This window comes from Streptomyces coelicoflavus, assembly GCF_045041415.1.
Lineage (GTDB): Bacteria > Actinomycetota > Actinomycetes > Streptomycetales > Streptomycetaceae > Streptomyces > Streptomyces coelicoflavus.
The window spans coordinates 4173574-4230813 of record NZ_CP108218.1 but is presented as its reverse complement, the minus strand read 5'-3'; the positions used below and the strand labels follow the sequence as shown (position 1 = coordinate 4230813).

Annotated in this window: 49 protein-coding genes and 4 tRNA genes (1 of these 53 only partly in view); 33 read left to right on the top strand and 20 right to left on the bottom strand. The window is 72.1% G+C overall.

What is annotated here, in order from left to right; all coding sequences use genetic code 11:
- Positions 1 to 24: 24 nt before the first annotated feature.
- From gyrA to OHA99_RS18655, 4 genes are all read left to right on the top strand, one after another.
- Positions 25 to 2619 carry a DNA gyrase subunit A gene (gene gyrA, locus OHA99_RS18670; protein WP_007453397.1) on the top strand — a complete coding sequence of 865 codons (2595 nt, stop codon included), beginning with the start codon at positions 25 to 27 and terminating at the stop codon, positions 2617 to 2619.
- A gap of 18 nt (positions 2620 to 2637) precedes the next feature.
- Positions 2638 to 3363 (top strand): DUF3566 domain-containing protein, encoded by a 726-nt coding sequence (locus OHA99_RS18665; protein ID WP_007453395.1) that lies wholly within the window; start codon positions 2638 to 2640, stop codon positions 3361 to 3363.
- Positions 3364 to 3474: 111 nt separating this feature from the next.
- Positions 3475 to 3551 (top strand) — tRNA-Ile (locus OHA99_RS18660).
- 89 nt (positions 3552 to 3640) lie between these two features.
- Positions 3641 to 3715 (top strand) — tRNA-Trp (locus OHA99_RS18655).
- Positions 3716 to 3921: 206 nt separating this feature from the next.
- Here OHA99_RS18655 and OHA99_RS18650 read toward each other — a convergent pair.
- Complete coding sequence (locus tag OHA99_RS18650; RefSeq protein WP_405696820.1) at positions 3922 to 8283, bottom strand: hypothetical protein; 4362 nt, start codon at positions 8281 to 8283, stop codon at positions 3922 to 3924.
- Positions 8284 to 8696: 413 nt separating this feature from the next.
- On the opposite strand from OHA99_RS18650, the gene OHA99_RS18645 reads away from it, so the two are divergent.
- Both OHA99_RS18645 and OHA99_RS18640 read left to right on the top strand, forming a co-directional pair.
- The gene (locus OHA99_RS18645) at positions 8697 to 8909 is read left to right on the top strand and encodes a ferredoxin (protein WP_153178904.1); all 213 of its coding nucleotides are present in this window, start codon (positions 8697 to 8699) and stop codon (positions 8907 to 8909) included.
- 41 nt (positions 8910 to 8950) lie between these two features.
- Complete coding sequence (locus OHA99_RS18640) at positions 8951 to 9868, top strand: FkbM family methyltransferase (protein ID WP_405696817.1); 918 nt, start codon at positions 8951 to 8953, stop codon at positions 9866 to 9868.
- Between the two features lie 85 nt (positions 9869 to 9953).
- Here OHA99_RS18640 and OHA99_RS18635 read toward each other — a convergent pair whose 3' ends face one another.
- Entirely contained in the window at positions 9954 to 10727 is a 774-nt protein-coding gene (locus OHA99_RS18635) for a glycosyltransferase family 2 protein (protein ID WP_381499004.1), read from the bottom strand.
- Between the two features lie 229 nt (positions 10728 to 10956).
- Positions 10957 to 11340, bottom strand: a complete 384-nt coding sequence (locus OHA99_RS18630) for a DUF6344 domain-containing protein (RefSeq protein ID WP_381499001.1) — start codon at positions 11338 to 11340, stop codon at positions 10957 to 10959.
- 339 nt (positions 11341 to 11679) lie between these two features.
- Between OHA99_RS18630 and OHA99_RS18625 the strand changes: the two genes are divergently transcribed.
- Together OHA99_RS18625 and OHA99_RS18620 are read left to right on the top strand one after the other, a co-directional pair.
- A complete protein-coding gene (locus OHA99_RS18625; protein ID WP_003999697.1) occupies positions 11680 to 11808 on the top strand; it encodes a DLW-39 family protein in 129 nt (42 codons plus the stop codon).
- 136 nt (positions 11809 to 11944) lie between these two features.
- Entirely contained in the window at positions 11945 to 13327 is a 1383-nt protein-coding gene (locus OHA99_RS18620) for a hypothetical protein (protein WP_405696815.1), read from the top strand.
- Positions 13328 to 13350: 23 nt separating this feature from the next.
- Here OHA99_RS18620 and OHA99_RS18615 read toward each other — a convergent pair whose 3' ends face one another.
- Together OHA99_RS18615 and OHA99_RS18610 are read right to left on the bottom strand one after the other, a co-directional pair.
- Positions 13351 to 14934, bottom strand: coding sequence for a serine/threonine-protein kinase (locus tag OHA99_RS18615; protein ID WP_405696813.1), 1584 nt, complete (start codon positions 14932 to 14934; stop codon positions 13351 to 13353).
- Positions 14935 to 15018: 84 nt separating this feature from the next.
- Complete coding sequence (locus OHA99_RS18610) at positions 15019 to 15567, bottom strand: hypothetical protein (protein ID WP_007453419.1); 549 nt, start codon at positions 15565 to 15567, stop codon at positions 15019 to 15021.
- Between the two features lie 180 nt (positions 15568 to 15747).
- Between OHA99_RS18610 and OHA99_RS18605 the strand changes: the two genes are divergently transcribed.
- Both OHA99_RS18605 and OHA99_RS18600 read left to right on the top strand, forming a co-directional pair.
- Positions 15748 to 15820, top strand: a tRNA-Ala gene (locus OHA99_RS18605).
- A gap of 410 nt (positions 15821 to 16230) precedes the next feature.
- Positions 16231 to 17007 (top strand): isoprenyl transferase, encoded by a 777-nt coding sequence (locus OHA99_RS18600; protein WP_007453386.1) that lies wholly within the window; start codon positions 16231 to 16233, stop codon positions 17005 to 17007.
- Between the two features lie 109 nt (positions 17008 to 17116).
- On the opposite strand, the gene OHA99_RS18595 is transcribed toward OHA99_RS18600, so the two are convergent.
- Entirely contained in the window at positions 17117 to 17818 is a 702-nt protein-coding gene (locus OHA99_RS18595) for a DUF5324 family protein (protein ID WP_007453417.1), read from the bottom strand.
- A gap of 320 nt (positions 17819 to 18138) precedes the next feature.
- On the opposite strand from OHA99_RS18595, the gene OHA99_RS18590 reads away from it, so the two are divergent.
- Together OHA99_RS18590 and OHA99_RS18585 are read left to right on the top strand one after the other, a co-directional pair.
- Positions 18139 to 18672 (top strand): peptidylprolyl isomerase, encoded by a 534-nt coding sequence (locus tag OHA99_RS18590; RefSeq protein WP_007453384.1) that lies wholly within the window; start codon positions 18139 to 18141, stop codon positions 18670 to 18672.
- A gap of 102 nt (positions 18673 to 18774) precedes the next feature.
- A complete protein-coding gene (locus tag OHA99_RS18585; protein WP_153178899.1) occupies positions 18775 to 19668 on the top strand; it encodes a rhomboid family intramembrane serine protease in 894 nt (297 codons plus the stop codon).
- Between the two features lie 266 nt (positions 19669 to 19934).
- Here the strand turns inward: OHA99_RS18585 and crgA are convergent, their stop codons facing one another.
- The gene (crgA, locus tag OHA99_RS18580; RefSeq protein WP_007453415.1) at positions 19935 to 20189 is read right to left on the bottom strand and encodes a cell division protein CrgA; all 255 of its coding nucleotides are present in this window, start codon (positions 20187 to 20189) and stop codon (positions 19935 to 19937) included.
- 152 nt (positions 20190 to 20341) lie between these two features.
- Between crgA and OHA99_RS18575 the strand changes: the two genes are divergently transcribed.
- The 5 genes from OHA99_RS18575 to OHA99_RS18555 are packed head-to-tail and all read left to right on the top strand — an operon-like array spanning position 20342 to position 23871.
- Positions 20342 to 21121: a DUF881 domain-containing protein gene (locus tag OHA99_RS18575; RefSeq protein WP_164384003.1), complete on the top strand. Its 780-nt coding sequence runs from the start codon at positions 20342 to 20344 to the stop codon at positions 21119 to 21121.
- 45 nt (positions 21122 to 21166) lie between these two features.
- Positions 21167 to 21364, top strand: coding sequence for a hypothetical protein (locus OHA99_RS18570; RefSeq protein WP_164380552.1), 198 nt, complete (start codon positions 21167 to 21169; stop codon positions 21362 to 21364).
- Entirely contained in the window at positions 21361 to 21999 is a 639-nt protein-coding gene (locus OHA99_RS18565) for an aminodeoxychorismate/anthranilate synthase component II (RefSeq protein WP_087790246.1), read from the top strand. Before OHA99_RS18570 ends, OHA99_RS18565 begins: the two co-directional genes overlap by 4 nt.
- The gene (locus OHA99_RS18560) at positions 21996 to 23099 is read left to right on the top strand and encodes a class E sortase (protein WP_153178897.1); all 1104 of its coding nucleotides are present in this window, start codon (positions 21996 to 21998) and stop codon (positions 23097 to 23099) included. The genes OHA99_RS18565 and OHA99_RS18560 overlap by 4 nt, the downstream gene beginning before the upstream one ends.
- A gap of 13 nt (positions 23100 to 23112) precedes the next feature.
- Complete coding sequence (locus OHA99_RS18555; protein ID WP_153178896.1) at positions 23113 to 23871, top strand: class E sortase; 759 nt, start codon at positions 23113 to 23115, stop codon at positions 23869 to 23871.
- A 91-nt stretch (positions 23872 to 23962) separates the two neighbouring features.
- On the opposite strand, the gene OHA99_RS18550 is transcribed toward OHA99_RS18555, so the two are convergent.
- The 7 genes from OHA99_RS18550 to fhaA all read right to left on the bottom strand — a co-directional run bounded on the left by OHA99_RS18550 (position 23963) and on the right by fhaA (position 33386).
- Positions 23963 to 25003: a restriction endonuclease gene (locus OHA99_RS18550; RefSeq protein ID WP_153178895.1), complete on the bottom strand. Its 1041-nt coding sequence runs from the start codon at positions 25001 to 25003 to the stop codon at positions 23963 to 23965.
- A 157-nt stretch (positions 25004 to 25160) separates the two neighbouring features.
- Positions 25161 to 27182: a Stk1 family PASTA domain-containing Ser/Thr kinase gene (gene pknB, locus OHA99_RS18545; protein ID WP_153178894.1), complete on the bottom strand. Its 2022-nt coding sequence runs from the start codon at positions 27180 to 27182 to the stop codon at positions 25161 to 25163.
- A 189-nt stretch (positions 27183 to 27371) separates the two neighbouring features.
- Complete coding sequence (locus OHA99_RS18540; RefSeq protein ID WP_153178893.1) at positions 27372 to 28844, bottom strand: penicillin-binding protein 2; 1473 nt, start codon at positions 28842 to 28844, stop codon at positions 27372 to 27374.
- Positions 28841 to 30277, bottom strand: a complete 1437-nt coding sequence (locus OHA99_RS18535) for an FtsW/RodA/SpoVE family cell cycle protein (RefSeq protein WP_405696806.1) — start codon at positions 30275 to 30277, stop codon at positions 28841 to 28843. The genes OHA99_RS18540 and OHA99_RS18535 overlap by 4 nt, the downstream gene beginning before the upstream one ends.
- A 27-nt stretch (positions 30278 to 30304) precedes the next feature.
- A complete protein-coding gene (locus OHA99_RS18530; protein WP_087792908.1) occupies positions 30305 to 31843 on the bottom strand; it encodes a Stp1/IreP family PP2C-type Ser/Thr phosphatase in 1539 nt (512 codons plus the stop codon).
- 141 nt (positions 31844 to 31984) lie between these two features.
- Positions 31985 to 32503, bottom strand: a complete 519-nt coding sequence (gene fhaB / locus OHA99_RS18525; RefSeq protein ID WP_007453402.1) for an antibiotic biosynthesis regulator FhaB — start codon at positions 32501 to 32503, stop codon at positions 31985 to 31987.
- A 10-nt stretch (positions 32504 to 32513) separates the two neighbouring features.
- Positions 32514 to 33386, bottom strand: coding sequence for an antibiotic biosynthesis regulator FhaA (gene fhaA, locus OHA99_RS18520; RefSeq protein WP_366472376.1), 873 nt, complete (start codon positions 33384 to 33386; stop codon positions 32514 to 32516).
- A gap of 562 nt (positions 33387 to 33948) precedes the next feature.
- Between fhaA and OHA99_RS18515 the strand changes: the two genes are divergently transcribed.
- Positions 33949 to 34035 (top strand) — tRNA-Leu (locus OHA99_RS18515).
- A gap of 136 nt (positions 34036 to 34171) precedes the next feature.
- On the opposite strand, the gene OHA99_RS18510 is transcribed toward OHA99_RS18515, so the two are convergent.
- Positions 34172 to 35056 carry a carbohydrate-binding protein gene (locus tag OHA99_RS18510; RefSeq protein WP_405696803.1) on the bottom strand — a complete coding sequence of 295 codons (885 nt, stop codon included), beginning with the start codon at positions 35054 to 35056 and terminating at the stop codon, positions 34172 to 34174.
- A 468-nt stretch (positions 35057 to 35524) separates the two neighbouring features.
- Between OHA99_RS18510 and OHA99_RS18505 the strand changes: the two genes are divergently transcribed.
- The 6 genes from OHA99_RS18505 to OHA99_RS18480 all read left to right on the top strand — a co-directional run bounded on the left by OHA99_RS18505 (position 35525) and on the right by OHA99_RS18480 (position 41936).
- The gene (locus OHA99_RS18505; RefSeq protein ID WP_405696800.1) at positions 35525 to 37054 is read left to right on the top strand and encodes a DUF2252 domain-containing protein; all 1530 of its coding nucleotides are present in this window, start codon (positions 35525 to 35527) and stop codon (positions 37052 to 37054) included.
- 59 nt (positions 37055 to 37113) lie between these two features.
- Positions 37114 to 37926 carry a hypothetical protein gene (locus OHA99_RS18500; RefSeq protein WP_153178888.1) on the top strand — a complete coding sequence of 271 codons (813 nt, stop codon included), beginning with the start codon at positions 37114 to 37116 and terminating at the stop codon, positions 37924 to 37926.
- Between the two features lie 49 nt (positions 37927 to 37975).
- On the top strand, positions 37976 to 38305 hold the full coding sequence (locus OHA99_RS18495; RefSeq protein ID WP_153181858.1) for a rhodanese-like domain-containing protein: 330 nt from the start codon (positions 37976 to 37978) through the stop codon (positions 38303 to 38305).
- Positions 38306 to 38722: 417 nt separating this feature from the next.
- The gene (locus OHA99_RS18490) at positions 38723 to 39826 is read left to right on the top strand and encodes a DUF5819 family protein (RefSeq protein ID WP_405696798.1); all 1104 of its coding nucleotides are present in this window, start codon (positions 38723 to 38725) and stop codon (positions 39824 to 39826) included.
- Complete coding sequence (locus tag OHA99_RS18485; protein WP_153178887.1) at positions 39823 to 41169, top strand: HTTM domain-containing protein; 1347 nt, start codon at positions 39823 to 39825, stop codon at positions 41167 to 41169. The genes OHA99_RS18490 and OHA99_RS18485 overlap by 4 nt, the downstream gene beginning before the upstream one ends.
- On the top strand, positions 41166 to 41936 hold the full coding sequence (locus OHA99_RS18480; RefSeq protein ID WP_381584509.1) for a TrmH family RNA methyltransferase: 771 nt from the start codon (positions 41166 to 41168) through the stop codon (positions 41934 to 41936). Before OHA99_RS18485 ends, OHA99_RS18480 begins: the two co-directional genes overlap by 4 nt.
- Before the next feature lie 10 nt (positions 41937 to 41946).
- Here the strand turns inward: OHA99_RS18480 and paaN are convergent, their stop codons facing one another.
- Positions 41947 to 43638 (bottom strand): phenylacetic acid degradation protein PaaN, encoded by a 1692-nt coding sequence (paaN, locus tag OHA99_RS18475; protein ID WP_405696796.1) that lies wholly within the window; start codon positions 43636 to 43638, stop codon positions 41947 to 41949.
- A 191-nt stretch (positions 43639 to 43829) separates the two neighbouring features.
- Between paaN and OHA99_RS18470 the strand changes: the two genes are divergently transcribed.
- Both OHA99_RS18470 and OHA99_RS18465 read left to right on the top strand, forming a co-directional pair.
- Positions 43830 to 45347, top strand: coding sequence for a 3-hydroxyacyl-CoA dehydrogenase (locus tag OHA99_RS18470; RefSeq protein ID WP_405696794.1), 1518 nt, complete (start codon positions 43830 to 43832; stop codon positions 45345 to 45347).
- Entirely contained in the window at positions 45344 to 45946 is a 603-nt protein-coding gene (locus OHA99_RS18465; RefSeq protein ID WP_007451469.1) for a TetR/AcrR family transcriptional regulator, read from the top strand. The genes OHA99_RS18470 and OHA99_RS18465 overlap by 4 nt, the downstream gene beginning before the upstream one ends.
- Positions 45947 to 45982: 36 nt before the next feature.
- On the opposite strand, the gene OHA99_RS18460 is transcribed toward OHA99_RS18465, so the two are convergent.
- Positions 45983 to 46486, bottom strand: a complete 504-nt coding sequence (locus tag OHA99_RS18460) for an Lrp/AsnC family transcriptional regulator (RefSeq protein ID WP_153178882.1) — start codon at positions 46484 to 46486, stop codon at positions 45983 to 45985.
- Positions 46487 to 46676: 190 nt separating this feature from the next.
- Between OHA99_RS18460 and pdhA the strand changes: the two genes are divergently transcribed.
- From pdhA to OHA99_RS18430, 6 genes are all read left to right on the top strand, one after another.
- On the top strand, positions 46677 to 47834 hold the full coding sequence (gene pdhA / locus OHA99_RS18455; protein ID WP_164139847.1) for a pyruvate dehydrogenase (acetyl-transferring) E1 component subunit alpha: 1158 nt from the start codon (positions 46677 to 46679) through the stop codon (positions 47832 to 47834).
- Positions 47831 to 48835 (top strand): alpha-ketoacid dehydrogenase subunit beta, encoded by a 1005-nt coding sequence (locus OHA99_RS18450; protein ID WP_405696791.1) that lies wholly within the window; start codon positions 47831 to 47833, stop codon positions 48833 to 48835. Before pdhA ends, OHA99_RS18450 begins: the two co-directional genes overlap by 4 nt.
- Positions 48835 to 50295, top strand: coding sequence for a dihydrolipoamide acetyltransferase family protein (locus tag OHA99_RS18445; protein ID WP_153178879.1), 1461 nt, complete (start codon positions 48835 to 48837; stop codon positions 50293 to 50295). The genes OHA99_RS18450 and OHA99_RS18445 overlap by 1 nt, the downstream gene beginning before the upstream one ends.
- A 103-nt stretch (positions 50296 to 50398) precedes the next feature.
- On the top strand, positions 50399 to 51430 hold the full coding sequence (locus OHA99_RS18440; RefSeq protein ID WP_194279999.1) for an NTP transferase domain-containing protein: 1032 nt from the start codon (positions 50399 to 50401) through the stop codon (positions 51428 to 51430).
- Positions 51430 to 52791 (top strand): molybdopterin molybdotransferase MoeA, encoded by a 1362-nt coding sequence (locus OHA99_RS18435; protein ID WP_405696789.1) that lies wholly within the window; start codon positions 51430 to 51432, stop codon positions 52789 to 52791. Before OHA99_RS18440 ends, OHA99_RS18435 begins: the two co-directional genes overlap by 1 nt.
- Positions 52788 to 53885: a TrkA family potassium uptake protein gene (locus tag OHA99_RS18430; protein ID WP_153178877.1), complete on the top strand. Its 1098-nt coding sequence runs from the start codon at positions 52788 to 52790 to the stop codon at positions 53883 to 53885. Before OHA99_RS18435 ends, OHA99_RS18430 begins: the two co-directional genes overlap by 4 nt.
- Before the next feature lie 46 nt (positions 53886 to 53931).
- Here the strand turns inward: OHA99_RS18430 and OHA99_RS18425 are convergent, their stop codons facing one another.
- Positions 53932 to 54780 (bottom strand): ABC transporter permease, encoded by an 849-nt coding sequence (locus tag OHA99_RS18425; protein ID WP_153178876.1) that lies wholly within the window; start codon positions 54778 to 54780, stop codon positions 53932 to 53934.
- On the bottom strand, positions 54777 to 55817 hold the full coding sequence (locus OHA99_RS18420) for an ATP-binding cassette domain-containing protein (RefSeq protein ID WP_405696785.1): 1041 nt from the start codon (positions 55815 to 55817) through the stop codon (positions 54777 to 54779). Before OHA99_RS18420 ends, OHA99_RS18425 begins: the two co-directional genes overlap by 4 nt.
- Before the next feature lie 141 nt (positions 55818 to 55958).
- Here OHA99_RS18420 and OHA99_RS18415 point away from each other — a divergent pair, with 141 nt between their 5' ends.
- Positions 55959 to 56939, top strand: a complete 981-nt coding sequence (locus OHA99_RS18415; protein ID WP_366472373.1) for an NAD(P)H-quinone oxidoreductase — start codon at positions 55959 to 55961, stop codon at positions 56937 to 56939.
- A 13-nt stretch (positions 56940 to 56952) separates the two neighbouring features.
- Here OHA99_RS18415 and OHA99_RS18410 read toward each other — a convergent pair whose 3' ends face one another.
- A protein-coding gene (locus OHA99_RS18410) for a hypothetical protein (RefSeq protein WP_366472372.1) crosses the window boundary here: on the bottom strand, positions 56953 to 57240 show its 3' portion. Its footprint extends 474 nt past the window's final position; the window shows 288 of its 762 coding nt (coding positions 475–762); its start codon lies off the right edge, out of view; the stop codon is at positions 56953 to 56955.

The window sequence follows — 57240 nt, the reverse complement described above, 5'->3', positions numbered from 1 at the left end:
CACCAGGAAGGACCTTCACCAGCAATGACCGACGAGAACACTCCTGTGACGACGCCCGAGGGTGACGCCCTGGCGATGCGTGTCGAGCCCGTCGGGCTCGAGACGGAGATGCAGCGCTCGTACCTCGACTACGCGATGTCCGTCATCGTCTCGCGTGCGCTGCCCGACGTCCGCGACGGCCTCAAGCCGGTGCACCGGCGCGTGCTGTACGCCATGTACGACGGCGGCTACCGCCCCGAGCGCGGCTTCTACAAGTGCGCCCGCGTCGTCGGCGACGTCATGGGCAACTACCACCCCCACGGCGACTCCTCCATCTACGACGCCCTGGTCCGCCTCGCGCAGCCCTGGTCGATGCGGATGCCGCTCGTCGACTCCAACGGCAACTTCGGCTCCCCGGGCAACGACCCGGCCGCGGCCATGCGGTATACCGAGTGCAAGATGGCGCCGCTGTCGATGGAGATGGTCCGCGACATCGACGAGGAGACCGTCGACTTCACGGACAACTACGACGGCCGCTCCCAGGAGCCGACGGTCCTGCCGGCCCGCTTCCCGAACCTGCTGATCAACGGCTCGGCGGGCATCGCGGTCGGCATGGCGACCAACATCCCGCCGCACAACCTGCGCGAGGTCGCGGCCGGCGCCCAGTGGTACCTGGAGAACTACGAGGCCTCGCACGAGGAGCTGCTCGACGCGCTCATCGAGCGCATCAAGGGCCCCGACTTCCCGACCGGCGCCCTGGTGGTGGGCCGCAAGGGCATCGAGGAGGCCTACCGCACCGGCCGCGGCTCGATCACCATGCGCGCGGTCGTCGAGGTCGAGGAGATCCAGAACCGCCAGTGCCTGGTGGTCACCGAGCTGCCCTACCAGGTCAACCCGGACAACCTCGCGCAGAAGATCGCCGACCTGGTGAAGGACGGCAAGATCGGCGGCATCGCCGACGTCCGCGACGAGACGTCCTCCCGCACCGGCCAGCGCCTGGTCATCGTGCTGAAGCGGGACGCAGTCGCCAAGGTCGTCCTGAACAACCTGTACAAGCACACCGACCTCCAGACCAACTTCGGCGCCAACATGCTGGCCCTGGTCGACGGCGTGCCGCGCACCCTGTCCCTGGACGCGTTCATCCGCCACTGGGTGAACCACCAGATCGAGGTCATCGTCCGCCGTACGCGCTTCCGGCTGCGCAAGGCGGAGGAGCGGGCGCACATCCTGCGCGGTCTGCTCAAGGCCCTGGACGCCATCGACGAGGTCATCGCGCTGATCCGGCGCAGTGAGACCGTCGAGATCGCGCGCGGGGGCCTGATGGACCTCCTGGAGATCGACGAGATCCAGGCCAACGCGATCCTGGAGATGCAGCTGCGCCGCCTGGCGGCCCTGGAGCGGCAGAAGATCGTCCGGGAGCACGACGAGCTCCAGGCGAAGATCACCGAGTACAACGAGATCCTCGCCTCGCCGGTCCGCCAGCGCGAGATCGTCAGCGGGGAGCTGGCCGCGATCGTCGAGAAGTACGGCGACGACCGCAAGACCAAGCTGATCCCGTACGAGGGCGACATGTCCATCGAGGACCTGATCGCCGAGGAGGACATCGTCGTCACGGTCACCCGTGGCGGCTACATCAAGCGCACCAAGACCGACGACTACCGGGCGCAGAAGCGCGGCGGCAAGGGGGTGCGCGGCACGAAGCTCAAGGAAGACGACATCGTCAACCACTTCTTCGTGTCGACCACGCACCACTGGCTGCTGTTCTTCACGAACAAAGGCCGGGTCTACCGCGCCAAGGCGTACGAGCTGCCGGACGCCGGCCGGGACGCGCGCGGTCAGCACGTGGCGAACCTGCTGGCCTTCCAGCCGGACGAGACGATCGCCCAGATCCGCGCGATCCGCGACTACGAGGCGGTGCCGTACCTGGTCCTGGCCACCAAGGCCGGCCTGGTGAAGAAGACGCCGCTGAAGGACTACGACTCGCCGCGCTCCGGCGGTGTCATCGCGATCAACCTGCGGGAGCAGGCGGACGGCAGCGACGACGAACTGATCGGAGCCGAACTCGTCTCGGCCGAGGACGATCTGCTGCTGATCAGTAAGAAGGCGCAGTCGATCAGGTTCACCGCGTCGGACGACACGCTGCGTCCGATGGGGCGTGCCACCTCGGGCGTCAAGGGCATGAGTTTCCGCGAAGGGGACGAGCTGCTCTCGATGAATGTTGTTCGAGCCGGTACGTTCGTGTTCACTGCCACCGACGGCGGTTACGCGAAGCGCACTTCCGTCGACGAGTACCGCGTCCAGGGTCGCGGTGGCCTCGGCATCAAGGCCGCCAAGATCGTCGAGGACCGCGGGGAGCTCGTGGGCGCGCTGGTGGTCGAGGAGAATGACGAGATCCTCGCCATCACGCTCTCTGGCGGTGTGATTCGTACGCGAGTCAGCGGGGTCAGGGAGACCGGCCGTGACACCATGGGCGTTCAACTGATCAATCTGGGCAAGCGCGATGCCGTCGTCGGCATCGCACGCAACGCCGAGGCGGGACGCGAGGCGGAGGAGGTCGACGGCGATGTGGCCGTCGACGAGACCGCCGAGGGTGCCGCGACCACCGGCACGGACGAGGGTGAGGCGCCCTCGGCCGAGTAGCACGAGGAGAGAGTCATCGTGAGCGGAGCCACGGGCGCCGGATCGGCCGGTACCCCCACGGGTACGGAAACGGGCGGCGGCGGCCGTGGCTCCGCCGCGCGTGCGACGGATTCGCACACGACTCAACTGCGCAAGATCGACGACGGAGCGACCGACTCGCACTCGGGGAGCTCGTCCTCAACGCATGGATCCCAGGGGGGAACTGTGACGGACACCCGAGGCCAGCGGACTCAGCAGGCGGCCTCGCCGCTGCCGGGGGAACGGCAGCCACAGCAGCCCGGCGGGCCCTACCACCCGCCGCAGGCCTACCAGACCCAGGGCGGCAACGCGTCCGCCGTACGCCGCCCGCGCACCGGCGCACGCACCACGCCCCGCGTCCGCAAGGCGCGCCTGCGCGTGTCGAAGGCCGACCCGTGGTCGGTGATGAAGGTCAGCTTCCTGCTCTCCATCGCGCTCGGCATCTGCACCATCGTCGCGTCGGCCGTGCTGTGGATGGTCATGGACGCCATGGGTGTCTTCTCCACGGTCGGCGGCACGATCGCCGAGGCCACCGGCTCCAACGAGTCCAACGGCTTCGACCTGCAGTCCTTCCTGTCGCTGCCCAACGTGCTGATGTTCACGACGATCATCGCGGTCATCGACGTCGTCCTCGCGACGGCCCTGGCCACCCTCGGCGCGTTCATCTACAACCTGTCCGCCGGCTTCGTCGGCGGGGTGGAGCTGACGCTCGCCGAGGACGAGTGATCCGCGAGCCGTCCCCGGCCTCCGGCCGCGCGACAACCGATTTTGGGACTGCCCGCCTCGTGCGCTAATCTTCAGGAGTCAGCGCGCGGGACATACACCGCAGAGCGCGGCGGGGCTATAGCTCAGTTGGTTAGAGCGCATCCCTGATAAGGATGAGGCCACAGGTTCAAATCCTGTTAGCCCCACCAGCACGAAGGCCCCCAGTCGGTACCGACTGGGGGCCTTCGGCATGAGCTGTTCCCGGGGGGCGGTCTGCGGCTACGATCGCGGCCACGGGCGGGACGTAGCGCAGTGGTCGACGCGAGCGGTCTCCAGAACCGCGAGGACGCCGGTTCGAATCCGGTCGTCCCGCCCCCCTTGCGCGCCCATCCCGTGGAGCCCGGTCCGGGCGGCTGCGACGGGCAGCGAAAAACCCGACCGCTGGCGACGGGGGATGCGCCAGCGGCCGGGCTGTGGCCAAGGCTAACAAGGCGGGACGGCCGGTGGGTGCCGACTGGTCGGTCGGGTGACGCTCTTGTGACGGAGATCACTCGGCCGTCGAGGTTGGTCAGGGGGCGGTCAGTGGTCGCACGGCGGCTCGTAGTCCAGGCGCGGCAGGTACTCGTGCCACTTCTCCTCGGTCATCACACCCCGCGTGGCGGAGCAGATGCGGTCGATGGCGTCGTCCACCCCCAGGCTCCACAGCCGGACGGTGTCCGTGCCGCTGGAGACGCCGAGCATGTGGCGTACGGGGCTGAAGGACAGGAAGCTGCCGCTCTTGGCGTTGGGGCTCATCGCCTGGCCGATCGGGGTGGCCCCGGCGGGGTCGGCGACGTTCCAGAGCCGGACCGTGTTGTCGTTGGCGCCGCTGGCCAGGGTGGCGCCGTCCTGGCTGAACGTCAGCGACACCACCGAGTCGGTGTGTCCGGCGAGCGTGGCCTCGGCCCGGGACGCCCCGCCCGGGTCGGTGACGTCCCACAGCCGGACCGTACCGTCGTCGCTGCCGCTGGCGAGGGTGTGGCCGTCGGGACTGTAGGTGAGGACGTTGACGGGCCCGAGGTGCCCGGTGAGGGGCGCGCCGGCACGGGTGACGTGCGCGGGGTCGGTGACGTCCCACAGGCGTACGGCGTCGTCCGCGCCGCCGCTGGCGAGCGTGCGGCCGTCCGGGCTGAACGCCAGGGTGTTGACGTACCCCGAGTGACCGGCGAGCGGCTTGCCCAGCCGGCGGGGGCGGGCGGGGTCCTCGGTGTCCCACACCTGGATGGTGCGGTCGTCGTGGGCCGTGGCGAGGGTGTGGCCGTCGGGGCTGAAGGCGAGGGTGTCGGGGCCCGCGTAGCGGGTGCGCAGCGCCACGGGCGGACCGTGGGCCCTGGGCCGGGCCGGGTCCTCGACGTTCCAGAGTTGCAGCGCGCGGCCTCCGGCGAGCACCGCGAGCGTGTCGCCGTCCGGGGAGAACACCAGCGACCGGATGTCGCCCTCTCCCGGCCGGAAGGGGGCGCTCAGCGACACGGGCCGGGCGGGGTCCGTGACGTTCCACAGCCGGACCCTGCCGTCGCGGGCCGCCGTGGCCAGGACGTGCCCGTCCGGGCGGAAGGCTCCGATCCGGCCGATCATGTCCGACGTGGGCAGCGACCACAGGCGGACCTTGCTGTCGCCGCTGCCGGTGGCGAGGGTGCGGCCGTCGGGGCTGAAGCCGAGGGCGTACATCTCACCGCTGCCCCCGGCGAGGGGCACACCGACCTGTGAGGGGTAGGACGGATCGCTGACGTTCCACAGGCTCGCCGTACTGTCCGCGCTGCTCGCGGCGAGCATGGCGCCGTCGGGACTGAAGGCCACCGCCCAGATGGGGCCGCTGTGGCCGGTGAGCGGTGCGCCGGAGGGCTTGGCGGCGGCGGGGTCGGTGACGTCCCAGAGCCGGACGGTGTCGTCGGCGCTGCCGCTGGCGAGGGTGTGTCCGTCGGGGCTGAAGGCCACGGAGTGCACCAGGCCGCTGTGGCCGGCGAGCGGTTCCCCGACGGGTTCGGCGCGGGCGGGATCGGTGACGTCCCAGAGCCGTACCTCGTCGTCGTCGCCGCCGGCCGCGAGGGTGTGTCCGTCGGGGCTGAAGGCCACCGAACGCACCGCCGCGGCGGGGCCGGTCAGCTTGCCGAGCGCCTCGGGGGCGCGCGGGTCGGCCACGTCCCACAGGCGTACGGCGTGGTCGTCGTGGGCGGAGGCCAGGGTGCGGCCGTCCGGGCTGAAGGCGAGCAGGTAGACGGTGCCGCCGTGGCCGGCCAGCGGGGCGCCCAGCGGGCGCGGACGGCTGGGGTCGGTGACGTCCCACAGCCGGATCGTGCCGTCGTCGGAGGCGCTGGCGAGGGTACGGCCGTCGGGGCTGAAGACCGCGGTGCTCACCCAACTGGTGTGCCCGGTGAGGGGCTTGCCGAGCTGCTCGGGGCGGGCGGGGTCCGAGACGTCCCAGAGCCGGACGGTGCGGTCGTAGCTGGCCGTCGCCAGGATCCGCCCGTCGGGGCTGAAGGAGGTGAGGTAGACGGCGCCCGTGTGCCCGAGGAGCGGGGTGGCCAGAGGCGCGTTCACGATCGAGATCAGCCGGTTCCTGACGTCCTCGTCGTCCGGCCGCAGACGGTGCGCCGCCAGGTCCAGCTGGGCCGACAGCGACGGATCGGTGTCCTGGACCCGGTCCGCCTCGGCGACCACCTGCTCGAACACGGCGTCGTTGCGCTGCTGCCAGGCGAGCACCGCCGAGCCGGCGGCCACCAGGGCCAGGACGACCACCACCGACACCGCGGCCCGGCTGATCATGACGGTGCGCCTGCGCAGCCTGACCGCGGCGGCCAGGAACTCCACCGCGCTGCGGGTCAGCAGGGTGTCGCCGGCCGACTTCGCCCAGCCGCCGGCCTGCGCCAGCCGGGAACCCCGGTAGAGCAGCGCGGAGTCGCGGCCCGACTCCTCCCAGGCCAGGCCGTCCTCCTCCAGCCGCTGGCGCAGCAGGTTCCCGGCGCGGTCCTCGTCGATCCAGTCACGCAGCCGGGGCCAGGCGTGCAGCAGCGCCTCGTGGGTGATCTCCACGGTGTCCGCGTCGAGCGTCACCAGCCGGGCCCGCACCAGCGCCTCGAGGGACTCCTCGGTCTTGCCGGGGTCCCCCGACTCCTCGGCCAGCCGGCGGCGGGTACTGCGCCTGCGGGTGGCCTGGGTGTCCTCGCTCAGCCGGACCAGCCGCAGCAGCAGCAGCCGCGCGGCCGCACGCGCCGCCGGGTCCAGACCGGACCAGGCCCGCTCCGCGGTCGCGGCCACCGCGCCCTGGATGCCGCCGGCCGCGCGGTAACCGGCCAGGGTCAGCCGGCCCGCCTTGCGCCGCTGCCAGGTGGCGAGCAGGGCGTGGGAGAGGAGCGGCAGGACGCCCGCGTCGTGTGCGCCCTGCGGGCCGTCGGTGCTCACCTCGCGGACGATCAGCTCGGCGAGTCCCGGTTCGAGTTCCATCCCGACGGCCCGGGCGGGGGCGGTCACCGCCTCGCGCAGTTCCGCGGTGGTCAGCGGGCCGAGCACCATGTGGCGGTGCTGCAAGGCGTCGGCCAGTTCCGGGTAGCGCAGGCACCGGTCGTAGAAGTCGGCCCGTACGCCGAGGGTCACCAGCACCGGCGGCGGGTCCCCGTCGGCGCCGGGCACGCAGGCCGCCTGGAGCAGGCGGATGAAGACCCGCCGGTCCGCCTCGTCGGCGCAGAGCGTGAAGAGTTCCTCGAACTGGTCCACGATGACGACCGGGCGGGCGGTGGAGGGTGGGGCCGTGGTGGTGCGCGGGGCGGCGGCGGTGGGCCGGGGGGCGGGGGCTGTCTGGCCGTTCCGGCCGTCCTCCCGGCGGTCCTGGCTGCGTCGGTCGTCTTGGTGGTCTTGGTGGTCTTGACGGTCTTGGCCGTCCCGGCGGTCCCGGTGCGTGTCTGGGCCGTCCGACCCGTTCAACCCGTCCGGGTGGTCCAGCCGGTCCGGACCGTGCGACCTGTCCGGTCCGTTCGACCCATCGGGTCCGTTCGATCCATCGGGGCCGTCCGACCTGTCCGGACCCTTCGAGCCGTCCGGTCCCTCCCGGTCGTCGGCCGACGCCGCCCACGCCGCGAAGGCCGCCCGGGCGGCGTCGTCGGCCTGCGGGGCCGCCGTGACCCCGGCCTCGGAGGTGCCCGGCTCCACGGCCGCCGGCCCGGATGACGCCGCCTCCCGCACGGCGCCGACGACGGGGGCGAGCTGCGGTACCCGCCGGGTCAGTTCCTTGAGCGGGTCGGCCCCCGGTACGAGCTGGAGCACCCGCCGGGGCGGGTCGCTCCCGGAGCCCGGCGCGCCGGACCGCAGGGCGGGCACCAGGCCGGCGTTCAGCAGCGAGGACTTCCCCGCCCCCGAGGCGCCCACGAGCATGACCAGGCCGCCCGTGTCCCCCGTGGCGTCCAGCTGGGCCACCAGGGCCCGCGTGCTCCGGTCCCGCCCGAAGAACCAGCCGGCGTCCTGCCTGCGGTAGGCGGCCAGCCCCCGGTAGGGGCAGACCCCGCCGGGAGCACCCGGAGCCTCCGCCGCGGGCTGCTCCTCCGCCGCGGGCGGCGCGGGGCGTTCCCCGGTCGGGTCGGCCAGCGCCCGCTCCCACAGGCGCTGCCACTGGACCAGGTCGTACAGACCGGCGGAGACCGGTACCGGCCGTGCGCGGCGGGCCTGGGGTATGAGGACGTGCAGGACGGCCGCGAGGGCGGGGAACTGGGCGGGCACGTTCTTGGCCCGCCGCCAGTCGCTGATCCGCTGGGCGGAGACCCGTACGGGCCGTCCTCGTTCGTCGACCCGCTGGAGCCGGACGACGGCCTCGGACACACGTTTGAGGGGAGGGTTGCCGGCCTCCCTGTACAGCAGTGCGAGGCGTTCTGCGAAGGCCGTGCGTGCCCCTGAGTCGAAACTCAAGGTCTCCACTCCTTACTTCCCCCGCACCTGGACGTCCGGACCGGAAAACTCACTCTATACGGCTGACCTGCGGCTACAGGGGCCCCGCGACTCCGGAACCTGCCCGGCGGGGAACCCGGATGGCAGGATCGCGTCGCAGTGGCGAGGCGGCTCCGCGGCACCCGGACAGGTCAGCGGCTCAGCGCTCGGAGAGCCACCCCATGGGGCCGCATGTTCTCGGTCAGCTTTCGGTGGCTCGTCCCTTCCCGGCCCGTTCCGGTTCCGCCACGGCACGCGAAACGGCGCCGGCATGGTTTGGCACCGGTCCCCACGAGGGGAGGGACCGGAGCCAAACCATGCCGACGCGCAGGGCGGATTCAGCGCGCCGATCCGTGGGAAGGCACGTCGTGAAGGCCCCGACACCGACCGCCGCTGGAGTGTGCATGAGGATCTCCCTCGACCCCGAGCAGTGTTACGGCTCCGGCGACTGCGTCCACCGGGCCCCGTCCGTGTTCACCAAGGTGGACGGCCTCGGTGCCGTCATACCCGGCCGGGAGTACGACGTCGACGCCCCGAGGGTGCGGGAGGCCGCCGAGGGCTGCCCGTCCGCCGCGATCACCATCACCCGCGCGGACACGGAAGAGGCCCGGGGCTGAACGGAAGTGGTCCGGGACCGAGCCGCCGGAGCGGACCGGGCGTGGCCGTCACGGAGGCCCTGGCCGGCCTCGCCGCCCGGTACGTGCGGCACGCCCCCGGCACCGTGGGGAAGGCGGCCCTCGTCGAGCGCCGGCTGAACGCGCACCTGCGCGACCATCCCCGCCGGGCCGTAGTGGAAGTGCGTTCCGGTGACCGGTTCGCCGTGGACACGCAGGACCTCATCCAGCGGTACCTGTACCTGTTCGGCGCCTGGGAACCGCACCTGACGGGATGGCTGCGGCGCAGGCTGCGGCCCGGGGACTGCTTCGTCGACGTCGGGGCCAACATCGGCGTCTTCAGCGTCCTGGCGGCCCGGCTCGTCGGGGAGCGCGGCCGGGTCGTCGCGGTCGAGGCGTCCCCCGACCTCCACCGACGCCTGGAGCACAACGCCCGGCTCAACGGCCTCGGCAACATCCGCGCACTCAACGCCGCCGTCTCGGACCGCACCAGGACGCTGACCTTCACGCTCGCCAGCTCACGGAACACGGGCGCGAACAGCATCGTCCCCTACGACGGTCCGGTGGAGTCCAGCTTCGAGACGGAGGCCAGGACGCTGCCCGAACTCCTCGATCCGGCGGAGATCGCGACCGCCCGCGTCATCAAGATCGATGTCGAGGGCGCCGAGGGCAGCGTCGTGCGCGGTCTCGCACCGATGCTGGGCGCGCTGCGGCCCGACGCGGAATTCACCGTCGAGGTCGCACCCGAGCGCATGGCCCGCCTCGGGGACCGTGTCGACGAGCTGCTGGGCGTCATGCGCGACGCCGGGTTCCACACCTACCGGCTCGCCAACGACTACGCGCCCGGAAGCTATCCCCCGGCCTTGCGCGGTGCGCCCCGGGCGCCGGTCCGCCGGCGCGGACCGGTGACCGGGGAGTGCGACCTGATCTTCTCGCGGGTCGACGCGGAACGGCTGCCCTGAAGGGCCCCGGCCCGGCCCCCCGCTCCCTCGCCTGCCCGCTCCTCCTGGCTGCCCGTCTGCCGGCCGCCCCCGGTCCTTGTCCCGCCTACTGTCCGCCGCCCTCGGGCGGTTGCCAGCCGAAGGACGCCAGAGCCCGTGCCCTGGCTTCCACCACCGCCATCCGGACATCGCGTTCGGCGGGTTCCATGTGGGCCGCCCGGCCCGTCTCCTGGCCCTCCCACTTGCGGTACAGAAGGCCCACCTCCGCCGAGAACCACCCCCGGCTCACGGCGTTGAGCGCCAGCAGCAGGCCGGTGTCCTCGGACGCGGGCAGGGCCATCCAGCCACCGAGGGCGAGCAGCAGGTCGCGCCGGACCAGCAGGGTCGCCGGGTGCACCTGGGAGCGGAAGCCGTTGGCCTTCCAGAAGCCCAGCACCTCCCCGCGCTCGACCGGCCCGTGCGCCGGGTCGCCGGGGAAACCGGCCGTCGAACCGTCCGGCAGGAGGTCCAGGGCCCGCGAGGTCGCCCACCCGATCGACGGGTCGGCCTCCAGGACGGCCAGGTCACGCGCCAGGACGCCCGGGGTCAGCCGGTCGTCGGCGTCCAGGATCTTCACGTACGCGCCGTCCGCGTGGGCCAGGGCCATGGTGCGGGTCACCCCGGGCCCGCCCTGCCGGCCGGGGCGCCCCTGGTGGAAAAGGACCCGTGGATCGTCGGGCACGTACGGGCGGACGTCCTGCGTACGGCCGTCCTCCTGGATCACCCAGCGCCACTCCCAGCCGTCGGGCAGTTCCTGGGTGCGCAGCGAGGCGTAGGCCTCGGGGAGGAAGGGGGCGGAGGGGCCGTGGACGGCCGTGACGATGATGACGCGCCGGTTCACGGCGGCATCCACCACCTTTCCGGACGGGTCGTGAAGAGCGGTCGGTGCGAAGGCCCGTGTGGCGCGAGCGGCCGGCGGGCGCTTCGTACGCCTCGGGCACGGTCGCAGGCTACAACTCGCGCACACACGGCGGCGGCCCGGCTGCTCTGTCGAGCGGCCGGGCCGTTTCTCGCGTGTGGTGCGGTACGCAGATCGCCGTTACGTCATGGTCGGGGGTGGCGCGGTCCGCTCAGCGCTGGAGCGGGATGGAGTGCTGGGTCAGGATCCCGCCGGCGGTGTCGTCGCACGGAACGCCGAGGGCCGTGGCGGCGGCGGTGGTGGCTGCCGCGGAAGCGCCGGCGAGCGGGTGGTTGCGGCAACTGGGCGCCGCGCCGTGTGCCTCGGCGCGGATGCGCTGCTTCATCGTGGGGGGCAGGGACCCGGTTCGGGACCGGGGCTGGGGGGCCGCGGCCTCGGGTGCCGCCTCGGGAGAGGCGCTCTCGGTTTTGCTGTGCGTTCCGGTCTGCGGTACGGCCGCGGCGGCCGTCGTCGTGACGAGTCCGAGCGCCGTGCACAGCGCGAGGAAGGCGGTGACGATGCTGGTCCACAGCGTCAGGACCTTGTTCCGGGCCATGGCCCCTCACTTTCGGGTTGGGCGATTTGCGTACTTTCCTCATGATGTGTATGTGGACCGCGAAGTGGTGGACCCGCGACCGTGGCGCGTCGATGTTCAGATGAACACCACCCGAATAGCCGCAAGGGGGCGGAAAAGGTGCTCAGACGGGAGGGAGGCGGACAAAAGGTCACCGCGTGTGAGGGTGTGATCACCCTCCGATCAGAACGGCTTCGTCCGCTTCTAAAGGGTTCCGGCGACGGGCAGTTGACCACCGACGCAGGTCACCGATCGGTATCGGCCGGTGTGTATAGTCGGGCGCCAGAGGTCCCCTACGTCAAGGAAAGACGAGGTCGCGCGGTGAAGAAGCTTCTCCTGGTCGCACTGGCCGCCATCGGCGGGCTCCTCGTGTACCGCCAGATCCAGGCGGATCGCGCCGAGCAGGATCTGTGGACGGAGGCGACTGACTCCGTGCCCACGGGTTCGTGAGTACGACCGACATCCGGTCCTGAGCAGACCCCGGCCGTCGAACGGTCGGGGTTTTGTGTTGCCCTGAAGGGGCACGGTCCGCTCGGGTGGGCGCCGACAGGGCGACTGAGCCGGTGGACGCGAGGGGTGGCGGGTCATGGGACGGTGGTGTACGGCTCGGGGGCGGGCCGGAACGGGGCGGGCACGGCCGACGGGCCCCGCGCTGCCGACGCGATCCGCGCTGCCGACGGTGTTCGCGCGGACGGCCGCGGTGACCGCCGTACTGGTCACCGTCGTGGCCACGACCGCCGCCCTGCCCGGTGCCACGGCCCTCGCGGCCGGACCGGCCGGACCGCGCACCGGGTACGACTTCGCCGACGGCGCCGTACGGATCACGGGCGCGAGTGCCACCGCGGGCGCGGAGGAGCTGGCGGCCGGCTCCACCTACCGCAGCTCACTGCCGAGGAACGGCACCCTCTACTACCGCCTCGAACTCGACGCCGCCTCCGACGCCTACGTCTCCGTGACCGCCGTACCCGGCACCGACGGAGAGGTCACCGCCGTCGACGGCATCCGGGTCTCCGTGCGGGACGCCGACGGCGGCTCCTGCTCCGTGCACAGCGCGACCTTCGGCGCCGCCCACAGCCCCCGCCCGGTCACCGCCTGGGGCACGCGCGAGATCGACGCCGGCACCGGCCGGCGGTGCCAGGACGCCGGCACCTACTACGTCAGCGTCCAGCGGACCAGGCCCCAGGACTCCCCGCCGGACGACTGGGACCTGGAACTCACCGCCGCCACCGAACCCCTCCCGCGCCAGACCGGTCCCACGAAGGCGCCCGAGACCTGGGACTCCGCCTCGCCCGAACCCCTCGCCGGCGAGCCGGAACGCCGGCCGGGCGGCAGCGGGTTCGCCCACGCCACCCTCGTCGGGCAGGGCGTCTGGCGCGACGACATCCGACCCGGCGAGACCCTCTACTACAGGGTGCCCGTCGACTGGGGACGCCAGGTGTACGCCACCGCCGAACTGGCCGGCTCCGCGGACGCCTCCGGCTACGCCACCGGCGCCCTGCGCCTGGCCCTGCACAACCCCGTGCGCGGCGAGGTCGACGACGCCGCCAAGGGCTACACCGGCCGCCGGACCAGCGTCGCGCTCGCCCCGCTGCCGCCGGTGGCGTACCCCAACCGGTACGCGACCGCCGGACAGGTCGGCGCGCTGCGGTTCGCAGGCGACTACTACGTCGTCGTCCACCTCGCGGACCAGGTGGCCGACGCCTTCGGCGAGGGCCCGTTCGGGCTGACGCTGCGCCTGCGACTCGGCGGAGCGGCACAGAGCGGCCCCGACTACGCGGGAGAGTCCCGGCCGAAGGGCCTCTTCGAGGTTTCCGCACGGGACCGGCTCGCCGCACCCGGCGGGAGCGGCGGCGCCGCCGCGGGCGACGACGCGGCCATGAAAGCGGTCGCCGTCGGCGGGATCGGGACCGGCAGCCTGCTGCTCCTCGGCCTGGCCGTGTGGACCGCGGCCGCCCGGCGCAGGACCTGACCCCGGCTTCCAGGGCGCCGGCCTCAGATACGCGTCAGCGCCCAGAAACCCACGGTGTAGCAGGCCAGCGCGAGCAACAGCAGCGGCAGGGCCACCTTCGCCGGCGGACCGGAACGGCGCCGCCGCCGTGCCCCACGGTGCTGGGCGGGCGGGGCCGGCCGCGGATTCCGGGCGGTGTACGGGGCCGTGGGAACGTCGGCACGCCACGGCGGGGACGGCGGCCGGTACTCCGGGCCGCCCATGAACGCCGGGTGCCGCACGGGCTGTTGCGCCGTACCCCCCGCCGCGTGCGTGACGGGGGTGACCGTCGGCTGCGGAGGCGGCAGGTGGAAACTCCCGGTCTCCGACATGGCACCCGGCCGCTCGGGCCCGGGAGCCACCGTCGGTGTGTGTCCGGTGTCGGAGGCGGTCGGCGGGCCGGTCGGGGGCGGCGGGGTTCCGCCCGGCGCGGACGGGGTCCCGGTCGGAGTCGGCGGTGGGCCGGTCGATGCGGTCCCCGGCTGTGACGCAGGGCCCACCGCACCCGTCGACGACGTGCCGGGGGCACCCGGCGGCGGAGCGGCGGACCAGTCCGGGACGGACGGCGCACCGGCCGGAGGCGACGGCGGTACGCCGGGCGAGGGCGTCGACGCCCAAGGGGATGGCGGAGACACGGTGTGGGGGACCGGACCGGGGTCCGCCGCCCGGCGGGGGTCCGTCGCCACGTCGTCCAGGCCGGACGCCCGCTTCAGCGGACCCTCGGAGCCGAACCCCGTCGGCAGCGGGCCCACTTGGTCGAAGATCTCGATCAGCTCGTCGTCGGGCCCGGGCTCCGGCAGCAGTTCCACCGCCGCGGCCAGCGCCTTGCGCGCCCCCGTCGCGGTACGGAACCGCGCCGACGGATCCGGCTGCACCAGCGTCGCCACCACCTGCCACAGCGGCTCGGGCACCCCCCGCGGCGCGGGCGGCGTACCGTGCTCGGCGAAGTGCTGCACCAGAGCCTTGGCGTCCGGCTTCGCCCCCTCCAGCAGGTACAGGGCGACCAGGCCCACCGCGAACAGGTCCGCCGGGAAGTCCGGCTCCGCCCCCATCATCTGCTCCGGCGCCAGATAACCCGGCGTCCCCACCACCAGGTTGGTCTCCGTCAGCCGGGGCTCACCCAGCCGCATCGCGATCCCGAAGTCGGACAGCCTCAGACGCGGACGGCCCGTCCCCGTCGCCTCCAGGAGCAGGTTGGCCGGCTTGATGTCACGGTGCACCACGCCCTCCCCGTGCACCGCCGCCAGACCCGACAGGAGCTGGTCGAGCAGCGTGCACACGAAGTCCGGCGGCAGGGGGCCGTAGTCCCCGACCAGATGGACCAGCGAACCACCCGTGACCAGGTCCATTGTGAACAGGACCTGGTCGTCGTCGGCGGCCCAGCTCGCGGGCGCGAGCACATGGGGGTGATCGATCCGCAGCGCCTGCTCACGCACGAAGCGCAGCAGCGAGTGCGCGTCCCGCTGCTGGAGCACCTTCGCGGCCACATAACGCCTGCGCCGGTGGTCCCAGGCACGCCAGACGGCACCCACCCCGCCCCGGCCGACCGGATCGACCAGCTCGTACCGGCCCGCGAAGACCTCACCCATGGCTGTGCGCCGCTCCTCCCCTGGAACCCGTCGCGCCACTCCCGCGGGCCCGGCCGCCGACCCCTCGGCGAGCGGGCTCCGGGATCAGTTCTGGTGGGACTGGTAGTGCGCGACCGCGTCCGAGGTACGGCCCGCGCCGTACACCCGCAGGAACTCCGCCAGCTCCGGATGCGAGGAGGAGAGGACGTCCGCCGCGTCGATGATGTCCCCGGCGGCCGCCACCGAGCGCAGCAGCGACTGGATCTCACGGACCACCCGCTTGACCGTGGGCGCACCCGAACTGCTCGTGGTCGTCGTGGTGTTGCTGAGCACCGAGCCCCCCTGCGACTTCTTGATCTCGTCCATGCGCTCCGTCGCCTCTGCCGCGCTCACACTGCCGTCGGCGACCTGCCCCGCCAGGTCCTGCAACAACTGCACCCGCTGCACCACCGCGGGATTGCCGATCTTCGCCCGCTGGCCGCTCATCAGCTGCGACAGCATCGGGGCGGACAGCCCCAGGACCCCCGCGAGACGAGCCTGGTTGAGACCGAGATCGTCGATAAGCCTGCGGAAGAGCGCCCCCAGCGGCTCCCCGTACCAGTTCCGCTGCAGTTCCCGCGCTCTTGCGGTGGCTTCCTGCTGTGCGGCGTCCATTGCGTCTCCCCATCGCTTCCCCAAAAACCGCAGTTCGCTCCAGCGAACCACGCCGAGCATCTTACGGAGCGTGGTCGTTCGCCGGGAGCCCCAATCATTTGTGAGATACGGGGGGCGACCCGGTACTCTTGTCCGCGGTGACCGACGGTCCGCGACACCGGGACCGGCGACACCTCCCGAGGGGCCTTAGCTCAGTTGGTAGAGCGCTGTCTTTGCATGGCAGATGTCAGGGGTTCGACTCCCCTAGGCTCCACCGTGAAGAGCGCCTTCGACCTGCGGAAACGTAGATCGGAGGCGCTCAGTTCGTTTCGGGGCCGCCCTCGGGCGGGGGTACGGCGGTCCCGCCGACCCGCCCCGGGCGGGCGGAGACGTTCCTCACCGTCGCAGCCCCCGCACCACACCCGAGACCGCACGCCGCACCCGGTGATCAACAACGACCCGAGGAAAAAAGGCCAGTTGACCGCGTTGAACAACGTCCCGACGCCCGTGCCGCCACCGGAGCGGACCCACGGACAGACCCCTCTCGTCGCCCGGGCAGGGCTGTCTGCTCTTGATATCGTCACCCCACAGGGCATCAGCGCCACACCCCCGCGGGGCGGTGCCACGTGGCTCATCGCCGTCGGAGCCGTCCGGTCGCTACCGACGAGGTGGAAGGGGTAGACGATGCGGGCGAAGGTACGAGCCGCTCTCGACGCGCTCTATATGAAGCGGCTGGTCAGGGAGCTGGAAGGACGCCCACGCCCCCAGCACATCGGCATCATGCTCGACGGCAACCGTCGGTGGGCCAAGATGTCGGGCATCGACGACCCCCGCGAGGGCTACCGCGCCGGCGCCGCCAAGGTGCTGGATTTCCTGCGCTGGTGCGACTCCGCCAAGATCGAGCACGTCACCCTGTTCATGCTCTCCGACGACAACCTGTCCCGGCCCGAGGAGCAGTTGAACCCGCTCATCGACATCATCGCCGAGGTCGTCGAGCAGTTGGCCGCACCGGGCAACCCCTGGCCCGTCGAAGCCGTCGGCGCCCTGGACCTGCTGCCCGCCGAATCCGCCAGCCGCCTCAAGACCGCCACCGCGGCCACCCAGGGCCGCAAGGGCGGCACCAAGGTCGACGTGGCCGTCGGCTACGGGGGCAGGCGCGAGATCGTCGACGCCGTGCGCTCGGCCCTGACCGAGCACAGCTCCCAGGGCGGTGACATCGACGAGTTCATCGAGACCTTCACCATGGAGCACATCTCCAAGCACCTGTACTCCAAGACACGGTCCGAGTCCGACCTCATCATCCGCACCTCCGGCGAGCAGCGGCTCTCCGGATTCCTGCTCTGGCAGTCCGCCTACGCAGAGGTCCACTTCTGCGAGACCTACTGGCCGGACTTCCGCGAGATCGACTTCCTGCGCGCCCTGCGCTCCTACTCCCTGCGGGAGCGCCGCTACGGCCGCTGAACGTGATCGGTGTGGTGAGCGTGGTTTCACGTGAAACATCGCCGCGGGGCGGGAGACTCACGGTCTCCCGCCCCGCGGCGATGATGAGGAAACGTACGGCGCGCGAGGATCAGCGGGGCTCGTCGCCCTCAGCCGCCTCCTCCTGGGCCTGCTTGGCCTGCACCTCGGGATCGAGGATCGCCTCGCCGGTACCGTCCACCGACGTCAGCCGGCCCGACTCGGGAACCTCCGTCGCCTCCGGCGGCTCCACCAGCCAGTCCGGGTTGGCCTGCTTGTCCCACCACTTCCACGCGGCGAAGGCACCGCCCGCGACGACGCCCACCACCGCGAGAACCTTGGCGACACGACCGGCCCTGGCCCGGCGCTGGTGCTTGCGCGTCAGCCTGTGAATCTCCTTCGCCGTCACCTGCCCACGCAGCGCGGCCAGTGCGGCGACACCCCGCGCCGCGGCCTCGTCCCGCACGGGACCGGCCGCGGCCACCGCCTGCTCGATCCTCGGCCGTGAGTAGTCGGCCGCCTGCCGAGCGGCCAGCCGGGCACGGACCGCGGCCTCCTGAGCGGCCGCGTCCATCTTCGGCGGCACATGCGTACGGGCCTGTTCCAGCCGCGGCGCGACATGCGCGCCGTACTGGTGCCGCGCCTGGCACGTGGCCTGCGACACCTTGGGCGCCAGCCGTACGCGCGCCTCCTGTGCATAGTGAGCGGCCCTGTCCTTGGCCGTGTCGGCGTAGGGCGCCACCACTTCCGCGGCGTGCAGCACGCTGTCCTTCGCCGAACCGGTCGCGGCGCGCACGCTGTCGATGCGGGTCACGGGTTCCTCCTCCTCGGTGGCGTACGGTAATTCGACTTTCCACCCTTTTACGGATCATGCCTGGGGACGCACCGCCAGGCATGTGAGGGCGGGCATCCGGGTCACGGACGATGCCGCCGGGACCTGAGGGGTGAGCGGTGATGAAGTTGCGAACAAGAGCTGATCAACGTCAATAACCGGTGAATACCGGGCAACACGAGCCTGCCCACGACCATGCCACGGATCGACGCCCCACGCTCGTGACCCAGCGGTAGGAGCGCCGAACGCGGCCCCGGCCGTGCGAGGATCGGTGCGCACCACAGGACGACGGAAGGCACACCGTGGCCGAACAGCTCTACGCCACCCTGAAGACCAGCCAAGGTGACATCGAGGTCCGGCTACTGCCGAACCACGCACCCAGGACGGTCAGGAACTTCGTCGAGCTGGCCCGCGGCGAGCGGGAGTGGACCCACCCCGCCACCGGAGAGAAGTCCAAGGCCCGGCTCTACGACGGCACCGTCTTCCACCGGGTCCTCAGCGGCTTCATGATCCAGGGCGGTGACCCGCTGGGCAACGGCACCGGCGACCCCGGCTACCAGTTCCCGGACGAGTTCCACCCCGACCTCGCCTTCGACCGGCCCTACCTGATGGCCATGGCCAACGCGGGGCCCGGCACCAACGGCTCGCAGTTCTTCATCACCGTCTCCCCGACCACCTGGCTCAACCGCAAGCACACGATCTTCGGGGAAGTGACCGACGCCGCCAGCCAGAAGGTCGTCGACGCCATCGCCGCCGCCCGGACCAACCCCCGCACCGAGCGACCCCTCAACGACGTCGTCATCGAGTCGGTCCTCGTCGAGACCCGCGACGCCTAGCCCCCCGCACACCGGGCAGGAACCAAACGCCCCGCTCATCCGTAGAGAAGGGCGGGACGGTGCATCTGCACACACCGCCCGCAGGACGACCGAGGGGATGTCATGGACCACGCGGCCGCCGGCCCACCGGAAGCCCAGAGTCTGCCCGGCTGCTATCGCCACCCCGACCGCGAGACCGGCATCCGCTGCACCCGCTGCGAACGCCCCATCTGCACGGACTGCATGGTCAACGCCTCCGTCGGCTTCCACTGCCCCGACTGCGCCGCCGGCCGCACACCGGGGGCCACCGGGCCGGCACCCGCCGCCTCCCGCCCCCGTACCCTCGCGGGCGGCACGATCGCGGCTGATCCCCACCTCGTCACCAAGATCCTGATCGGGATCAATGTCGCGGTGTTCATCGCCGTCCGGGCGCTGCCCGACTCCTTCCTCGCCGACATGGTGCTCATCGGGCGCTGGCCCCCGGCCCCCTTCGTCCCGACCGAGGGCGTCGCGGAGGGCGAGTGGTACCGCCTGGTGACCACGATGTTCACCCACCAGGAGATCTGGCACATCGGCTTCAACATGGTCAGCCTCTGGTTCCTCGGCGCCCCCGTGGAAGCAGCTCTCGGCCGAGCCCGCTACCTGGCGCTCTATCTTGTCTCCGGCCTGGCCGGCAGCGTCTTCGCCTACCTGCTGACCTCACCCACCACGCCCGTCCTCGGTGCCTCCGGTGCGATCTTCGGCCTCTTCGGCGCCACCGCCGCACTGGTACGCCGGCTCAAGGCCGACATGCGGCCGGTCGTCATCCTGCTGGTGATCAGCCTGATCTTCACCTTCACCCGGAGCAACATCTCCTGGCAGGCCCACGTCGGCGGCCTGGTCGCGGGGGCCGTGATCGGCTACGCCATGCTCCACGCCCCGCGCGAGCGGCGGACGCTCGTGCAGTACGGCACATGCGCGCTGGTCCTTGTGGCCGTCGTCGGACTGACCCTGTTGAGGACGGTCCAGCTCACCTGAGCGCGCTGTTGTCCACAGAAGGTGGCGGATCTTGTGCACAGCGTGCGGGAACACATGTGCCCCCTGTCGCTGACCAGTGTTTTCGCAGGTCAGGCAGGGGGCGAACATGTTTTCGGAGTCTGGGGTCAGTCGATACTTCCGTCACACCGGCGTCAATGTCCGGCGGGTTATCCACAGATCGTCTTTCTTTTCCCCAGCGTGTGGACAGAGTCTGTGGATAACTCGGTGAATACCCCTGGGCAGAGCCTTCGGGGACTACCGCCGGGCTACTTCCACTGCGTCGAGACGCCGAACCCCGCGGCGATGAAGCCGAAGCCGACCACGATGTTCCAGTTGCCCAGCGAGTCGATGGGCAGTGAACCGTCGGTGACGTAGAAGAGGACGATCCAGGCCAGGCCGATGATGAACATGGCCAGCATGACCGGCGCGACCCAGCTGCGGTTGGTCAGCTTGATACTGGCCGCCTGCTTCGAGGGCGGCGGCGTGTAATCGGCCTTCTTGCGGATACGTGACTTCGGCACGAGGGTCTCTCCTGTCGATGCGCTGCGTGGCCGCGCAGGGAACGGGGGTCGGTCTCGGTGGGCGGCGTACATGGGGACACGGGGACTCTGAGCGCTCCCCCGGGCGTCCGTTAGCGTAGTCCTTCCGTGGCGCCGAAGGAGATAAGGGTACGTTGAGCAATTCTGCCGACTCCCCCGGAACGGGATCCAGTCCTGTCCGCCGGCGCCGTTTCCGGCCCGTGCGGATCCTCACGGCGGCCGTCTTCGCGCTCGCGGGACTTATTTTCTTCACCAGCTTCAATACCGCGAAGGGCACCAATATCCGTACGGACGCCTCTTTGCTCAAGTTGTCCGATCTCATCCATGAGCGCAGCCGGGAGAACGGCGATCTGGAGGAGTCCAACAGGGCCCTGCGCGAGGACGTCGAGTCGCTCGCCGAGCGCGACGACGGCCGGACGCAGTCGGAGGACGACGAGCTCGCGGCGCTGGAGGAGAAGGCGGGTACGCAGAAGCTGAAGGGCGAGGCGATCACCGTCACGCTCGACGACGCCCCGCCGGACGCCACCGCGAAGCTCCCCGGTTACCCGGAGCCGCAGCCGGACTACCTGGTGATCCACCAGCAGGACCTCCAGGCGGTGGTGAACGCGCTGTGGCAGGGCGGCGCCGAGGGCATCAAGGTGATGGACCAGCGGCTGATCTCCACCAGTGCGGTGCGCTGCGTGGGCAACACCCTGATCCTCCAGGGCCGCGTCTACTCGCCGCCGTACAAGATCCAGGCGGTCGGTGATCCGGAGCGGCTGAAGAACGCGCTGGCGAAGTCGCCGGCGATCCAGAACTACATGGTGTACGTCAACGTGTACGGGCTCGGCTGGAAGGTCGAGGACGACGGGCGGGTGACGCTGCCGGGCTACTCGGGCACCGCGGACCTGCAGTATGCCCAGCCTGTGGATTAGGGCCGTTCCGAGGACCCCCGCGCCGCTAGTCTGGTGCGGTGCGGCGTGAGTCTGGCGTCGTGGTGCGACGGAAGGGACGGCATGTACGGCTGGATCTGGCGGCATCTGCCGGGGAACGCGTGGGTGAGGGCGCTGCTCTCGCTCATGCTGGCGATGATCGTGGTCTACGTCCTGTTCCAGTACGTCTTCCCGTGGGCCGAACCGCTGCTGCCCTTCAACGATGTGACGGTGGACAACCAGTGAGCGCGCGCATCCTCGTCGTCGACAACTACGACAGCTTCGTCTTCAACCTGGTCCAGTACCTCTACCAACTCGGCGCCGAGTGCGAGGTGCTGCGCAATGACGAGGTGTCGACGGCACACGCCCAGGACGGTTTCGACGGCGTCCTGCTCTCGCCCGGCCCGGGTACGCCGGAGCAGGCGGGGGTCTGCGTCGAGATGGTGCGGCACTGCGCGGCGACCGGGGTGCCGGTCTTCGGCGTGTGCCTGGGCATGCAGTCGATGCAGGTGGCGTACGGCGGCGTGGTGGACCGTGCGCCGGAGCTGCTGCACGGCAAGACCTCGCCGGTGGAGCACACCGGCCGGGGCGTCTTCGCGGGGCTGCCCTCGCCGTTCACGGCGACGCGGTACCACTCGCTGGCGGCGGAGCCGGACACGGTGCCCGCGGAGCTGGAGGTGACGGCCCGTACGCCGGACGGGATCGTGATGGGCCTGCGTCATCGGGAACTGCTGGTCGAGGGCGTGCAGTTCCATCCGGAGTCGGTGCTGACCGAGCACGGGCACCGGATGCTGGCCAACTGGCTGGCGGAGTGCGGCGACCGGGACGCGGTGGCGAGGTCGGCGGGGCTCGCCCCGGTGGTGGGCAGGGCCACGGCGTGACCGCGCTGCGCCCCGAGCGCGACTCCGGCACGGCCGGTGACCAGGGATCCTCGTACGGGCAGCCGTACGGGGATTCCGGTGCGTTCGGGGACGGTTGGTACGAGGAGTTCGCCTCCGGGGCGGCCGGGGCGGCCGGGGAGGCCGGGGAGGCCGGTGACGGCGGTGAGCGGTACCGGGTGCCGCTCGGCGACGACGAGACGGTGGCGCTGCGGATCCCGGAGCCGCCGGAGCGGCGGACGGGCACCGGGGCGGGATCCGCCGGAGACGGCCCGGTGGGCGGCGGCCGTGCGGCCCGCAGGAAGGCCGCGAAACGGCGTCACGGGCGCCGTGGGGCGCCCCGGGGCCAGTCGGCGGAGGTGGAGGCGGAGGAGGAGCCGAAGGCGCCTCTGTCGCGCGTGGAGGCCCGTCGGCAGGCGCGGGCGCGCAAGCCCGGTGCCGCGGTGATCGCGAGCCGGGCGATAGGTGAGATCTTCATCACGACCGGTGTGCTGATGCTGCTGTTCGTCACCTACCAGCTGTGGTGGACGAACGTGCGGGCCCACGCGCAGGCGAACCAGGCCGCGAGCAACCTCCAGGACGACTGGGCGAACGGCAAGCGCAACCCGGGGACGTTCGAACCGGGGCAGGGTTTCGCGCTGCTGCACATTCCCAAGCTGGACGTGGTGGTGCCGATCGCGGAGGGCATCGACAGCAAGAAGGTGCTGGACCGGGGCATGGTCGGGCACTACGCGGAGGGCGGGCTGAAGACGGCGATGCCGGACGCGAAGACCGGCAACTTCGGGCTCGCGGGGCACCGCAACACGCACGGTGAGCCGTTCCGCTACATCAACAAGCTGGACCCGGGCGACCCGATCGTGGTGGAGACGCAGGACAAGTACTTCGTGTACAAGATGGCGTCGATCCTGCCGGTGACGTCGCCGAGCAACGTCAGCGTGCTGGACCCGGTCCCGAAGCAGTCGGGCTTCAAGGGGCCCGGCCGCTACATCACGCTCACCACGTGCACGCCGGAGTTCACCAGCAAGTACCGCATGATCGTCTGGGGCAAGATGGTCGAGGAACGGCCGCGCAGCAAGGGCAAGCCGGATGCGCTCGTCAGTTAAGGGCGGATGACCAGTGGCATCGACCACCGACACGGAGCAGCAGGAGCACGCCGGGGCCCGCGGTCGCGGGCGGCGTCGTCCCGGACGGATCGTCGCGCAGGCGGTCAGCGTCTTCGGCGAACTGCTCATCACCGCGGGCCTGGTGATGGGCCTGTTCGTCGTCTACTCGCTGTGGTGGACGAACGTGGTCGCCGACCGGGCGGCGGACAAGCAGGCGGAGAAGGTCCGGGACAACTGGGCCCAGGACCGGGTGGGAGACGGCCCGAGCGGTCCGGGGGCGCTGGACACCAAGGCGGGCATCGGCTTCCTGCACGTCCCGGCGATGGGCGAGGGCGACGTCCTGGTGGAGAAGGGCACGTCGATGAAGGTCCTCAACGACGGCGTGGCCGGCTACTACACCGACCCGGTCAAGGCGACGCTGCCCACCTCGGACAAGAAGGGCAACTTCTCGCTCGCCGCGCACCGGGACGGGCACGGGGCGAAGTTCCACAACATCGACAAGATCGAGAAGGGTGACCCGATCGTCTTCGAGACGAAGGACACCTGGTACGTGTACAAGACGTACGCCGTCCTGCCCGAGACCTCGAAGTTCAACGTCGACGTCCTCGACGGCGTCCCCAAGGAGTCCGGCAAGAAGAAGGCCGGCCACTACATCACCCTGACGACCTGCACGCCGGTCTACACGAGCCGGTACCGGTACGTGGTCTGGGGCGAGCTGGTCCGCACGGAGAAGGTGGACGGCGACCGGACGCCGCCGGCGGAGCTGCGGTGACCGACCTCCTTGCGGGAGGTCGGTGCCCTAGCATGGCGGAGGCCCGAAGCCGCAACTTCCTTTTGCGGCTTCGGGCCTCTTGCCGTGGTGCCTAGCGGAGAGCCTTGAGGCGTACCCCGGCGCTCCAGGCCTCCAGCTCGTCGCGGTTCACGGTGATGACGCCGCTGAGCTTGGCGATCGCCTCCGACTCGTGACTGAAGTTGCAGGTGGCGACGAACAGGGCGATGTCCACGTGGTCGATGGCACGCGCCGCCCCGGCGAACTTCTGCATGTCCGCACTGGGTACGGTCCAACGGCCGGCCCGGTTCTTGCACTGGACGGCCACGGTGCGTCCGTCGGCGGTGCGGCAGGTGATGTCGATACCCCGGTCGGTGCGGGCCTTCCGGACCACGACGTCGACGCATCCGTCGCGCCGCAGCAGTTCGGCGACGTGATGCTCGAAGGCCTGCCATGTCATGGCCTTGATCGTCGCCCTGACGTCGTCGTCGGGGGTGTCGCCCTCCAGGGTGCCGAGGCGTTTGTGGTGCCAGCAGAGTTTGCGCTCGACGTTTTCGATGTCCTGACGGAGTTCGATCAGCTCATGGCGGTGTTCGCCGGAGGTGGCGATCAGGGCGTTGAACATCGGTACGACGGTCCGGCCGAGAATGTGGGTGATGCGCTGGTCGATGCGGGCATCGAGGGTGGAGGCGTCTGTCGGCGCCGGGTTTTCCACAGGATGCGTGCGGGCCAGGTACTCCATGTCCAACAGGTATGTGCGTACCTGGCGGGCGATGTCGCTGTCGCGCAGGAGCATGGCGATGTTGAGCACGGCTCGCCTGGAGTAGACGGTTAGGCTTCGGCGGGCCTGTGGATAACTCGCCAGCGAGCGTGACATGTTGTCACTCTCGAATTGCCGCAGGTCAGCGCCTCGGAGCACCGTCATCCCGTTGGCTTGGAGTTCCTCACGGTGGCGTTTGGTCAGCTGCCGGACGGCCTCAGCGGTGACCTGGAAGTACGTCGCCACCATAGCCGTCGTCACGTGCATGGCGTCCGGCAGCAGCGACAGCACCTTCACGCGGTCGAGCACGTCCGTGCGGTCGAGGACGCTGCTGCGCAAGGCAGGTGATTCCAGTAGGGCCGTATCACTGATCATGGTCGCTGCTCCCAAGGACGGGTCGTGTGGTCACCCGGAGTCAACGAGTCATGACATACGAAGACACGATCGACGCATGTCGGCATGTACGACAGAGCCCCGGCGTCTCAGCTGAGCTGAGGCGCCGGGGCTCTGGCCGGTCGGTCGGGCAGGTGGGTCAGTCGCCGAAGCCGGGGAGGCCGGCGATGGTGCCGCCGTTGCCGTTTCCGCCGCCGTCGTTGTTGCCGCCGTTGCCGCCCACCGTGGTGAGGGTGATCTGCGTGGCGGCGGGGTCGTCGACCTCGCTGTTGGCCGGGGGGTTCTGCCCTATGACGACGGCGTTGCCGTCGCTCGGGCCGTTGACCTGGATGTTGGTGAACCCTGCCTGCTGCAGGGTCTGCTGCGCCTGCCCCAGGGGCGTGCCGAGCTTGATCTCGGGCACCTTCGTCTTCTCCACGGCCTTGCCGACGACGATCGTGACCTTCGAGCCCGGGTCGACCTGCTGGCCGGACTGGGGCGTCGTGGAGATGACCTTGCCGACCTGGTTCGGGTCGTTCGTCGGCTGGTCCGTGCAGACGGCCGTGAGGTCGCCGCCGCTCTCCACCTGGGCCTTGGCCTCGTCACAGGTGCGGCCCACGACGTCCGGCACCGTGGCCTTCTCCTCGGCCTTGGCGACCTCCAGGGTCACCGTGGAGCCCTTCTCCAGCTCCTTGCCCGGGTCGGGGTTCTGGCTGAGGACGGTGCCCTCGTCCTGGGAGGACTCGGTCTGCTTGGTCTCGACGTCGAAGCCCTTGTCCTCGAGCTGCTGCTTGGCCTCGTCGATGTTCTTGTCGATGACGTTCGGGACGGCGACCTTGGGCGCGCCCGTCGAGACCACCAGGTTGACGGTGGAGTCCTTGTCGACCGAGGTGCCCTGCTTGGGGTCCTGGTCGCAGATGTTGCCCTTCTTCTGGTCCTCGCAGGGCTTCTGATCGACCGTGCCCAGTTTGAGGTCGGAGTTGGTGAGCAGCTTCTCGGCGTCGTCCTGAGTCTGACCGATCAGGAGGGGCACGTCGACCTTGCCGTCGCCCGGTGCTCCGCCGCCGCTGACGACGTACTTGCCGATCAGGATGGCGCCGACCAGGACGAGGATGCCGGCCAGGACCAGGAGGATCGTGGAGGTGTTCTTCTTGCGGGGCTGCTGGCGGCGCCGGTCGGGGCGGTCGTCGTAGCCGTAGCCGCCGTCGTCGGGGTTCATCGGCGGCAGCATGGTCGTGGCGCCGCCGCCGTCCGAGCGCAGGGCGGTGGTCGGCTGGTCGTCGGGGTAGGCGCCGTAGCCGCCGGCGGCCATGGCGCCCATCGCGGCGGTGGCGCCGACGGGCTGGCCGTCGAGGCAGGCCTCGATGTCGGCGCGCATCTCGTCCGCCGACTGGTAGCGGTAGTCCGGGTCCTTGACCAGGGCCTTCAGCACGATCGCGTCCATCTCGGGCGTGATCTCGGGGTCGAAGACGCTCGGCGCCTGCGGTTCCTCGCGCACGTGCTGGTAGGCGACGGCCACCGGGGAGTCGCCGACGAACGGCGGACGCACCGTGAGCAGCTCGTAGAGCAGGCAGCCCGTGGAGTACAGGTCGGAGCGGGCGTCGACCTGCTCGCCCTTGGCCTGCTCCGGGGAGAGGTACTGGGCGGTGCCGATCACCGCGGCGGTCTGGGTCATCGTCATGCCGGAGTCGCCCATGGCGCGGGCGATGCCGAAGTCCATGACCTTGACCTGGCCGTTGCGCGTGAGCATGACGTTGGCCGGTTTGATGTCGCGGTGGACGATGCCGGCCCGGTGCGAGTACTCCAGCGCCTGGAGGATGCCGATGGTCATCTCCAGCGTCCGCTCCGGCAGCAGTTTGCGGCCGGAGTGGAGCAGCTCACGGAGTGTGGAGCCGTCGACGTACTCCATGACGATGTACGGGATCGACACGTTGTCGATGTAGTCCTCGCCCGTGTCGTAGACCGCCACGATCGCGGGGTGGTTGAGCGAGGCGGCCGACTGGGCCTCCCGGCGGAACCGGGCCTGGAAGGACGGGTCGCGCGCGAGGTCCGCGCGGAGCGTCTTCACCGCCACCTGGCGTCCGAGCCTGGTGTCATGAGCGTGGTAAACCTCCGCCATGCCACCACGGCCGAGCACCGGGCCCAGCTCGTACCGGCCGCCGAGGCGACGCGGCTCTTCCATGGTTACTACCAGCCCTCTCCGTCGGTCCCGACCGGCATGCTTGTACGGTCGGAGGCTGCCGTCCGGCCTACCGTACCGGTCTGGCTCCGGGCCCCTTGGCCGAGCCGGGCAGCCGATACAGGACCGGTATCGCAACGTGCGCCGATGTGAAGGGGACGTGACCGGAGTCACGTCCCGTTCATGGCGCGGTCACTTCTTGCTGTCGATGACGGCCTCCATGACGTTCTTCGCGATCGGTGCCGCGAGGCCGCCGCCGGAGATGTCGTCGCGGACCGCGTTCTCGTCCTCGATCACCACGGCCACGGCGACGGGCGAGCTGCCGTCGTCGGTCTTGGCGTACGAGATGAACCAGGCGTAGGGATTCTTGCTGTTGTTCTCGCCGTGCTGCGCGGTACCGGTCTTGCCACCGACGGTGACGCCGTCGATCTGTGCGTTGGTTCCCGTGCCGTCCTTGACGACGGTCTCCATCATGGACTGGAGGACCTGGGCGTTGTCCGCGGACAGCGGCTTGCTCATCTCCTCGGGGTCCGTCTTCTCGATGGTGTCGAGGTTGGGGGCCTGGAGCGCGTCGACCATGTACGGCTTCATCAGGGTGCCGTTGTTGGCGATGGCGGAGGTGACCATGGCCATCTGCAGCGGGGTGGCGGCGGTGTTGTACTGGCCGATGGAGGAGAGGGCGACCTGCGAGTCGTTCATGTCGTCGGAGAAGACGGAGGCGCTGGAGCGGACCGGGACGAACTGCTCCTCGGTGAAGCCGAACTTCTTGGCGGTCTCCAGCATCTTGTCGTTGCCGAGGTCGTAACCGAGCTTGCCGAAGACGGTGTTGCAGGAGACGCGCAGGGCCTCGCGGAGCGAGGCGTCCTCGCAGGGGAGGTTGCCCTCGTTCTTCAGCTCGGTGGTGGTGCCGGGCATCGTCCAGGGCAGCGGGGAGTCGGTCTTCTCGTCGGCCGAGTCGTACTTGCCGTGTTCGAGGGCGGCCGCCGCGGTGACCACCTTGAAGGTGGATCCGGGCGGGTAGACCTCGCGCAGGGCGCGGTTGAGCATCGGGTCGTCGGGGTTGTTCTTCTTCTGGAGCTTGTTCCAGGCCTCGCCGGCCGCGTCGTTGCTGCCCGCGATGACGGTGGGGTCGTACGAGGGGTACGAGGCCATGGAGAGGATCTTGCCGGTGGACGGCTCGATCGCGACGACGGCGCCCTTGGCGCCCTGCTTCTTCAGGCCGTCGTAGGCGGCCTTCTGGGCGGCGCTGTTGAGGGTGGTGACGACGTTGCCGCCCTCGCGCTTCTTGCCCGTGATCATGTCGAGGGTGTTGCGGAAGAAGAGCCGGTCGTCGTTGCCGGTGAGGATGCCGTCGTCGATGGCCTCGAGCTGGGTGGCGCCGAAGGCCTGGGAGACGTAGCCGGTGACGGGCGCCCACATGGCGCCGTCCTTGTAGGTGCGCTTGTACTTGAAGTCGCCCTTGGTGGTGGCGTGTCCGGTGATGGCCTTGCCGTCGACGATGATGTCGCCGCGGGGGCTGGCGTACCGCTCGATGGCGACGCGGCGGTTGTGCTCGTCCTCCTTGAGCTCGTCGGCCTGGACGTACTGGAGCCAGTTGTCCCGGATGAGCAGGGTGAGGACGAGGAGGCCGCAGAAGATCGCGATTCGGCGCAGTGGCTTGTTCACGGGCGGACCACCTGGGTCATCTCGGCGTCGGGGCTGGCGGGCGCGGCGGGTGCCGGTCTGCGCGCGGTGTCGCTGATGCGCAGCAGGATGCCGATCAGCGCCCAGTTGGCGATGACGGAGGAGCCGCCGTAGGCCAGGAAGGGCATGGTCATGCCGGTGAGCGGGATGAGGCCCATGACACCGCCGGCGACGACGAAGACCTGGAGGGCGAAGGCGCCGGAGAGGCCGATGGCGAGGAGCTTGCCGAAGGGGTCGCGGGCGGCGAGGGCGGTGCGCACGCCGCGTTCCACGATCAAGGCGTAGAGCAGGAGCACGGCCATGAGGCCGGCCAGGCCGAGTTCCTCGCCGAAGGTGGCGAGGATGAAGTCGGAGTTGGCGGCGAAGCGGATCAGCTCGGAGTGGCCCTGGCCCCAGCCGGTGCCGAGGGTGCCGCCGGAGCCGAAGGCCCACAGGGCCTGCATGGCCTGTTCGGAGTGGCCGGTGACGCCGGCGCGGGAGAGCGTGTACTCCTTCATCGGGTCGAGCCAGGCGTCGACGCGCTGCTGGATGTGGGGTTCGAAGCTGGCCACGCCGACGGCGCCGACCGCGGACATCATCAGACCGAAGACGATCCAGCTGGTCCGCTCGGTGGCGACGTACAGCATGATCACGAACATGCCGAAGAAGAGCAGCGAGGTGCCGAGGTCGGTCTCGAAGACGAGGATGAGGATCGAGACGATCCAGACGACCAGGATGGGGCCGAGGTCGCGGCCGCGGGGCAGGTAGAGGCCCATGAAGCGGCGGCTGGCCAGGGCGAGCGCGTCGCGCTTCACCATCAGGTAGCCGGCGAAGAAGATCGCCAGGACGATCTTGGCGAACTCGCCGGGCTGGATGGAGAACGAGCCGATCTTGATCCAGATCTTGGCGCCGAAGACGTCCATGCCGAGGCCCGGTACGAGCGGGAGCAGCAGCAGGAACAGGGCGCCGAGCATGGAGATGTAGGTGTAGCGCTGCAGGACGCGGTGGTCCTTGAGGAAGATCATCACGGCGACGAACAGGGCGATGCCCATCGCGGTGTACATCAGCTGGCGGGGCGCGGCGGTGCCGGCCTGCTCGATGTCCTGGAGCAGTTCGGACTGGTCCAGGCGCCAGATGGCGACGAGTCCGAGGCCGTTGAGCAGGGTGGCCAGGGGCAGCAGCAGCGGGTCGGCGTAGGGGGCGAACTTGCGCACGACGAGGTGGCCGACGCCGGCCAGCAGGCCGAGGCCGAAGCCGTAGCTCAGCAGCCCTGCGGGCACCTCGTCGTTGATGGCCAGGCCCACGTTGGCGTAGGCGAAGACCGGGATGAGGACGGCGAACACGAGCAGAGCCAGCTCGGTGTTGCGCCGGCTCGGGGCGCCGATGGCGCCGATCGTGGACGTGTGGTGCGTCGACGGGTTGGTAGTACTGCTCATCGTGTGACGGGGCCTCTCACGGCTTGCCTACTGCTTACCGCACAGCGAGACGACCTTCTGTTCTTCCTCCGAGAGGGTCGGTCCTGAGCCTGGAGTGGGTGCGGTCGTGGACGGGGACTCGGACGATTCGGGGGTCGTGGGCGATCCCGAGGGGTTGGGGCTCGGTGAGGCCTTGGACGTGAAGGAGGCGGGGCTGGTTCCCGTGGTGCCTCCGGCCTCGCCCTCGCCCGTCTTCGCGTTCTTCTCGGTCTCCGCGGCACGCCGGTCGGCCTGCTTCTTGCAGGCGGAGGCCTGGACGGCCAGTTCCTCGATCTTGGCCCGGGCGTCGTTGAGGTCGTCCTCGGCGATGGTGGCCTCGACCAGTTTCTGCTGGTAGGGCGGCAGGTACTTGAGTTCGATCTCGGGGTGGTCCTTCTGGACCTTGGAGAGCGAGACCCAGGCGAGGTCCTGGCTGATGCCCCGGTACAGCGCGAGGTGGTCGTTGTTGGTGCCGACGTAGTACTGGGTCTGGGTCCAGCGCCAGCCGCCGTAGGTGCCGCCGCCGATGACGGCGAGGGCGAGGACGGTGTAGAGGGACCGCTTCAGCCACTTGCGGCTCTTGCGGGGTTTGACGAAGTCGTCGGGGCCGTAGTCGTCGAAGCCGTCGGTGGGGATGAAGCCGGTGACGTCGCCGCTGCCGGGCGGGCCGAACTCGCCGCCTCCGCCGCGGGGCCTGCCGAGGCCGGCGGCGCGGCCGGCCGGGGTCTGCATGATGCCGTTGTCGCCGGTCTGGGCCTGGTTCTCGGCGACGGCGCCGACGACCACGGGGGTGTCGGAGAGCTGTGCGGCGAGGGTGTCGCCGGTGTCCAGGTCGAGGACGTCGGCGACGATGACGGTGATGTTGTCGGGGCCGCCGCCGCGCAGGGCGAGCTGGATCAGCTCCTGGACGGTCTCCTGTGGGCCCTGGTAGCTGGCGAGGGCGTCCTCCATCGTCTGGTGGGAGACGACGCCGGAGAGTCCGTCGGAGCAGATGAGGTAGCGGTCGCCGGCCCGCACCTCGCGGATGGACAGGTCGGGTTCGACGTGGTCGCCGCTGCCCAGGGCGCGCATCAGCAGGGAGCGCTGCGGGTGGGTGTCCGCCTCCTCCTCGGTGATGCGTCCCTCGTCGACGAGGCGCTGCACCCAGGTGTGGTCCTGGGTGATCTGGGTGAGGACGCCGTCGCGCAGGAGGTAGGCGCGGGAGTCGCCGACGTGGACCATGCCCAGGCGCTGGCCGGTCCACAGCAGGGCGGTCAGGGTGGTGCCCATGCCCTCGAGGGCGGGGTCCTCCTCGACCATCTGCCGCAGCTGGTCGTTGGCGCGCTGGACGGCGTGGCCGAGGGAGGTGAGGACGTCGGAGCCGGGCACGTCGTCGTCGAGGGCGACGATGGTGGAGATCACCTCGGAGGAGGCGACCTCGCCGGCGGCCTGGCCGCCCATGCCGTCGGCGATGGCGAGCAGGCGGGGGCCGGCGTAGCCGGAGTCCTCGTTGCCCTCCCGGATCATGCCCTTGTGCGATCCGGCGGCGAAGCGCAGTGACAGACTCATGCGCACCTCGCCCGTCGGCTCCGACTGCAGCCGGTCGTGTCGAGCCACACTGCCCACCCTCCGGTCGGGAGCGCGCCGGGGCCCGGGGTGCCGGCCACCGCTGCGTGCTCGCTCCGCTCGCGCTCATTCATTGGTGTAGCACTACTTCCGCAGCTCGATGACGGTCTTGCCGATGCGGATCGGCGCCCCGGGGCCAATCGGGGTGGGGGTCGTCAGCCGGGCCCGGTCCAGGTAGGTGCCGTTGGTGGAGCCCAGGTCCTCGACGATCCACTGGCCGTTCTGGTCCGGGTAGATCCTGGCATGGCGGCTGGAGGCGTAGTCGTCGTCCAGCACGATCGTCGAGTCGTGTGCCCGGCCGAGCGTGATGGTCTGGCCCTGGAGGGCGACGGTGGTGCCGGTGAGGGTGCCCTCCGTCACGACCAGTTTGGTGGGCGCGCCCCGGCGGCCGCGGCCGCCGCTGGGCTGCTGGCGCTGCGGCGGAGGCGCCTGGCCCTGGCGCGTGGCGGTCTGCTGCGGTCGGGCGGCGTCGCGCCGCGCGCCGCGCTGGGTGACTCGCGTACCGAACAGGTCGCTGCGGATGACCTGCACGGCCACGATCACGAACAGCCACAGTACGGCGAGAAAGCCCAGCCGCATGACCGTGAGGGTCAGCTCTGACATTGCCCCCGGATCACCCTTCGGCTTGCCTGTAGATAACGGTGGTGCTGCCCACGACGACGCGTGAGCCGTCGCGGAGCGTAGCGCGGGTGGTGTGCTGTCCGTCCACCACGATGCCGTTGGTGGACCCGAGGTCCTGGATCGTGGTGGGCGTCCCGGGCCGGATCTCGCAGTGCCGGCGGGAGACGCCGGGGTCGTCGATCCGCACGTCGGCCTCGGTGCTGCGGCCCATCACGAGCGTGGCGCGGGAGATCTGGTGGCGGGTGCCGTTGATCTCGATCCAGTGGCGGGTGCGTCCGCCGGGGGCGGGCGTGGGCGGGGGCTGCTGGCCGCCGGCGGGCTGCGGGTAGCCGTAGCCGCCGGGGCGGCCGCCGGGCGGCGGTGCGGCCGGCATGGGCGGGGCGCCCGCGGGGGCGGCCGGCGGGTAGCCGTACCCGCCGCCGGCCGGTCCGGCGGGCCGTGCGGGGGGCGCCGGGGGCGCGGCGGGGGCCGGGCCGCCCTGGTGGCTGCTGGAGGAGGCGAGCGTACGGCTGCGCACCCGGTACAGGCCGGTGTCGAGGTCGTCCGCCTTCTCCAGGTGGACCTTGATCGGTCCCATGAAGGTGTAGCGCTGCTGCTTGGCGTAGTCGCGGACCATGCCGGCCAGCTCGTCGCCGAGCTGTCCGGAGTAGGGGCTGAGGCGCTCGAAGTCGGGCGTGCTCAGTTCCACGATGAAGTCGTTGGGCACCACGGTGCGGTCGCGGTTCCAGATGGTCGCGTTGTTGTCGCATTCACGCTGAAGTGCTCCCGCGATCTCCACGGGCTGCACCTCGGACTTGAAGACCTTTGCGAAGGTGCCGTTGACCAGGCCTTCGAGCCGCTGCTCGAACTTCTTCAGGACTCCCATGGGGCACCTCCTCCGTCGCTGCCGTCCTGTCCGCTTCCACTGTGCTGCGTAGTGCTGTCCTGCGTAGTGCTGTGCTGCGTACTGCTGTCGTGCCTGCCGCTGCCTTGCGCGGTGCCGCTCCGCGTCGTGCGGTGCGTGCGCGCACTGCCCACCTGGTACTGCTTACTGATCGTATCCACGCGCCGGTCGATCGGCTGGTTCCCCCTGTCGGCCCGGTCGACGGGTGTCGACGCCTCTCGGAGTTCCCGCCGGGGCTCCCCTTCGAACTCCCGCGGGCACTTCGGGATGTACTCCCTCAGGTACTCATGCCCAGGATCGTAGAGGCGGCCGCAGACCAGTGTCCCGCACCTGACCGCGGTCCCCTACCGGCTCCTGGGGAGACGGGCCGGACCGGTACGAGGTTGATACGTGAACGGCCACGGACCGATACGAGTGCCCGAAGGAGGTCGGGCGCCCCGGTCCGGCCGGGAAAAGGGATGTGAATCGACCCTCTCCAGCGTGCTAATGTTCTCGTGTCGGAAGGCGCCGGACCGCAAGGAAAAGCCCGGAAGACACACCCAATGCGCGGGTGGCGGAATAGGCAGACGCGCTGGATTCAGGTTCCAGTGCCCGCAAGGGCGTGGGGGTTCAACTCCCCCCTCGCGCACCAGCCGGAAGCCCCCCAGGTCTCGGACCTGGGGGGCTTCCGCATGTCCGGGCGGGGGTGCCCGTGGGCGTGCGCCGGGTGCGTGCGCCGGGTGCGTGCGCCGGGTGCGTGCGCTGGGTCGTGCGCTGTGAGGAAGGTCTCAGGACTCCGGCTGCCACAGGGCCGGCACGTTCGGCGGCTCCCAGCCGGTCATCGAGGTGTGCGCCTGGAGGCAGCGGTAGGAGCGCCCGCCGTACGTCACCCGGTCGCCCGAGGTGTAGGCGTGGCCGCTCGTCCAGGTGCCGCCCGGCGGGTCGGTGGGCGGGTCTGTGGGGCCGGTGTCGCCGTCCACGTTCAGGACGAAGTCGAAGGTGCCCTCCTTGCCGCCGCCGGCGCCCCGGACGTTCATCAGCAGGGCCGGGTCGAAGATCATGTCCGTGCTGTTGCGGGGCTCGCCGGGGAAGTACAGCTGGGTGGTGAGGACGGGCTCGCCGGGGGCCTGGAGCTTGACGTGGATGTGCCGGGTCCGGCCGGGATAGAGGCCGGGGACGATCGTCTTCAGGGTGAAGGCGCCGGTGGCGTCGCTGAACTGGTGGCCGCGGAAGGTGTAGCCGGCCATGTCGTAGTCGCCGTTGTCGTCGGCCTGCCAGAAGTCGAGGAGCACGCCGGACAGCGGGACGCAGTTGCGGCCGAAGACATAGCCGCTGACGGTCAGCGGGGTGCCCGGGGTGCCGGGCGTGACCAGGCTGGTGCGCAGCGGGGAGTTCGGCTTGAAGTACGGGCCCTCCATCTGGTCGGGCGTCAGGTCGTCGCCGTCGTCGCAGTAGGGGGTCGGCGTCAGGGTCTGCCCGCCGGAGGAGCGGGCGGCGTCCCGGGCGAGCGCGACGCCGCCGGTGGCGAGCAGCGGGACGGCGGCACCGGCGGCGACGGCCGCCCTGAGCAGCGTCTTGCGGCTGATGCCGCGGTCGCCGCCGGAGCCCGGGCCGGGTCCGGGCCTGGGGCCGGGCTTGGGCTCGTCGGGGGTGGTGGGGGTGTCGGAGGTCATGGCGGTTCCTCGGTCTCCTCGGTGAGTGGTCCCTGGGGAAGCTGAACGGGACGTGCGACATCCGGGACGTCGGGGACAGGGAGCGCGCCCGCCGGCGCGGGGCAGGCTGCAGTGGTTGCTTCGGCGGACGCGCTCCGTGGTGATCGCTGGCCACGGTAGGCGCGCCGCGGGGGCCTCCGGCACCTCCTGTTTCGCCCCCTGCCCGGCGTTATGCGGGCGGCGGGCCGGGGCCCGTGTACGGGCGGTGCGGCTGGGGGTACGGTCGTGGCGCGCCAGGGCGGGGGGCGGCGCTCGGTGGGCAGGACGTGCGACCACCTGGCGCGGCGGACAGCGGGCACGGCGACGCCCCGGGCACCGATGGGGCGCGGGGGCTCGGCGGATGGCGGGCTCGACGCACAGGTACGACGCACAGGTACGGCGCACAGGCACGACGCACAGGTACGGACGAATACGCGGAGGGTGGCCGGGATGAGCGGGGCGACGGCGGGGGCGGGCACGGAGGCGGCGGGCGCGGCGGCGGTGGCCGGGGTGGTGCCGTCGGCGCGCGGGGGCGGGGACACGGCCGAGGCCGGGGGCGCGGACGGGGCGCGAGGGGCCGGGGATGCGGCCCGGCGCGGGCGGTTGCCGGTCGTCCCGGGGTTCGCGCGGTGGCCCGCGGCCGGTTCCCCCAAGGCGGAGGGCAAGGCGCTGCGCACGCGCGTCCCGCGGTCCGCACACGCCGCGTTCGACGCGGACGCCGCCCGGCCGGACGCGGTGAGCGCGGTCGAGGAGTCCGGCCGCGGCCGGATACCGGGGCTCGCCCCGATACGCGCCGGGCGGATGGCGGCCACGCCGTTCGCCTTCCTGCGCGGGTCGGCGGGCCTGATGGCGTACGACCTGGCACGCACGCCGGTGACCGGGATCGGCGCCCAGATCTGCGGTGACGCGCACGCCGCCAACTTCGGCCTCTACGGCGACGCCCGCGGCGGCCTGGTCATCGACCTGAACGACTTCGACGAGACCGTCCACGGCCCCTGGGAGTGGGACCTCAAGCGGCTCGCCGCCTCGCTCGTGCTCGCGGGCCGGGAGGCCGGCGCCGACGAGGACACCTGCCGCGAGGCCGCCCACGACGCGACCGGCGCCTACCGGCGCACCATGCGGCTGCTGGCGAGGCTCCCCGCGCTGGACGCCTGGAACGCCATCGCCGACGAGGAACTGGTCTCCCACACCGACGCCCACGACCTGCTCGGCACCCTCGAGCGGGTCTCCGAGAAGGCGCGGGCCAACACCAGCGGGCGCTTCGCCGCGAAGTCGACCGAGTCCACCGAGGACGGCGGGCGGCGCTTCGTGGACGCGGCGCCGGTGCTGCGCCGGGTGACGGACGCCGAGGCGGCGGCGGTCGCCGGCGCCCTGGAGGCGTACCTGGGCACGCTCTCCGAGGACCGGCTGCCGCTGCTGGCCCGGTACGCGGTGCACGACGTGGCCTTCCGGGTCGTCGGCACCGGCAGTGTCGGCACGCGGTCGTACGTCGTACTGCTCCTGGACCACCGGGGCGAACCGCTCGTGCTCCAGGTCAAGGAGGCCCGGCCCTCCGCGCTGCTGCCCCACCTGGCGGCCGCCGGTTTCGAGGCGCCCGAGGCCGCGCACGAGGGCCGCCGGGTGGTCCTGGGCCAGAAGCGGATGCAGGTGGTGAGCGACATCCTGCTGGGCTGGACCTCGGTCGACGGACGGCCCTTCCAGGTACGGCAGTTCCGCAACCGCAAGGGCAGCGTCGACCCCGCGGCGCTGGCCGCCGACCAGCTGGACGACTACGGCCGCATGACCGGCGCCCTGCTGGCCCGGGCCCACGCGCACAGCGCCGACCCGCGGGTGATCGCCGGCTACTGCGGCAAGAACGGCGAGCTGGACGAGGCCGTCGCCGCCTTCGCCGTCGCCTACGCCGACCGCACCGAGGCGGACCACGCGGAGCTCGTGTCCGCGGTGCGCACGGGGCGGGTCGCGGCGGAGCTGGGGGTGTGACGGGAGCGGCGGGGGCCGCGTGGGCGGCTCTCCCTGCCCGCAGGCCCTAGGCTGGTCGGGTGACGACGCCGGAAGCTGAGCCCGAGCAGGAGGGTGCGCCGCGTCCCGAGGAACGGCTGGAACAGGCCGTACGGGCCGCCGAGCAGGCACTCATCGAGTACGAGATCGCCCTGGAGACCTTCCGTGTGGAGGTCGAGAACTTCTCGCGGCTCCACGAGCAGCGGCTCGGACCGGTGTACGCCCGGCTCGAGGAGCTGGAGGCGCAGATCCTGGAGGCCACGGCGGCCCGTACGGGCGACGAGGGGGACCGGCGCCGGGCCGACGAGGCGCGGGCCCGGCTGATGCCGATTCCCGGGGTCGAGGAGCTGCTGAACGGCTGGATGGACGGGGACGGGCTGTTCCCGGAGGCGACCGCGATGCTCACGGACCAGGCGGTGCGGCCCCCGCAGCGGGTCAGGCCCAGCGAGGAGGCCCGCAAGCTGTACCGCGAGCTGGCCCGCAAGGCCCACCCCGACCTGGCGCAGGAGGAGGCGGAGCGGGTCCGGCGCGAGGAGTTCATCACCCGCGTCAACGCCGCCTACGCCCGCGGTGACGTGACGGAACTGCGCGAGCTGGCCGAGGAGTGGGCCGCGGGCCCGGTGCCCGAGCGGCGCCCGAGCCGGGGTGAGGAGCTGTACGTCCGGCTCGAATGGCTGGACCGGCGCAAGGAGATGCTCACCCTGCTCGCCAAGGAGCTGGAGGAGAGCGCGATCGGCGCGATGCTCAGGCTGGCCCCGGACGACCCCGACCGGCTCCTCGACGAGATCGCCGAACAGCTGGCCACCCAGGTGCGCGAACGGGAGGCGGAGCTGGCGGGGCTCGCGCGGGACTGAGCCCCGGGGCGGCTCCGGTAGCGTCTGGGGCATGAGTTTCGGAGCTGGTGTGCCCACGATCGGTGTCGGCGACCTCAAGGACGGCGACTTCCTGCTGGACGTCCGCGAGGACGACGAGTGGCAGGCGGGTCATGCCGCCGGGGCGCTGCACATCCCCCTCAGCGAGTTCGTGGCCCGCTACGGCGAGCTGGCCGAGGCCGCGCCCCAGGACGGCCGGGTGCACGTGCTCTGCCGCGTCGGGGGCCGTTCGGCGCAGGTCACCATGTACCTGGTCCAGCAGGGCGTCGACGCGGTGAACGTCGACGGCGGCATGCAGGAGTGGGCCGCGGCCGGGCATCCCGTGGTCGACGACAAGGGTGAGCCCGGACACGTGCTGTAGACCGTTCCCGCCGGCTCCGGGCCGCCCCGTTCCGATGTGGTGACGGCCACGGTGTGGCCGGTCCGCCGGGGGCTGTGCGGGCGGCCGGTCCTGAGTACCGTCTCCGTGCGAACGTCGCCGAGCAGCCGCACGGGTGGCGCTGGGCGTCCCGTGACGGGACGGGCGCATGGACGGATCGGGACCGAACGGGGCGGAATGGACGCGTACGACAAGGGCTCGGACGCCCGTCCGGAGCAGAACGAGCCGGACGGACCGGACCGGCCGGACGGCGAAGCGGACGCGGAGGAGACCGGCGGGCCGACCGGGGCCACTGAGGCCGGGTCGGCCGGAGCTGTTGAGACCGGCGGGTCGGGCGGGTCGGCCGGGGCCACTGAGGCCGGCGGGCCGGCTGGGGTGGCCGGAGCTGCTGAGACCGCCATGATCTCTGGTGCTGCTGGTGCTGCTGGTGCTGCTGGTGCTGCTGGTGCTGCTGGGGCTGACGGGGCCGACGGGGCCGCCGGGTCCGCCGGTGTTGCCGGGACTGACGGGGCTGCCGGGGCTGCCGGGACCGCCGAGGCTCCGGAGGAGGCGGCGGGGGCCGTGGAAGAGGCCGGGACGGGCGGAGCTGCTGAGACCGCCATGACCTCCAGGACTGCCGGGACCTCTGAGGTTGCCGGGACCTCCGGGGTTGCCGGGACCTCCGGAGTTGCCGGGACTGGTGGGGCTGCCGGGACTGACGGAGTCGCCGAGACTCCGGAGGATGAGGTGGGAGCCGTGGGCGCCGGCTGCGGGGAAACCGGCGCCGTGCCTTCCGTCCGGCGCCCCGAGGCCCGTACCGGCGTCGCCGCGCTCTCCCCGCGCTACCAGATCGGTGCCGTGGTCGCCCTCGCGGTGGTCGCGGTCGCCGTCTGCGCCCACCTGGGCCTGGTGTTCCTGCACGTGGCCCCGTCCAACACGCTCACCAAGCAGCACGGCGCCGCGGTGGACGAGTGGGTCTTCCCGGAGTTCGAGCAGAACTGGAAGCTCTTCGCGCCCAACCCGCTCCAGCAGAACGTCTCCGTCCAGGTCCGCGCCGAGATCGGTACGGCGGACGGCGGGATACGGACGACCGGCTGGTACGACCTGTCCGCCGAGGACGGCCGGGCCATCGACGGCAATCCGCTGCCGAGCCACACCCAGCAGAACGAACTGCGCCGCGCCTGGGACTTCTTCGTGGCGACCCACGACTCCGAGGACCGCCCGGTGGGCCTGCGGGGCTCCCTCTCCGAGACGTATCTGCGGCGCATCGCGCTGCTGCGCCTGGACCGCAACGACGCCGCCGGACCCGGCGGTGTGGTCGAGCGCGTCCAGTACCGTTCCCGGACCACGAACGTGAAGCCGCCCTCGTGGAGCGGCGAGAAGGTCTCCGCCCGGCCGGTCGTCCGCGAGCTGCCCTGGTGGTCCGTGTCCCCGGAAACCGAGGACACGGCGGACACGGCGGCCGGGAGGGCCGGAAGCGCCGGGAAGGCCGGGAGCACCGGGAAGGAAGGGGGCGCCGCGTGAACGGCATCGTCCTCTCGGTCTCCCGCTCCATCGCCCGCGTCACGGGCGCCGCGCTCGGCCCGTACCAGACCGCCGTGGTCCGCGTCGGCTTCAGCGCCACCTGGCTGCTCTTCCTGCTGCGCGAACTGCCTCACCGCAACGAGCTGTACGGCCCGGACAGCCCCTGGGGCCACGACCTCGCCCAGCAGTTGATCGCGGACAACGGCGCCTTCACGGCGCTGATGTGGTCGGACGGGCGGACCTGGTTCGAGATCGTCTACGCGCTGGCCGTCCTGAGCAGCGTGCTGCTCCTGCTGGGCTGGCGCACCCGCACCATGTCCGTGCTGTTCATGGTCGGCGTGCTCTCGCTTCAGAACCGCAGCGTGTTCATGGGGGACGGCGGCGACAACGTCGTGCACCTGATGAGTATCTACCTGGTCCTCACCCGGTGCGGCCAGGTGTGGTCGCTGGACGCGCGCCGCGCCCGGCGTGCGGCGGCGGCACGCGCGCGCGGCGTGCGGGTCGTGGACCGGGCCGGGCCGGTGCTGTGGTGCGTCCTCGGGTTCGCGCTGGTGGCGGTGACGGCGGGGGGCCTCCTCGACGGCGACTGGTTCGTGCCGGCGCTGCTGTGGGCGGTGTGGGTCTCGCTGGGCCTGTGGTGGCTCGTGGGGCGGGGCGGGGAGGGCAGCCAACCGCGGATCCTGCTGGACGTGGTCGCCAACATCGTGCACAACGGCGCGCTGGTCGTGATCATGGCCGAGGCGTGTCTGATCTACGCGACGGCCGGCTGGTACAAGATCCAGGGTTCGCGCTGGCAGGACGGCACGGCCGTCTACTACCCGCTGCACCTGGACTACTTCTCGCCGTGGCCCGCGCTGTCCGACGCGCTGGCCGCCAACGGCACGATGGTCATGCTCATCACGTACGGGACGGTCGCCGTGCAGGTCGCCTTCCCGTTCGCGCTGTTCAACCGGCGGGTCAAGAACGTGCTCCTGGCCGTGATGATGCTCGAGCACGCGGTGATCGCCGTGACGCTGGGACTGCCGTTCTTCTCGCTGGCGATGATCGCCGCCGACGCGGTCTTCCTGCCGACCTCGTTCCTGCGCCGGCTGGGCGGCTGGGTGGCCCGTCTGCGCGGCCGGTTGCCGGGCCGGAGGTTCCCGGCGGTGTGCGCGGGCGCGGCGGACGGAGCCGGGCAAGGGCACGGGCACTGGGGCGGAGGCGGGGACGGTCGTACGGCGACGGTGCCCGGGCCCCGGACCCGGGGAGGCGAGGGAGCTGCGGCGGCCGGAGCGGGTGCGGCCGGAGCGGGCGCGGTGGACGGGAAGGACCCCGGCCCCACGCACGTAGGCTTCCGCACATGACCGACCCCGTCGCTCCCGGCCCGCCGGCCGCCTGGCACCTGCACGCCGGCCGGTGTGTGCTGCTGGACGGTTTCCACGCCCTCAAGCACGCGCTGCGCTTCGGGGCGGAGGTGCCGGTGGCCGTCACCAGTGACCGGGCGGGCGCCCTGGCCCTCGCCGACGAGCTGGCGCCGGACGTGCGCGGGGAGCTGGCGGGGCTGCTGACCGAGGTGTCGCGGGAGGCGTACGCGTCGGTCGTCGCGCGACCGCACCCCACGGCGGTGGCGGCCCTGGCCGTACGGCCCTCGCGGGCGGCCGGGCTGGACACGCTGGCGCACACGCCCCGACGGGCCCCCGTCGTGGTCCTCGACCAGCCGCGCAACCTCGGAAACGCGGGCGCGGTGATCCGGCTGGCCGCCGGTTTCGGGGCGCCCGGTGTGGTCACCACCGGCACGCTCGACCCCTGGCACCCCACGGTGGTGCGCGGCGGGGCGGGGCTGCACTTCGCGACCGTCGTGGAGCGGCTGGAGGTGGCCGGGCTGCCGCCGGGCCCGGTGTTCGCGCTGGACCCGGAGGGCGAGGACATCCGGGGGCTGAAGCTGCCGGACGACGCGCTGCTCGCGTTCGGCTCCGAGCGCAGCGGGCTCTCGCCGGAGCTGCGGGCCCGGGCCGACCACCTGGTGGCGCTGCCGATGCGCCCCCAGGTCTCCAGCTACAACCTCGCGACCAGTGTGGCCATGACGCTGTACCACTGGAGCGCCACAGGGGGCGCACCGCGGGTGCCTTAGGGCCCCTGTCTCAGGCCTGGCGGCGGACCTCCACCACCCGGAAGCGGTTGGCCACGAAGGCGCCGTCGCACAGGGCCGCGTTGGCCGCCGGGTTGCCGCCCGAGCCGTGGAAGTCGGAGAAGGCGGCCGTCTGGTTGACGTACACCCCGCCGGTGAGGTTGAGGGAGAGCTGGGCGGCCTCGTCCAGGCAGGCCTCCTGCACGGCCTCCTCGACCTCCGGGTCGGTGGTGTACGCGCCCACCGTCATCGCGCCCTTCTCGCGGACGCTGCGGCGCAGCAGCTCCACCGCGTGGCCGGCGGAGTCGACGGCGACGGCGAAGGAGACCGGGCCGAAGCACTCGCTGGTGTACGCGGCCTCGTCCTCGGGCTTGGCACCGTCCAGCTTGACGATCACCGGGGTGCGCACGACGGCGTCCGGGAAGTCGGGGTTGGTCACCTCGCGGGAGGCGAGGGCGACCTCGCCGAGCCCGGCGGCGGCCTCCAGGCGGGCCTTGACGTCCGGGTTGACGATCGCGCCCAGCAGGGCGTTCGCGCGGGCGTCGTCGCCGAGGAGGCCGTCGACGGCGCGGGCCAGGTCGGCGGTGACCTCGTCGTAGGACTTGTCGCCCTGGTCGGTGCGGATGCCGTCGCGGGGGATCAGCAGGTTCTGCGGGGTGGTGCACATCTGGCCGCTGTACAGGGACAGGGAGAAGGCCAGGTTGCCGAGCATGCCCTTGTAGTCGTCGGTCGACTCCACGATCACCGTGTTGACGCCGGCCTTCTCCGTGTACACCTGGGCCTGGCGGGCGTTGGCCTCCAGCCAGTCGCCGAAGGCGGTGGAGCCGGTGTAGTCGACGATGCGGATCTCGGGGCGGGTCGCCAGGGTCTTGGCGATGCCCTCGCCGGGCCGCTCGGCGGCCAGCGCGACCAGGTTCGGGTCGAAGCCGGCCTCGGTGAGGACCTCGCGGGCGACCTGGACGGTGAGGGCGAGCGGCAGCACCGCGCGGGGGTGGGGCTTGACCAGGACCGCGTTGCCGGTGGCGAGGGAGGCGAACAGGCCCGGGTAGCCGTTCCACGTCGGGAAGGTGTTGCAGCCGATGACCAGGCCGATGCCGCGCGGGACGGGCGTGAAGCGCTTGGTGAGCGCGAGCGGGTCGCGCTTGCCCTGGGGCTTGGTCCACTCCGCCGTGTCGGGGGTGCGGGACTGCTCCACGTACGCGTAGGCCACGGCCTCCATGCCGCGGTCCTGGGCGTGCGGGCCGCCGGCCTGGAAGGCCATCATGAAGGCCTGGCCGGAGGTGTGCATGACCGCCTGCGCGAACTCCATCGTCCGGTCGGCGATCCGCCGCAGGATCTCCAGGCAGACCGTCGCGCGCAGCTCCGCGCCCGCGTCCCGCCACGCCTTCTGGCCGGCCTTCATGGCGGGCAGCAGCACGTCGAGGTCCGCGTGCGGGTACTCGACGCCCAGCTCGATCCCGTACGGGGAGACCTCGCCGCCCACCCAGCCGTCGGTGCCGGGCTGGCCGAGGTCGATGCGGGTGCCGGACAGGGCGTCGAAGGCGGCCTTGCCCGCCGCCATGTCCAGGCTGCCGTTCTCCCCGTAGGCCTTGGGGTGCTCGGGGTGGGGGGACCAGTACGCGCGCGTGCGGATCGTCTCCAGCGCCAGGTCCAGGGTCGGCCGGTGCTGGGCGATCAGCTGGTGTGCGGTGAGTTCGGCGGCCATGCGGGACCAACTCCTCGTCTCTCACGGGCTCCCGACGCGTCGCCGACGCTTCGTCGACGGTCTGTCGAGTCCGTGGACCTGGGGGAAACCTGGGCAGAAACAGGCGGACACGGCTAGAGTAACCGAACGATCGGTCGGGACAAGGGGGTCCGCCGCATCTGTGGAAAACGCCGTGCGGGAGGATCGCGCACATGACAGCACTCGACCTCAGCAGCCCCGTGGCCGTCGTCGGCACCGGCACCATGGGCCAGGGCATCGCCCAGGTGGCGCTGGTCGCGGGCCATCCCGTGCGGCTGTACGACGCCGCTCCCGGGCGGGCCCGGGAAGCGGCCGACGCGATCGGCGCCCGGCTCGACCGGCTCGTCGAGAAGGACCGTCTCACCGGTGCCGAACGGGACGCCGCCCGGGCCCGGCTCACGCCCGCCGAGAGCCTCGCGGGCCTCGCCGGATGCGGGCTCGTCGTCGAGGCGGTCGTCGAGCGCCTCGACGTCAAGCAGGAGCTGTTCCGCGCCCTGGAGGACGTCGTCGGCGACGACTGCCTGCTCGCCACCAACACCTCGTCCCTGTCCGTCACCGCCGTCGGCGGCGCCCTGCGCGAGCCCGGCCGTTTCGTCGGGCTGCACTTCTTCAACCCCGCGCCGCTGCTCCCGCTGGTGGAGGTGGTCTCCGGGTTCGCCACCGACCCGGCGTCGGCCACGCGCGCGTACGAGACGGCCCGCGCCTGGGGCAAGACCCCGGTCGCCTGCGCCGACACCCCCGGTTTCGTCGTCAACCGCATCGCCCGGCCCTTCTACGCCGAGGCCCTCGCGGTCTTCGAGAACCAGGGCGCGGACCCGGCCACGATCGACGCCGTGCTGCGCGAGTCCGGCGGCTTCAGGATGGGCGCCTTCGAGCTGACCGACCTCATCGGGCAGGACGTCAACGAGTCCGTCACGCACTCCGTGTGGCAGGCGTTCTTCCAGGACGTCCGCTTCACCCCGTCGCTGGCCCAGCGCCGCCTGGTCGAGTCCGGCAGGCTGGGCCGCAAGAGCGGACAGGGCTGGTACGACTACCGGGACGGCGCCGAGCGCCCCCGGCCGCACACCGCCGAACCGGCCGATGCGCCCGCGTACGTCGTCGTCGAGGGCGACCTGGGCCCGGCGGCCGGACTGGTCGGGCTGATCCGCGAGGCGGGCGTGGAGGTGCGTCCAAAGGACGGGTACGGCGACGGGGGAAGGCTCGTCCTGCCCGGCGGGGGCACGCTGCGCCTCACCGACGGTGAGCCGCTCGGGTCGAAGGACGTCGTCCACTTCGACCTCGCCCTCGACTACCGCGCGGCCACCCGGATCGCCCTGTCCGCGTCCGAAGAGGTCCGTCCGGGCCTCCTGTCCGAGGCCACCGGCCTGTTCCAGGCGCTCGGCAAGGAGGTCAGCGTCGTCGGCGACGTCCCCGGCATGATCGTGGCCCGGACCGTCGCCCGGATCATCGACCTGGCGTTCGACGCCGTGGCCAGGGGCGTGGCCACCCCGGAGGACGTCGACACGGCGATGCGGCTGGGTGTGAACTACCCCCTCGGCCCGTTCGAATGGAGCCGCCGGCTCGGTGACACCTGGGCGTACTACCTGCTCGTCCAGGCGCACGAGTGGGAACCGTCAGGGCGCTGGGCGCCGTCCCTCGCGCTCCGCCGTCACGCCAACGCCGCCGAGGCCCGGGAGGGCACCCCCTCATGACCACCGCCAAGCGCGACACGTACACGCCCGAGACGCTGCTGTCGGTCGCCGTGCAGGTCTTCATCGAGCGCGGCTACGACGGCACCTCCATGGAGCATCTGTCCAAGGCGGCGGGGATCTCCAAGTCGTCGATATACCACCACGTCACGGGCAAGGAGGAGCTGCTGCGCCGGGCCGTGAGCCGGGCCCTGGACGAGCTCTTCGGGATCCTCGACGAGGAGCACGCGCGCGAGGGGTCCGCCGCCGAGCGCCTGGAGTACGTCGTGCGGCGCATGGTCGAGGTGCTCATGGCGGAGCTGCCCTACGTGACGCTGCTGCTGCGGGTGCGCGGCAACACCGGCACCGAGCGGTGGGCGCTGGAGCGGCGGCGCGAGTTCGACCACCGGGTCGCCGCCCTGCTCAAGGACGCGGCCGCGGAGGGGGACGTGCGCGCGGACGTGGAGGTGCGGCTCGCGACCCGCCTGGTCTTCGGCATGATCAACTCGATCGTCGAGTGGTACCGCCCCGACGTGCCGGACGGCCGGGCCGGCGCCGGCGAGCGCGAGGTGGTCGACGCGGTGGCGCGGCTGGTGTTCGGCGGGCTGCGCAAGGCGTCCTGAGCGGCCCGGGACGGGTGGGACCGGCCCCGCCGCCGGTCAGCCCTGCGGTTCGAGGTCCTCGGTCTCGAAGACCAGCAGCGTGCGGGTGCTGAGCACCTCCGGGATGGCCTGGAGGCGGCTGAGCACCAGCTCGCGCAGGGCCCGGTTGTCCGGGGTGTGCACCAGCAGCAGCACGTCGAAGTCGCCGCCCACCAGCGCGATGTGCGAGGCCCCGGGCAGCTTCCGCAGCTCGGCCCGGACCGTGCGCCAGGAGTTCTGGACGATCTTCAGGGTGATGTACGCCGAGGTGCCGTGCCCGGCGCGTTCGTGGTCGACGCGGGCCCCGAAACCGCGGATGACGCCGTCCTCGACGAGCCGGTTGATGCGGGCGTAGGCGTTCGCGCGCGAGACGTGCACCCGCTCCGCGACCGACCGTATGGAGGCGCGGCCGTCCGCCTGGAGCATGCGCAGGATGTCCTGGTCGATGGCGTCCAGCGGGCGCGGGGGCGGCGGGGTGGCCGCCTCGTCCGTGCCGCCGCCCTCCCCGGGGCGATCGGCCATTTGTTCAGATGCCACGTGCCCCCGCCTTCCCCTGATGGACGTCCTGCGTCCATCTCAGGCTGTGGAGAACCGTTTGTCCACAGCCTGGGGCCGCCTGTAGCCAAAATGTGCCAGCGACCGAACAATCGGTAGGTGAGGCCCGTCACACCCGTGGCGAGCCCAGAGCCGTCTCCCACGAGGAGGTGCCGTCATGACGGTCATGGAGCAGCGGGGCGCGTACCGGCCCACACCGCCGCCCGCCTGGCAGCCCCGTACCGACCCCGCGCCCCTGCTGCCGGACGCGGAGCCGTACCGCGTTCTCGGCACGAAGGCCGCGGACCGCGCCGACCCCGAGCTGCTGCGCACGCTGTACGCCCGGCTGGTGCGCGGCCGTCGCTACAACGCGCAGGCCACCGCGCTGACCAAGCAGGGCCGGCTGGCCGTCTACCCGTCCAGCACCGGCCAGGAGGCGTGCGAGATCGCCGCCGCGCTGGCCCTCGAGGAGCGGGACTGGCTCTTCCCCAGCTACCGCGACACCCTCGCGGTCGTCGCGCGCGGCGTCGACCCTGTCGAGGCGCTCACCCTGCTGCGCGGCGACTGGCACACCGGCTACGACCCCTACGAGCACCGGGTCGCCCCGCTGTCCACGCCGCTGGCCACCCAGCTGCCGCACGCCGTCGGTCTCGCCCACGCCGCCCGCCTGAAGGGCGACGACGTGGTCGCCCTGGCCATGGTCGGCGACGGCGGCACCAGCGAGGGCGACTTCCACGAGGCGCTGAACTTCGCCGCCGTCTGGCAGGCGCCGGTCGTCTTCCTCGTGCAGAACAACGGCTTCGCGATCTCCGTCCCGCTCGACAAGCAGACCGCCGCCCCGTCGCTGGCACACAAGGCCGTCGGCTACGGGATGCCCGGCCGCCTGGTCGACGGCAACGACGCCGCCGCGGTGCACGAGGTCCTGTCCGACGCCGTACGCCGCGCGCGCACGGGCGGCGGGCCCACCCTGGTGGAGGCGGTGACGTACCGCGTCGACGCGCACACCAACGCCGACGACGCCACGCGCTACCGGGGCGACGCCGAGGTGGAGACCTGGCGCCGCCACGACCCGGTCGAGCTGCTGGAGCGGGAGCTGACCGAGCGCGGCCTGCTCGACGAGGACGGCGTCCGCGCCGCCCGCGAGGACGCCGAGACCATGGCCGCCGACCTGCGCGCCCGTATGAACGAGGACCCGGAGCTGAACCCTCTGGACCTGTTCGCCCACGTCTACGCCGAGCCCACGCCGCAGCTGCGCGAGCAGCGGGACCAGCTGCGCGCGGAGCTGGCGGCCGAGTCCGAGGCCGAGTCCGGCCCCCAGGAAGGCGGACACCGATGACCACCGTCGCCGTCAAGCCGGCCACCATGGCGCAGGCCCTCACCCGCGCGCTGCGCGACGCCATGGCCGCCGACCCGGGCGTGCACGTCCTCGGCGAGGACGTGGGCACCCTCGGCGGCGTGTTCCGCGTCACCGACGGGCTCGCCGCGGAGTTCGGCGAGGACCGCTGCACGGACACCCCGCTCGCCGAGGCGGGCATCCTCGGCACCGCCGTCGGCATGGCGATGTACGGGCTGCGCCCGGTCGTCGAGATGCAGTTCGACGCCTTCGCCTACCCGGCGTTCGAGCAGGTCGTCAGCCATGTCACCAAGATGCGCAACCGCACGCGCGGCAAGATGCCCCTGCCGCTGACCATCCGCGTCCCCTACGGCGGCGGCATCGGCGGCGTCGAGCACCACAGCGACTCGTCCGAGGCGTACTACATGGCGACTCCGGGGCTCCATGTCGTCACCCCCGCGACCGTCGCCGACGCCTACGGGCTGCTGCGCGAGTCCATCGCCTCCGACGACCCGGTGGTCTTCCTGGAGCCCAAGCGGCTGTACTGGTCGAAGGACTCCTGGAACCCCGAGGAGCCGGCGACCGTTGAGCCCATGGGCCGCGCGGTGGTGCGGCGCTTCGGCCGGAGCGCCACGCTCATCACGTACGGGCCGTCGCTGGCCGTCTGCATGGAGGCGGCCGAGGCGGCCCGGGCCGAGGGCTGGGACCTCGAAGTCGTCGATCTGCGCTCCCTGGTGCCGTTCGACGACGAGACGGTGTGCGCCTCGGTGCGGCGGACGGGACGCGCGGTCGTCGTCCACGAGTCGGGTTCCTTCGGGGGCCCGGGCGGGGAGATCGCGGCCCGGGTCACGGAGCGCTGCTTCCACCACCTGGAGGCGCCGGTGCTGCGTGTGGCCGGGTTCGACATCCCGTATCCGCCGCCGATGCTGGAGCGCCACCACCTGCCCGGTGTGGACCGCATCCTGGACGCCGTGGGGCGCCTGCAGTGGGAGGCCGAAAGCTGATGGCACACGCTTCTGACGGTCGCAGCATGGAGTTCAAGCTCCCCGACCTCGGTGAGGGGCTCACCGAGGCGGAGATCGTGCGCTGGCTGGTCGAGGTCGGCGACGTGGTCGCCGTCGACCAGCCGGTCGTCGAGGTCGAGACGGCCAAGGCGATGGTCGAGGTGCCCTGCCCGTACGGCGGTGTGGTCACCGCCCGCTTCGGCGAGGAGGGCACGGAACTGCCCGTCGGGGCGCCGCTCGTCACCGTGGCGGTGGGCGCGACGGCCGCGGACGGACCGGCGCGTGCGTCCGGTACCGGCGCCGGACCCGGTTCGGCGGCCGGTACCGACGAGGCCGCGGCCGCCGGACCGCCCGCCGCGGAGAAGAAGCCGGAGGGCTCCGGCAACGTCCTGGTCGGGTACGGCACCTCCGAGGCGCCCGCGCGGCGGCGCAGGGTGCGGCCCGAGCGCCGGGTCGCCACCGGTGCGTCCGGGCGGGCGAACGGCCGGGTCCGCGACGCCGGGCAGCCGTCCGGGCCGGCCGTCCGGACCGCCGAGCCGGTGGACGGACCGGTCCCGGTCATCTCCCCGCTGGTGCGCAGGCTGGCCCGGCAGCACGACCTGGACCTGCGCGAGCTGGCCGGTTCCGGCCCGGACGGGCTGATCCTGCGGGCGGACGTGGAATACGCGCTGCGGGCCGCCGCCGCGCAGGGCGGCCGTACGGCAGGCAGGGAGGCCGGGACGGGCGGGGTGCCGGTGGCCGCGACCGCGGCGGGAGCGGCCACCTCGTCCGACGGCACCCGCGTCCCCCTCAAGGGCGTGCGCGGCGCCGTCGCCGACAAGCTCTCCCGCAGCCGGCGCGAGATCCCGGACGCCACCTGCTGGGTGGACGCCGACGCGACCGAGCTGATGCGCGCGCGTACCGCGATGAACGCCTCCGGCGGGCCGAAGATCTCCCTGGTCGCCCTGCTGGCCCGGATCTGCACGGCCGCCCTGGCCCGCTTCCCGGAGCTGAACTCGACGGTCGACACGGAGGCCCGGGAGATCGTCCGGCTCGACGGTGTCCACCTCGGCTTCGCCGCGCAGACGGACCGCGGTCTCGTCGTGCCGGTCGTCCGGGACGCGCACGCGCGGGACGCCGAGTCGCTCACCGCGGAGTTCGCCCGGCTGACCGAGGCGGGCCGCGCGGGCCGGCTGACTCCGGGTGAACTGACGGGCGGCACCTTCACGCTGAACAACTACGGCGTGTTCGGCGTCGACGGCTCCACGCCGATCATCAACCACCCCGAGGCGGCCATGCTCGGCGTCGGCCGCATCGTTCCCAAGCCGTGGGTGCACGAGGGCGAGTTGGCGGTGCGTCAGGTCGTGCAGCTGTCGCTCACCTTCGACCACCGGGTGTGCGACGGCGGCACGGCGGGCGGATTCCTGCGGTACGTGGCGGACTGCGTGGAACAGCCGGCGGTGCTGCTGCGGACCCTGTGACAGGGGCGACGGCACCCCCGGGCCGACGGGGTGTCCGCGCGCACTCCGACCGCGCGGGCTCCCCTGCGTTCCCTGTGATCGCGCCGGGCCCCATACTCGGGGGGTGACCGCGTATGAACCCGCCGGCGCCACAGGTGCCGGCAGTGACTCCGCGCCGGGTGCCGGTGCCGTGCCGGGCCGGGACCCCGCGCCGGGTTCCGGCCCCGCCGGGTACGACGCCGTCGTGCTCGCCGGCGGGGCCGCCCGGCGGCTCGGGGGCGCGGACAAGCCCGGTCTGCGGGTGGGCGGCCGCCCCCTCCTCGACCGGGTGCTCGCCGCCTGCGCCGGGGCCCGGACCACCGTCGTCGTCGCCGACGTCCGGCCCACCGCGCGCCCCGTGACCTGGGCGCGCGAGGACCCGCCCGGCGGCGGACCGCTCGCCGCCCTCGCCGCCGGACTGCGGCACACCGCGGCGGAGCACGTCCTCGTGGTCTCCGCCGACCTGCCGTTCCTGGCCGGACCGACCGTGGGGCGGCTGCTGTCCGCCCTCGCCGCGGGTGACGCCGACGGGGTGCTGCTCACCGACGCCGACGGCCGCGACCAGCCGCTCGTCGCCGCCTACCGCGCCTCGGCGCTGCGCCGCGAACTGACCGCCCTCGCACGGGACCGCGCCGACCGCGGCGCACCGGCGGGCGGGGCACACCTGACCGGGCTGCCGCTGCGCCGCCTGACCGGCGCTCTGCGCCTCACTCGCCTCCCGGACGCCGTCGCCTCCTTCGACTGCGACACCTGGGACGACATCGCCACCGCAAGGGCACGCATCAGGGAGCATGGTCACGTGTTGGATGAATGGATTTCCGCAGCCAAGGCCGAGTTGGGCATCGACCTGGACGTCGACACCAAGCTCCTGCTCGATCTCGCACGCGACGCCGCACACGGGGTGGCCAGGCCGGCGGCCCCGCTGACCACCTTCCTCGTCGGATACGCGGCCGGGCGGGCGCAGGGAGGCCCCGAGGCCGTCGCCGAGACCGCCCGCAAGGCCGCGGCCCTCGCCCTGCGCTGGGCGGAGGAGAGCGCCGACGCCGGGCCCGCCCCCGAGCGGGGGAAGCCCGACGTGGCCCCGGACGCCACGCCCGACACCCGCCCGGACGCGTGATGACCTCCCCCGGCACACGGGCCGACGCGGAGCCCGAGGACCTCGACGTCGAGGAGGCGCTCGCCCTCGTGAGGGAGAAGCCCGGCCCCGCCCACCGCGGCCACGACGTCCACGGCGCGCACGCCTCGCACGGCCCGGCGGGCTCCCACCACCGCGCGACCCCCTGGCCCGAGGCCCGGACGACCGCCGAGCGTGCCGCCCGCGCCGCCGCCCGTGCCGTGGGCCGCACCCCGGTCTCCGTGCCCCTCGACGCGGCCCTCGGCCTCACCCTGGCCGCACCCCTGGCCGCCCTCACCGACCTGCCGTCCTTCGACACCTCCGCGATGGACGGCTGGGCCGTCGCGGGACCGGGCCCCTGGACGGTGCACGACGAGGGCGTCCTGGCCGGACACGCGGAACCCGGGCGCCTCACCGACGGCGAGGCCGTCCGTATCGCCACCGGCGCACGGATCCCCCCGGACACCACCGCCGTACTGCGCAGCGAGCACGGCCGCACCGACGAACGCGGCCGGCTGCACCCCACCCGCGAGGTCGTCCACGGCCAGGACATCCGCCCGCGCGGTCAGGAGTGCCGCAGCGGCGACCAGTTGCTGCCCGTCGGCACCCTCGCCACCCCGGCGGTCCTCGGGCTCGCGGCGGCCGCCGGATACGACACCCTCACCGCGGTCCCCCGCCCCCGCGTCGACGTCCTCGTCCTCGGCGACGAACTGCTCACCGAGGGCCTCCCGCACGACGGCCTCATCCGGGACGCGCTCGGCCCGATGCTGCCGCCGTGGCTGCGCGCGCTGGGCGCCGAGGTCCGCACCGTCCGTCGGATCGGCGACGACGCCGAGGCCCTGCACCACGCCGTCACGACCTCCGACGCCGACCTGATCGTCACCACCGGCGGTACCGCCGCGGGCCCCGTCGACCATGTCCACCCCACCCTGCGCCGGATCGGCGCCGAACTCCTCGTGGACGGCGTCGAGGTACGCCCCGGCCACCCCATGCTGCTGGCCCGTCTCAAGGACGACCAGCACCTCGTCGGGCTGCCCGGCAATCCCCTCGCCGCCGTTTCCGGGCTGCTCACCCTCGCCGAGCCGCTGCTGCGTACCCTCGCCGCCCGCCCGGCGCCCGAGCCGTACATGCTTCCGCTGCGGGACGCGGTGCACGGGCACCCGTACGACACCCGGCTCGTGCCGGTCGTGCTGCGCGGCGAGGGCGCCGTGCCGCTCCGCTACAACGGTCCGGCGATGCTGCGCGGCATCGCGGCAGCCGACGCGCTGGCGGTCGTACCCCCGGGCGGAGCGCGGTCGGGCCAGGAGGCCGAATTGCTCGACCTGCCCTGGGCGAGCGGCGGGATCGGGGTGTGTTTCACGTGAAACTTCCGGGCCAGGACGCGATCGCCCGCCAGGCGGACGAGCACCTGGTGACCCACAAGGTGAAACTCCCCAGGAAGCTGGTGGAGCACCCGTTCCGCCAGGTCGCCAAGCGGCTGTCCGTCGCGCTGGTGGTCCTCGTGGTGACGGCCTTCGTCGTGTACGTCGACCGTGACGGCTACACCGACAACTCCGACCAGTCCGTCGACCTCCTCGACTCCTTCTACTACGCCACCGTCACCCTCTCCACCACCGGGTACGGCGACATCACGCCCGTCAGCGACTCGGCCCGGCTGACCAACATCTTCGTCATCACGCCCCTGCGCGTGCTGTTCCTGATCATCCTGGTCGGCACCACGCTGGAAGCCCTCACCGAGCGCACTCGGGAGGAGTGGCGCCTGAACCGCTGGAGGTCCGCCTTGCGCGATCACACCGTCGTCGTCGGCTTCGGAACCAAGGGACGGTCGGCGATCCAGACCGTCTGCGCGACCGGGCTGCGCAAGGACCAGGTGGTCGTGGTCGACCCCAGCGGAAAGGCCATCGAGGCCGCGACGGCCCACGGCTACGCGGGCGTGATCGGCGACGCGACCCGCAGCGACGTGCTCAACCGCGCCGAGCTGTACCGGGCGAAGCAGATCATCATCGCCACCCAGCGCGACGACACGGCGGTGCTGGTCACACTGACGGCCCGGCAGCTCAACCGGGGCGCGAAGATCGTGGTCGCGGTCCGCGAGGAGGAGAACGCGCCGCTGCTGAAGCAGTCCGGCGCCGATGCCGTGATCACCAGCGCCAGCGCCGCCGGCCGGCTGCTCGGGCTCTCCGTGCTCAGCCCCGCAGCGGGCATGGTCATGGAGGACCTGATCAGCCAGGGCAGCGGACTCGACCTCATCGAACGGCCCGTCATAAAGGCCGAGGTGGGCAGGAATCCGCGGGAGATGGAGGACCTGGTGGTGAGCGTGCTGCGCGGGCACCGGGTCCTGGGCTACGACGATCCCGCCGTCGGCGGCCTGGAGCTGACGGACCGCCTGATCACGATCGTACGGGCGACACCGGCCACCCACGTGGCGCCCGACACCCGTCCGCTGCCCCGCGACTGAGCCGCCCTTCCGGCGGCCCGGTCGCGGGAACGGCTGTCGGGAGGCGCTACTTGCGGTTGTAGAGCCGCATCGTGACCGGGCCGAAGACCAGCAGGAACAGGCCCGCCCAGCCCAGCGTCCAGGCGATCTCGACACCGGGCCAGTCGCCCGCCATCAGGCCGCGCACCGCGGACGCCAGGTGGGTGATCGGGCTGTTGTTGACGAAGGCCTGAAGCCAGCCCGGCATGGTCCTCGGGTCGACGAAGACGTTGGACAGGAAGGTGAGCGGGAAGATCACCATCATGCTGACGCTCATCACCGACTTCTCCGTGCGCAGCATCAGCCCGAACATCGTCCAGATCCACGAGAAGGCGAACGAGAAGAGCAGCAGCAGCGCGATCCCCGCGACCACGCCGACGAAGCCTCCGTCGGGCCGGTAGCCGAGCAGCAGTCCGACGGAGAGCATGACGACGGACGCGATGGTGTAGCGCAGCGCGTCGCCGAGGAGATAGCCGACCATCGCCGAGGGCCGCCAGATCGGCAGCGAGCGGATGCGGTCGAAGACGCCCTTCTCGATGTCGATGTTCACGGACACCCCGGTGTACATCGTGATCATCACGACCGACATCACCAGGATGCCCGGCAGCACGAACTGGATGTAGTCACTGGGGGAGCCCGCCAGCGCACCGCCGAAGAGGTACGTGAACATCAGCAGGTTCATGATGGGGAACGCGGTGACGTCGAAGAGCTGCTCCGGCACGTGCTTGATCTTGAGGATGGCGCGCCAGCCGAAGGTCAGGGACGTGGACAGGGCGCTGGGCCGCGGCGGCCGCTCCCTGGTCACCAGCAGGGCCGCCAGCGACTCGGTGCTGACCGGGGAGAGGTCCTTGGTCTCGCTGCTCGTGGCCGTGCTCATGCCGCCACCTCGTCCTTCTTGTCTGTGCCGGTGCCGGTGCCGGTGCCGGAGTCGCCGTCCGTGCGCCGGCCGGTGTCGTGCCCGGTCAGCGCCAGGAAGACCTCGTCGAGGCTGGGCTGGCCCAGGGAGAAGCTGTCGACGGTGATGCCGGCCCGGGCCAGCTCACCGAGCGCCTTGGCGGCCTGGTCGGCGGCGGTGTCACTGGCCGCCACCCCGAGGCGCGCGGTCAGCGCCACCGGGTCGGGCTCCGGCTGCACCTCGGCCACCAGCAGGTTCCGCAGGACGCGCTCGGCCTCGGGCCGCTCCTCCGCGTCCCGCAGCCGCAGATGCACCGAGCCCGCCCCGACGGACGCCTTCAGCTCGCCCTTGGTGCCCTCGGCGATCACCCGCCCCTGGTCGATGACGGCGATCCGGGACGCCAGCTGGTCCGCCTCGTCCAGGTACTGCGTGGTCAGCAGCACGGTCGTGCCCTGGGCGACGACCGCCCGCACGATGTCCCACACCTGGTTGCGGCTGCGCGGGTCGAGTCCGGTGGTGGGCTCGTCGAGGAAGAGCAGGTCCGGGGTGTTGAGGATGGAGGCGGCGATGTCGATGCGCCGCCGCATGCCGCCGGAGTAGTGCTTGACCTGTTTCGCCGCGGCGTCCGTCAGCCCGAACGCGGCCAGCAGCTGCTCGCCCCGTTCGCGGGCCGCGGCCTTGCCGTGTCCGAGGAGCCGGCCCAGCAGAACCAGGTTCTCGGTGCCGGTGAGGTCCTCGTCCACGGACGCGTACTGCCCGGTGAGACTCACCCGGCCGCGCACCTCGTCCGCCTCGTGCACCACGTCGTGACCGAAGACGCGGGCGTGGCCGTCGTCCGGCCGCAGCAGGGTGGCGAGCATCTTCACGGTGGTGGTCTTGCCGGCGCCGTTCGGGCCGAGGACGCCGTAGACCGTGCCGGCGGGCACGGCGAGGTCCACCCCGTCCACGGCCCGGGTCTCACCGAACGTCTTCACCAGTCCCGCGGTCTCGATGGCGAGTCCGGACGTGTGCGTGCTCATGCTGTGGGTCCTTCCGCGTGCTGGAGTACGCGTTCTTGGGCTACGCATGGGGAGACCTTTACCGTCGCGCAAACTCATCGGCGACGCACGGGGATTTTCCGGCGGAGGGCCACGCGGGCGCACAGGAGTAGCGTCGCCCTCATGCATGCGATCACGATTTCCGAACCCGGGGGCCCCGAGGCGCTGGTGTGGTCCGAGGTCCCCGACCCGCGGCCCGGCGAGGGCGAGGTGCTGGTCGAGGTGACGGCCAGCGCCGTCAACCGCGCCGACATCATGCAGCGCCAGGGCTTCTACGACCCGCCGCCCGGCGCCTCCGCCTTTCCCGGCCTGGAGTGCTCCGGGCGGGTCGCCGAGCTCGGTCCGGGAGTGTCCGGCTGGGCCGTGGGCGACGAGGTGTGCGCCCTCCTCGCGGGCGGCGGCTACGCCGAGAAGGTGGTCGTACCGGCCGGTCAGCTGCTGCCGCTGCCGGAGGGCGTCGACCTGAAGCGGGCGGCGGCGCTGCCCGAGGTGGTCTGCACCGTCTGGTCGAACGTCTTCATGGTCGCCCACCTGCGCCCCGGAGAGACGCTGCTCGTGCACGGCGGCTCCAGCGGCATCGGCACCATGGCGATCCAGCTCGCCAAGGCCGTCGGCGCGAAGGTCGCGGTGACGGCCGGCACCAAGGAGAAGCTGGAGCGCTGCGCCGAGCTGGGCGCGGACATCCTGATCAACTACCGGGAGCAGGACTTCGTCGCCGAGGTGAAGGACGCCACCGGCGGCGCGGGTGCCGACGTCATCCTGGACAACATGGGCGCGAAGTACCTGGACCGCAACGTCCAGGCCCTCGCCGTGAACGGCCGGCTCGCGATCATCGGCATGCAGGGCGGCCGGAAGGGCGAGCTGAACATCGGCGCGCTCCTCGCCAAGCGCGCCGCGGTCAGCGCGACCTCGCTGCGGGCCCGGCCCCTGGAGGAGAAGGCGGCCATCGTGGCGGCCGTACGGGAGCACGTCTGGCCGCTGTTCGCCGGGGGCCACGTCCGGCCGGTCGTCGACCGCGAGATGCCGATGAGCGAGGCCGCGGAGGGCCACCGGGTGGTGGAGGAGAGCGGCCACATCGGCAAGGTGCTGCTGGTCACCCCGTAGACGACGCGGTCCGCTACGCCCGGCGCAGCCGCAGCCCCACGAGGCCCAGGGCCAGGCCGAGGCCGATGAGGACCAGCCCGGTGCCCAGCGGGAGGATCCGCAGCACGGGCGCGGCGGCCTGCTCGGCTCGGGCGCCGGTCCCCGACCCCGACCGCGACGGGGAGACCGAGGGGGCCAGGGCCGCCCCGGTCTGTCCGGGCGGAACGGCGGTGGCCGCGGTGGCGGTGGCGGCCGGGGCCTCCTCGGAGACACCGTCGGCGGTGCCCTCCTCGCGTCGGCCGGCGTTCTCGTCCGTGCCGTC

Bases quoted from the DNA above. Each gene is read 5' to 3' on its own strand.
- OHA99_RS18450 (WP_405696791.1), top strand. From the start codon at position 47,831: ATGACCACCGTCGCCGTCAAGCCGGCCACCATGGCGCAGGCCCTCACC.
- OHA99_RS18420 (WP_405696785.1), bottom strand. From the start codon at position 55,817: ATGAGCACGCACACGTCCGGACTCGCCATCGAGACCGCGGGACTGGTG.
- OHA99_RS18620 (WP_405696815.1), top strand. From the start codon at position 11,945: ATGGGACGGTGGTGTACGGCTCGGGGGCGGGCCGGAACGGGGCGGGCA.
- OHA99_RS18530 (WP_087792908.1), bottom strand. From the start codon at position 31,843: ATGAGTCTGTCACTGCGCTTCGCCGCCGGATCGCACAAGGGCATGATC.
- OHA99_RS18535 (WP_405696806.1), bottom strand. From the start codon at position 30,277: ATGAGCAGTACTACCAACCCGTCGACGCACCACACGTCCACGATCGGC.
- OHA99_RS18630 (WP_381499001.1), bottom strand. From the start codon at position 11,340: ATGGCCCGGAACAAGGTCCTGACGCTGTGGACCAGCATCGTCACCGCC.
- fhaB (WP_007453402.1), bottom strand. From the start codon at position 32,503: ATGTCAGAGCTGACCCTCACGGTCATGCGGCTGGGCTTTCTCGCCGTA.
- OHA99_RS18645 (WP_153178904.1), top strand. From the start codon at position 8,697: ATGAGGATCTCCCTCGACCCCGAGCAGTGTTACGGCTCCGGCGACTGC.
- OHA99_RS18425 (WP_153178876.1), bottom strand. From the start codon at position 54,780: ATGAGCACGGCCACGAGCAGCGAGACCAAGGACCTCTCCCCGGTCAGC.
- pknB (WP_153178894.1), bottom strand. From the start codon at position 27,182: ATGGAAGAGCCGCGTCGCCTCGGCGGCCGGTACGAGCTGGGCCCGGTG.
- OHA99_RS18615 (WP_405696813.1), bottom strand. From the start codon at position 14,934: ATGGGTGAGGTCTTCGCGGGCCGGTACGAGCTGGTCGATCCGGTCGGC.
- OHA99_RS18585 (WP_153178899.1), top strand. From the start codon at position 18,775: ATGGACCACGCGGCCGCCGGCCCACCGGAAGCCCAGAGTCTGCCCGGC.
- OHA99_RS18510 (WP_405696803.1), bottom strand. From the start codon at position 35,056: ATGACCTCCGACACCCCCACCACCCCCGACGAGCCCAAGCCCGGCCCC.
- pdhA (WP_164139847.1), top strand. From the start codon at position 46,677: ATGACGGTCATGGAGCAGCGGGGCGCGTACCGGCCCACACCGCCGCCC.
- paaN (WP_405696796.1), bottom strand. From the start codon at position 43,638: ATGGCCGCCGAACTCACCGCACACCAGCTGATCGCCCAGCACCGGCCG.
- OHA99_RS18470 (WP_405696794.1), top strand. From the start codon at position 43,830: ATGACAGCACTCGACCTCAGCAGCCCCGTGGCCGTCGTCGGCACCGGC.
- OHA99_RS18465 (WP_007451469.1), top strand. From the start codon at position 45,344: ATGACCACCGCCAAGCGCGACACGTACACGCCCGAGACGCTGCTGTCG.
- OHA99_RS18490 (WP_405696798.1), top strand. From the start codon at position 38,723: ATGATCTCTGGTGCTGCTGGTGCTGCTGGTGCTGCTGGTGCTGCTGGT.
- fhaA (WP_366472376.1), bottom strand. From the start codon at position 33,386: ATGGGAGTCCTGAAGAAGTTCGAGCAGCGGCTCGAAGGCCTGGTCAAC.
- OHA99_RS18460 (WP_153178882.1), bottom strand. From the start codon at position 46,486: ATGGCCGATCGCCCCGGGGAGGGCGGCGGCACGGACGAGGCGGCCACC.
- gyrA (WP_007453397.1), top strand. From the start codon at position 25: ATGACCGACGAGAACACTCCTGTGACGACGCCCGAGGGTGACGCCCTG.
- OHA99_RS18505 (WP_405696800.1), top strand. From the start codon at position 35,525: ATGAGCGGGGCGACGGCGGGGGCGGGCACGGAGGCGGCGGGCGCGGCG.
- OHA99_RS18445 (WP_153178879.1), top strand. From the start codon at position 48,835: ATGGCACACGCTTCTGACGGTCGCAGCATGGAGTTCAAGCTCCCCGAC.
- OHA99_RS18550 (WP_153178895.1), bottom strand. From the start codon at position 25,003: ATGATCAGTGATACGGCCCTACTGGAATCACCTGCCTTGCGCAGCAGC.
- OHA99_RS18600 (WP_007453386.1), top strand. From the start codon at position 16,231: ATGCGGGCGAAGGTACGAGCCGCTCTCGACGCGCTCTATATGAAGCGG.
- OHA99_RS18415 (WP_366472373.1), top strand. From the start codon at position 55,959: ATGCATGCGATCACGATTTCCGAACCCGGGGGCCCCGAGGCGCTGGTG.
- OHA99_RS18610 (WP_007453419.1), bottom strand. From the start codon at position 15,567: ATGGACGCCGCACAGCAGGAAGCCACCGCAAGAGCGCGGGAACTGCAG.
- OHA99_RS18480 (WP_381584509.1), top strand. From the start codon at position 41,166: ATGACCGACCCCGTCGCTCCCGGCCCGCCGGCCGCCTGGCACCTGCAC.
- OHA99_RS18435 (WP_405696789.1), top strand. From the start codon at position 51,430: ATGACCTCCCCCGGCACACGGGCCGACGCGGAGCCCGAGGACCTCGAC.